The organism is Limnohabitans sp. 2KL-51 (assembly GCF_003063645.1).
Lineage (GTDB): Bacteria > Pseudomonadota > Gammaproteobacteria > Burkholderiales > Burkholderiaceae_C > Limnohabitans_A.
The window spans coordinates 110,329-166,259 of record NZ_NESJ01000009.1 but is presented as its reverse complement, the minus strand read 5'-3'; the positions used below and the strand labels follow the sequence as shown (position 1 = coordinate 166,259).

General features: G+C 59.5%; 52 protein-coding genes and 1 pseudogene (2 of these 53 only partly in view). 35 read left to right on the top strand and 18 right to left on the bottom strand.

The genetic code is table 11. From position 1 onward, the window contains the following. The 3 genes from B9Z49_RS11600 to B9Z49_RS11590 form a co-directional block, all read left to right on the top strand. A protein-coding gene (locus B9Z49_RS11600; protein WP_108353599.1) for a class I adenylate-forming enzyme family protein crosses the window boundary here: on the top strand, positions 1-569 show its 3' portion. It extends 1,006 nt beyond the left edge of the window; the window shows 569 of its 1,575 coding nt (coding positions 1,007-1,575); the start codon falls outside the window, past its left edge; it ends in the stop codon at positions 567-569. An 85-nt stretch (positions 570-654) separates the two neighbouring features. Further along, positions 655-1,677: a Bug family tripartite tricarboxylate transporter substrate binding protein gene (locus B9Z49_RS11595; RefSeq protein WP_369913541.1), complete on the top strand. Its 1,023-nt coding sequence runs from the start codon at positions 655-657 to the stop codon at positions 1,675-1,677. Beyond that, positions 1,677-2,648, top strand: a complete 972-nt coding sequence (locus B9Z49_RS11590) for an alpha/beta fold hydrolase (protein WP_108353598.1) — start codon at positions 1,677-1,679, stop codon at positions 2,646-2,648. The genes B9Z49_RS11595 and B9Z49_RS11590 overlap by 1 nt, the downstream gene beginning before the upstream one ends. Positions 2,649-2,669: 21 nt before the next feature. Here B9Z49_RS11590 and B9Z49_RS11585 read toward each other — a convergent pair whose 3' ends face one another. Then, complete coding sequence (locus B9Z49_RS11585) at positions 2,670-3,443, bottom strand: YecA family protein (protein ID WP_108353597.1); 774 nt, start codon at positions 3,441-3,443, stop codon at positions 2,670-2,672. Positions 3,444-3,617: 174 nt separating this feature from the next. Here B9Z49_RS11585 and B9Z49_RS11580 point away from each other — a divergent pair, with 174 nt between their 5' ends. After that, positions 3,618-4,679 carry an STAS-like domain-containing protein gene (locus tag B9Z49_RS11580; RefSeq protein ID WP_108353596.1) on the top strand — a complete coding sequence of 354 codons (1,062 nt, stop codon included), beginning with the start codon at positions 3,618-3,620 and terminating at the stop codon, positions 4,677-4,679. A gap of 34 nt (positions 4,680-4,713) precedes the next feature. Here B9Z49_RS11580 and B9Z49_RS11575 read toward each other — a convergent pair whose 3' ends face one another. From B9Z49_RS11575 to argS, 8 genes are all read right to left on the bottom strand, one after another. Beyond that, positions 4,714-5,148, bottom strand: a complete 435-nt coding sequence (locus tag B9Z49_RS11575) for a putative toxin-antitoxin system toxin component, PIN family (RefSeq protein WP_108353595.1) — start codon at positions 5,146-5,148, stop codon at positions 4,714-4,716. Beyond that, positions 5,145-6,458 carry a class I SAM-dependent RNA methyltransferase gene (locus B9Z49_RS11570; RefSeq protein ID WP_199225044.1) on the bottom strand — a complete coding sequence of 438 codons (1,314 nt, stop codon included), beginning with the start codon at positions 6,456-6,458 and terminating at the stop codon, positions 5,145-5,147. Before B9Z49_RS11570 ends, B9Z49_RS11575 begins: the two co-directional genes overlap by 4 nt. Before the next feature lie 10 nt (positions 6,459-6,468). Further along, positions 6,469-8,010, bottom strand: a complete 1,542-nt coding sequence (locus tag B9Z49_RS11565; protein ID WP_108353594.1) for an RNA polymerase factor sigma-54 — start codon at positions 8,008-8,010, stop codon at positions 6,469-6,471. A 37-nt stretch (positions 8,011-8,047) separates the two neighbouring features. After that, positions 8,048-8,809, bottom strand: coding sequence for an LPS export ABC transporter ATP-binding protein (gene lptB / locus B9Z49_RS11560; RefSeq protein WP_108353593.1), 762 nt, complete (start codon positions 8,807-8,809; stop codon positions 8,048-8,050). After that, on the bottom strand, positions 8,806-9,435 hold the full coding sequence (gene lptA, locus B9Z49_RS11555; protein ID WP_108353634.1) for a lipopolysaccharide transport periplasmic protein LptA: 630 nt from the start codon (positions 9,433-9,435) through the stop codon (positions 8,806-8,808). Before lptA ends, lptB begins: the two co-directional genes overlap by 4 nt. A gap of 162 nt (positions 9,436-9,597) precedes the next feature. After that, a complete protein-coding gene (locus B9Z49_RS11550; RefSeq protein WP_108353592.1) occupies positions 9,598-10,239 on the bottom strand; it encodes a thiol:disulfide interchange protein DsbA/DsbL in 642 nt (213 codons plus the stop codon). A gap of 45 nt (positions 10,240-10,284) precedes the next feature. Continuing rightward, complete coding sequence (locus B9Z49_RS11545) at positions 10,285-10,923, bottom strand: SPOR domain-containing protein (protein WP_108353591.1); 639 nt, start codon at positions 10,921-10,923, stop codon at positions 10,285-10,287. Positions 10,924-10,934: 11 nt separating this feature from the next. Then, on the bottom strand, positions 10,935-12,620 hold the full coding sequence (gene argS, locus B9Z49_RS11540) for an arginine--tRNA ligase (protein WP_108353590.1): 1,686 nt from the start codon (positions 12,618-12,620) through the stop codon (positions 10,935-10,937). Between the two features lie 187 nt (positions 12,621-12,807). Here argS and B9Z49_RS11535 point away from each other — a divergent pair, with 187 nt between their 5' ends. After that, entirely contained in the window at positions 12,808-13,146 is a 339-nt protein-coding gene (locus B9Z49_RS11535; protein WP_108353589.1) for a PsiF family protein, read from the top strand. A 140-nt stretch (positions 13,147-13,286) separates the two neighbouring features. Here the strand turns inward: B9Z49_RS11535 and B9Z49_RS11530 are convergent, their stop codons facing one another. Both B9Z49_RS11530 and B9Z49_RS11525 read right to left on the bottom strand, forming a co-directional pair. Beyond that, positions 13,287-14,213 carry a LysR family transcriptional regulator gene (locus B9Z49_RS11530; protein ID WP_108353588.1) on the bottom strand — a complete coding sequence of 309 codons (927 nt, stop codon included), beginning with the start codon at positions 14,211-14,213 and terminating at the stop codon, positions 13,287-13,289. Positions 14,214-14,285: 72 nt separating this feature from the next. Beyond that, a complete protein-coding gene (locus tag B9Z49_RS11525) occupies positions 14,286-15,215 on the bottom strand; it encodes a hydroxymethylglutaryl-CoA lyase (RefSeq protein ID WP_108353587.1) in 930 nt (309 codons plus the stop codon). Positions 15,216-15,647: 432 nt separating this feature from the next. On the opposite strand from B9Z49_RS11525, the gene B9Z49_RS11520 reads away from it, so the two are divergent. The 6 genes from B9Z49_RS11520 to B9Z49_RS11495 all read left to right on the top strand — a co-directional run bounded on the left by B9Z49_RS11520 (position 15,648) and on the right by B9Z49_RS11495 (position 21,592). Beyond that, entirely contained in the window at positions 15,648-17,879 is a 2,232-nt protein-coding gene (locus tag B9Z49_RS11520) for a malate synthase G (RefSeq protein ID WP_108353633.1), read from the top strand. A 121-nt stretch (positions 17,880-18,000) separates the two neighbouring features. After that, complete coding sequence (locus B9Z49_RS11515; protein WP_108353586.1) at positions 18,001-18,234, top strand: hypothetical protein; 234 nt, start codon at positions 18,001-18,003, stop codon at positions 18,232-18,234. Positions 18,235-18,246: 12 nt separating this feature from the next. After that, positions 18,247-18,504 carry a cysteine-rich CWC family protein gene (locus tag B9Z49_RS11510; protein WP_108353585.1) on the top strand — a complete coding sequence of 86 codons (258 nt, stop codon included), beginning with the start codon at positions 18,247-18,249 and terminating at the stop codon, positions 18,502-18,504. Beyond that, complete coding sequence (locus B9Z49_RS11505; RefSeq protein ID WP_108353584.1) at positions 18,501-20,036, top strand: MFS transporter; 1,536 nt, start codon at positions 18,501-18,503, stop codon at positions 20,034-20,036. Before B9Z49_RS11510 ends, B9Z49_RS11505 begins: the two co-directional genes overlap by 4 nt. A gap of 3 nt (positions 20,037-20,039) precedes the next feature. Beyond that, positions 20,040-20,807, top strand: coding sequence for a class II glutamine amidotransferase (locus B9Z49_RS11500; protein ID WP_108353583.1), 768 nt, complete (start codon positions 20,040-20,042; stop codon positions 20,805-20,807). A 23-nt stretch (positions 20,808-20,830) separates the two neighbouring features. Continuing rightward, entirely contained in the window at positions 20,831-21,592 is a 762-nt protein-coding gene (locus B9Z49_RS11495; protein WP_108353582.1) for a hypothetical protein, read from the top strand. 27 nt (positions 21,593-21,619) lie between these two features. Here the strand turns inward: B9Z49_RS11495 and gshB are convergent, their stop codons facing one another. Continuing rightward, positions 21,620-22,561, bottom strand: a complete 942-nt coding sequence (gene gshB, locus B9Z49_RS11490) for a glutathione synthase (RefSeq protein ID WP_108353581.1) — start codon at positions 22,559-22,561, stop codon at positions 21,620-21,622. A gap of 48 nt (positions 22,562-22,609) precedes the next feature. After that, positions 22,610-24,106 carry an AMP nucleosidase gene (locus B9Z49_RS11485; RefSeq protein WP_108353580.1) on the bottom strand — a complete coding sequence of 499 codons (1,497 nt, stop codon included), beginning with the start codon at positions 24,104-24,106 and terminating at the stop codon, positions 22,610-22,612. A 188-nt stretch (positions 24,107-24,294) separates the two neighbouring features. Here B9Z49_RS11485 and B9Z49_RS11480 point away from each other — a divergent pair, with 188 nt between their 5' ends. Then, positions 24,295-25,227 (top strand): 3-keto-5-aminohexanoate cleavage protein, encoded by a 933-nt coding sequence (locus tag B9Z49_RS11480; protein WP_108353579.1) that lies wholly within the window; start codon positions 24,295-24,297, stop codon positions 25,225-25,227. Positions 25,228-25,230: 3 nt separating this feature from the next. On the opposite strand, the gene icmF is transcribed toward B9Z49_RS11480, so the two are convergent. Further along, positions 25,231-28,521, bottom strand: a complete 3,291-nt coding sequence (icmF, locus tag B9Z49_RS11475; protein ID WP_108353578.1) for a fused isobutyryl-CoA mutase/GTPase IcmF — start codon at positions 28,519-28,521, stop codon at positions 25,231-25,233. Positions 28,522-28,702: 181 nt separating this feature from the next. Between icmF and B9Z49_RS11470 the strand changes: the two genes are divergently transcribed. Next, positions 28,703-29,128, top strand: a complete 426-nt coding sequence (locus B9Z49_RS11470) for a rhodanese-like domain-containing protein (RefSeq protein WP_108353577.1) — start codon at positions 28,703-28,705, stop codon at positions 29,126-29,128. A gap of 56 nt (positions 29,129-29,184) precedes the next feature. Here the strand turns inward: B9Z49_RS11470 and B9Z49_RS11465 are convergent, their stop codons facing one another. After that, entirely contained in the window at positions 29,185-30,615 is a 1,431-nt protein-coding gene (locus tag B9Z49_RS11465; protein ID WP_108353576.1) for an amidase, read from the bottom strand. A 158-nt stretch (positions 30,616-30,773) separates the two neighbouring features. Here B9Z49_RS11465 and B9Z49_RS11460 point away from each other — a divergent pair, with 158 nt between their 5' ends. The 9 genes from B9Z49_RS11460 to B9Z49_RS11420 all read left to right on the top strand — a co-directional run bounded on the left by B9Z49_RS11460 (position 30,774) and on the right by B9Z49_RS11420 (position 41,320). Next, complete coding sequence (locus tag B9Z49_RS11460) at positions 30,774-32,357, top strand: ABC transporter substrate-binding protein (RefSeq protein ID WP_108353575.1); 1,584 nt, start codon at positions 30,774-30,776, stop codon at positions 32,355-32,357. A gap of 14 nt (positions 32,358-32,371) precedes the next feature. Further along, a complete protein-coding gene (locus tag B9Z49_RS11455; protein ID WP_108353574.1) occupies positions 32,372-33,325 on the top strand; it encodes an ABC transporter permease in 954 nt (317 codons plus the stop codon). After that, a complete protein-coding gene (locus B9Z49_RS11450; protein ID WP_108353573.1) occupies positions 33,325-34,200 on the top strand; it encodes an ABC transporter permease in 876 nt (291 codons plus the stop codon). The genes B9Z49_RS11455 and B9Z49_RS11450 overlap by 1 nt, the downstream gene beginning before the upstream one ends. Next, positions 34,200-35,828 (top strand): ABC transporter ATP-binding protein, encoded by a 1,629-nt coding sequence (locus tag B9Z49_RS11445; protein ID WP_108353632.1) that lies wholly within the window; start codon positions 34,200-34,202, stop codon positions 35,826-35,828. Before B9Z49_RS11450 ends, B9Z49_RS11445 begins: the two co-directional genes overlap by 1 nt. A gap of 60 nt (positions 35,829-35,888) precedes the next feature. Next, entirely contained in the window at positions 35,889-37,388 is a 1,500-nt protein-coding gene (locus B9Z49_RS11440) for a M81 family metallopeptidase (protein WP_108353572.1), read from the top strand. Between the two features lie 48 nt (positions 37,389-37,436). Next, entirely contained in the window at positions 37,437-38,855 is a 1,419-nt protein-coding gene (locus B9Z49_RS11435; RefSeq protein WP_108353571.1) for an amidase, read from the top strand. Positions 38,856-39,077: 222 nt separating this feature from the next. After that, a complete protein-coding gene (locus tag B9Z49_RS11430) occupies positions 39,078-40,016 on the top strand; it encodes a M23 family metallopeptidase (protein WP_108353570.1) in 939 nt (312 codons plus the stop codon). A 34-nt stretch (positions 40,017-40,050) separates the two neighbouring features. Next, positions 40,051-40,506 (top strand): polymer-forming cytoskeletal protein, encoded by a 456-nt coding sequence (locus B9Z49_RS11425; protein ID WP_158273481.1) that lies wholly within the window; start codon positions 40,051-40,053, stop codon positions 40,504-40,506. A 46-nt stretch (positions 40,507-40,552) separates the two neighbouring features. Beyond that, complete coding sequence (locus B9Z49_RS11420; protein WP_108353568.1) at positions 40,553-41,320, top strand: type III pantothenate kinase; 768 nt, start codon at positions 40,553-40,555, stop codon at positions 41,318-41,320. A gap of 32 nt (positions 41,321-41,352) precedes the next feature. On the opposite strand, the gene B9Z49_RS11415 is transcribed toward B9Z49_RS11420, so the two are convergent. Beyond that, positions 41,353-42,018, bottom strand: coding sequence for a TetR/AcrR family transcriptional regulator (locus tag B9Z49_RS11415; RefSeq protein ID WP_108353567.1), 666 nt, complete (start codon positions 42,016-42,018; stop codon positions 41,353-41,355). 28 nt (positions 42,019-42,046) lie between these two features. After that, complete coding sequence (locus B9Z49_RS11410) at positions 42,047-42,637, bottom strand: phasin family protein (protein WP_108353566.1); 591 nt, start codon at positions 42,635-42,637, stop codon at positions 42,047-42,049. Between the two features lie 157 nt (positions 42,638-42,794). On the opposite strand from B9Z49_RS11410, the gene rfbB reads away from it, so the two are divergent. The 8 genes and pseudogenes from rfbB (at position 42,795) to B9Z49_RS22385 (ending at position 49,466) form a co-directional block, all read left to right on the top strand. Further along, positions 42,795-43,859 carry a dTDP-glucose 4,6-dehydratase gene (gene rfbB / locus B9Z49_RS11405; protein WP_108353565.1) on the top strand — a complete coding sequence of 355 codons (1,065 nt, stop codon included), beginning with the start codon at positions 42,795-42,797 and terminating at the stop codon, positions 43,857-43,859. After that, positions 43,856-44,752 (top strand): dTDP-4-dehydrorhamnose reductase, encoded by an 897-nt coding sequence (gene rfbD, locus B9Z49_RS11400; RefSeq protein ID WP_108353564.1) that lies wholly within the window; start codon positions 43,856-43,858, stop codon positions 44,750-44,752. Before rfbB ends, rfbD begins: the two co-directional genes overlap by 4 nt. 68 nt (positions 44,753-44,820) lie before the next feature. After that, complete coding sequence (gene argB, locus B9Z49_RS11395; RefSeq protein ID WP_108353563.1) at positions 44,821-45,720, top strand: acetylglutamate kinase; 900 nt, start codon at positions 44,821-44,823, stop codon at positions 45,718-45,720. 43 nt (positions 45,721-45,763) lie between these two features. Next, entirely contained in the window at positions 45,764-46,393 is a 630-nt protein-coding gene (gene slmA, locus B9Z49_RS11390; protein WP_108353562.1) for a nucleoid occlusion factor SlmA, read from the top strand. Positions 46,394-46,462: 69 nt separating this feature from the next. Continuing rightward, positions 46,463-47,293: a LuxR C-terminal-related transcriptional regulator gene (locus B9Z49_RS22445; protein ID WP_108353561.1), complete on the top strand. Its 831-nt coding sequence runs from the start codon at positions 46,463-46,465 to the stop codon at positions 47,291-47,293. A gap of 86 nt (positions 47,294-47,379) precedes the next feature. Further along, a complete protein-coding gene (locus tag B9Z49_RS11380; RefSeq protein ID WP_369913538.1) occupies positions 47,380-48,459 on the top strand; it encodes a Rieske 2Fe-2S domain-containing protein in 1,080 nt (359 codons plus the stop codon). Positions 48,460-48,492: 33 nt separating this feature from the next. Further along, a pseudogene (locus B9Z49_RS22390) lies at positions 48,493-48,816 on the top strand (Bug family tripartite tricarboxylate transporter substrate binding protein); the annotation flags it as partial. A 107-nt stretch (positions 48,817-48,923) separates the two neighbouring features. Continuing rightward, entirely contained in the window at positions 48,924-49,466 is a 543-nt protein-coding gene (locus B9Z49_RS22385; protein WP_255418896.1) for a tripartite tricarboxylate transporter substrate-binding protein, read from the top strand. Positions 49,467-49,597: 131 nt separating this feature from the next. On the opposite strand, the gene B9Z49_RS11370 is transcribed toward B9Z49_RS22385, so the two are convergent. After that, positions 49,598-51,100, bottom strand: a complete 1,503-nt coding sequence (locus B9Z49_RS11370; protein ID WP_199225043.1) for a PLP-dependent aminotransferase family protein — start codon at positions 51,098-51,100, stop codon at positions 49,598-49,600. Between the two features lie 277 nt (positions 51,101-51,377). Between B9Z49_RS11370 and B9Z49_RS11365 the strand changes: the two genes are divergently transcribed. The 5 genes from B9Z49_RS11365 to B9Z49_RS11345 all read left to right on the top strand — a co-directional run. Then, complete coding sequence (locus B9Z49_RS11365; protein WP_108353560.1) at positions 51,378-52,376, top strand: ABC transporter substrate-binding protein; 999 nt, start codon at positions 51,378-51,380, stop codon at positions 52,374-52,376. 79 nt (positions 52,377-52,455) lie between these two features. Further along, positions 52,456-53,250 (top strand): taurine ABC transporter ATP-binding protein, encoded by a 795-nt coding sequence (locus tag B9Z49_RS11360; protein WP_108353559.1) that lies wholly within the window; start codon positions 52,456-52,458, stop codon positions 53,248-53,250. After that, positions 53,243-54,103 carry an ABC transporter permease subunit gene (locus B9Z49_RS11355; protein ID WP_108353558.1) on the top strand — a complete coding sequence of 287 codons (861 nt, stop codon included), beginning with the start codon at positions 53,243-53,245 and terminating at the stop codon, positions 54,101-54,103. The genes B9Z49_RS11360 and B9Z49_RS11355 overlap by 8 nt, the downstream gene beginning before the upstream one ends. Before the next feature lie 29 nt (positions 54,104-54,132). Continuing rightward, positions 54,133-55,452 carry a histidinol dehydrogenase gene (gene hisD, locus B9Z49_RS11350; RefSeq protein WP_108353557.1) on the top strand — a complete coding sequence of 440 codons (1,320 nt, stop codon included), beginning with the start codon at positions 54,133-54,135 and terminating at the stop codon, positions 55,450-55,452. A 7-nt stretch (positions 55,453-55,459) separates the two neighbouring features. Next, positions 55,460-55,931, top strand: partial view of a DegT/DnrJ/EryC1/StrS aminotransferase family protein gene (locus B9Z49_RS11345; protein WP_233254601.1) — the start only. Its footprint extends 773 nt past the window's final position; only the first 472 of its 1,245 coding nucleotides appear in the window; its start codon is at positions 55,460-55,462; its stop codon lies off the right edge, out of view.

Here is a 55,931-nt window from a genome sequence, read left to right as displayed (position 1 = left end):
TGTCCCGCGTGGGCGCTTCAGGCTGGCCGCACCCGCAAGCGCAGGTCAAACTCATCGACGCCCAAGGGCAGGAAGTTGGCCCCGGTGAAACGGGCGAAGTCTGCATCCGTGCCGCCAACCTGATGCGCGGCTACTGGCGTGCTGACGGCGAATTCAACACGGGCCTGCAAAACGGCTGGTTCCATTCTGGCGATCTGGGCCAGCGCGCCGAAGACGGTTGCATCACCATCGTGGGCCGCAGCAAAGACATGATCATCTCCGGCGGTGAAAACATCTACCCGGCCGAAATAGAAAACCAGCTCGTCACCTTGCCCGGCGTGGCCGACAACGCGGTGGTCGGCGTGGCCGATGCCCGCTGGGGCGAAGTGCCTGTGGCCGTGTTGGTGCGCAGCCCCGACGCCGCAGGGCAAGCATTGAGCGCCGAAGCTGTGCTGCAACACCTGCAGTCGCGCATCGCCCGCTTCAAGTTGCCGCGCCGCGTGGTGTTCATGGACAGCCTGCCCAAAAGCGCTTTGGGCAAGGTGCAAAAGCCCGTCTTGCAGACCCTTTTGACCGGGACAAACCCTTAAAAACGCCGTCTTTCTTCGCTTGTGCGACCGGGTTTGCGGGCCTGCGTGGCATCATCATTTGATCCATCAAAACAAGGAGATACCTATGAGGCAAATCACCCGCACACTTTCACGTTCACTCGCCCGCCGCCCTGTCTTGGGCATGGCTGCCGCTGTTCTTTTGTTGACCACGTCTGCAGCCTGGGCGCAAACCGCCTGGCCTAGCAAACCCGTCAAAATCGTCGTGCCCTTCGCAGCCGGCGGCACCACCGACATCCTGGCCCGCGCCATTGCGCCAGATCTGAGCAAAGCGTTTGGTCAATCCTTCGTGATCGAAAACAAGGGCGGCGCAGGCGGCAACTTGGGTGCCGATCAAGTGTCCAAGTCACCTGGTGATGGCTACACCCTGCTCATGGGCACTGTGGGCACACACGGCATCAACCGCGCCCTTTACAGCAAGCTGCCCTACGATCCGATCAAGGACTTCGTGCCGATCACCTTGGTGGCGGGGGTGCCCAATGTGATGGTGATCAACGCCGAAAAAGCGGCGGCCAACAAGATCAACACCGTCAACGATTTCATCAAGTACGCCAAAGCCAACCCCGGCAAGCTGAACATGGCCTCCAGCGGCAATGGCACCTCCATCCATTTGGCTGGTGAGTTGTTCAAATCTCAGACCGGCACTTTCATGGCCCACATTCCTTACCGGGGTTCTGCCCCAGCCCTGCTGGATTTATCCGGCGGCAACATGGACGTGATGTTTGACAACCTGCCCTCTGCTATTCCGCTGATCAAAGGGGGCAAACTCAAAGCCCTGGCGGTGACCAGCAGCCAGCGTTCTGCGGCCATGCCCGAACTGCCCACCGTGGAAGAGGCCGCCGGGCTCAAAGGTTTTGAGGCCAGCAGCTGGTTTGGTTTGTTGGCCCCTGCCGGGACGCCTGCCGATGTGGTCAGCCGTATCCAGCAAGAGGTTGCCAAATCGTTGGCGAGCCCTGCCATGAAAGAGCGCTTGGCGACGCTGGGTGCGATCCCCAGCGGCAACACGCCCGCGCAATTTGCCGAGCACATTGACCGCGAGCACAAGAAGTGGGCCGATGTTGTCAAGGCATCGGGCGCCAAGGTGGACTGATGGCCTGGTTTGATGGCTTTGAGCGGCAAACGCTCACCGTAGCGGGTTTGCCCGTTTGCTTTCGGCAATCGGCCGATTGGGCTGCGCAAGCGCACTTGCCGGTGATGGTGCTGCTCCACGGCTTTCCGCAAACCCATGTCATGTGGCACCGCGTCGCGCAAAACTTGCGCGGTCGTTACCGCCTGGTCATGCCCGACCTGCGGGGCTACGGCGATTCGTCGCACGCCGTGGGCGACGCCGAGCACGCGCACTACAGCAAACGCGCCATGGCGCAAGAAGTGGTGGGTCTTCTCAACGCGCTGGGCGTGGGTAACTTCTTTTTGTGTGGTCATGACCGGGGTGGTCGCGTGGCGCATCGCTTGGCTGTGGACCATGCCGCCCGCGTCAAAAAGTTGTGCGTGATCGACATCGCGCCCACCTTTGACATGTACAGCGGTCTGTGGGGCAAAACACCTGAAGTGTCAGGCCCGGTGGCCGACCCATACTTCGCCTTTGCGCAGGCCTACTACCACTGGTTCCACCTGACGCAGCCCGCACCGCTGCCCGAGTTCATGATCGGCGGCAACCCCAAGGCCTATCTGCACGCCAAGCTCGGCGGCTGGGGCAGCCAAGGTCTGGGCTACATCGAGGTCGAGGCTCTGGCCGAATACGAGCGCGTCTTTTGCAACCTGGCGCTCAATGACAAGGGCTGGTCCGCCGCCATCCACAGCGCAGCCGAAGACTACCGCGCCAGCGCGGGCATCGACCTGCAGCACGACCGCGAAGGCCGGGCGCGGGGCGACAAAATCGCCTGCGACACACTGGTGCTTTGGGGGGATCGCGGGGTGGTCAACCGCATGTTCAAACCTGTTGAGTTGTGGCAGGCGCAATGCGCGGGACATGTGGCCGGTCAGGTCATGCCTTCTGGCCACTTCATTCCCGAAGAATTACCCGAGGCCACCAGCGAGGCCCTGGCGAAGTGGATGGTTTGAGATTACTGGTTTGCGGCGGCCTCAAGCCCCGCAACACTTCTTGTACTTTTTCCCGCTCCCGCAGCTGCAAGCATCGTTGCGCCCGGGTGTCGCAGTCTTGATGACCTGCGCCACTCGCGGTCCGATGTTGCACCAGATCTCGCGCAGGTCATACACCGCCCACAGCGCCTCGCCATAGGCGTTCAGGCGGTTTTCGCTCACGCTGGGTGGGCCATCTTCAGACAGTGCCGACAGGGTGGGCACATCGGTGTCGTCTTCGGTCAAGGCCACGACCGATTCAAGCGACAGGTCGTACCACTTGGCCGCGTCCTTGTCCTTGGGGGTAGCCCATTCGTTTGGCCAGTTTTCCACCGCGAACATGAAGCCCAAGGCCCAAACCTGCGCAAAGGATGGAATCTCGCTGTCCTCGATTTCTTCGCGTTCTTCTGGGGGCAATGACGCAATCGCGCCGCGCACATCCATCACTTCGGGTGCGTAAGCCTTGTCGTCGTCCAGCGCTTCCACCGGGGTGTCCAGGGCCAGCTTGATTTCGTCAAAACGGCGCTGCCACAAAGCCATGAACTGCTGGCGCTGGGCGTCGTCGGCAAAGCTGCCGCCATCCTCTCCCTCATCAACGCCCAGCAACATTGGGAGCCACTCGCTGTCGGGAATGGCGCGGCGGCAGCATACCAGCGCCGCCATGAAGCCCTCGCAAAACTCCCACTGCGGCGTTTCTTCAAAGCGCTCGCGCAGGTCGTCCAGGATGTTGTCCAGGGTGTCAAAGTCTTCGGCTTCCAAGCCAGCGGTCGTGTTCATGGGGTGTTCCTATTTCAATGCGAGAATTGTAAGGAGGAGTGTTGGACCCCCATGCCTGTGCTTGTCTGCGCGGGTTGCACCCTGGGCTTAAAGCATTGGTTAATGATTTTTGTATTCAATAAATTAAATTGAGATATACAATAAATATCTTCAAAAGATTAATTGGAGATACAAATGCTGGACATCAACGATGCAATCATCTTGGGCTGCGCGACCCAAGGCGGGACCATGGCCAGCGCTGCAACCGAACAAACAGGCTTGACGCGGGTAGCGGTTTCGAGGCGCATCAAGAAGTTGGCCGATGCCGGTTACTTGCATCGCCACGGCACGGGCACCCGGCAAACCTACAGCTTGGGCGACAAGCGCTTTTGGTTGCGCGTTGAACCCCTTGACCAGATCGCGCGACGTGGTGGCGAGATGGTGGTGTGGGAGCAGCATTTGGCGGCTTTGCTGGCGGATTTGCCGGGCAACGTCAAAAACCTGGCCTACACGGCTTTCACCGAAATGCTGAACAACGCTCTCGACCATTCCAGTGGTCAGAATGTGGTGATGGGCGTGCATGCGCAGGGCGGGCAACTGCAGATGCTGGTGGGCGATGACGGCGAGGGGATTTTCCGCAAGATCGCTAAAGCGGCGGATTTGTTTGACCCTCGCTTGGCCATTTTGGAGTTGGCCAAAGGCAAGTACACCACCGCGCCAGCAGGCCACTCCGGCATGGGTATTTTTGTGTCGTCGCGCATGATGGATGGCTTTGCCATCGAGTCGCATGGTTTGCGTTTCGACCTGAATGAGGCCAGCGCCCCTTTGCCTGTTTTTGACTGGATCGATGCCAACGCACAGCTCAAACCCGCACAGGCGCAAACGGTGGTGCGCATGGCGATTGCGCTGGACAGCCAACGCGTAGCCAATGATGTTTACTTCAAATATTTTGAGTCAAACAACGTGGGCGATGCCGAGCCCGGCGAGGCTTTTCACACCACAGAAATTCCGGTTCGCTTGGCTCAGCTGAGCAGCGAGCTGGTGTCGCGTTCGCAAGCCAAATGGGTGATGAACCGGGCCACCCAGTTCAAGACCGTGATCCTCGATTTCGAGGGCGTGGTCCATGTGGGTCAAGCCTTTGTGGACGAGGTGTTCCGCGTGTTTGCCACGGCACACCCCCACATCCGCCTCAAGACCATGGGCATGAGCGCCGAGGTGGCCAAGCTGGTGAGTTTGTTCGGCGGCGAGAGGGTTTGAGGCGCTGACCTAAAGTGTCAGATCGGGCATGGGTTCAGGACGCAGCCGGGTTCAGCACCACGCCGCAGCGCTCCAGGCGCTTTTTCATGCACAGCACTTGCGCGTCTTTGCTGTGCAGGGCGGCGGTGTGTTGCACGGCCAAGTTGATGAATTTCTGGTCGTCGGCGTCTTTGCAGGCGTAGGGGGCTTTGGGCGCGTCGGGCTGCAGTTGGGCCCAGCGGTCAAAGTGGTCGAGCACGGCGCTGGCGGGCAGTTGGCGGTGCGTCAGGCGTTTGGCGATTTGTGGGTAGGCCAGCACGCGAGCCAGCTCTTCGCGCATGGCGGCGGTGGCCAGCCACTGCGTGCTGCCGCGCTCCACGCTGGTGCGCAGTGCTTCGGCCTTGGGCTCGTCAAACACCCACAGGTCGAGCACGATGTTGGTGTCCAGTACGCGCCGCACCGGAACTTGCGCATCCGGGGCTGCGCTCATGGCGCTGGCTTTTCGTCAGCCCCCGGTGTGTCGGCAGTGGGGGAGGCATTGCGCTTCAAGCTGCCCTTGATCATGTCGAAGCGGAACAAGCGGCATTCGATGGGGCCGTTCCACATGGGCACGCGGCGCGATTCTTTCAGGCGCATTTTGCTGGGCAGCTTCAGGTCGGGCGTGAGCATCCAGGCGCTCCAGCCGCTGTAGTTTTTCTTCCAGTGGCTGGCCAGCTGGGCGAAGAAGTCGCCGCCATCGTCGGTCTGGGCAGTCTCGCGATGGTGGCTTTGGTCGGCGGCTCGGGAACTGGCACGAGCATCCGAAATCGCACCGGGTTGGAAGCTGTCACGCCCACGCCCCGCGACACCAGCCGCCGCAATGCGCTCGCCATAAGGCGGGTTGAGCAGCATGACGCCGGGCGTCTCGCTGGGCGGCATGCGTTGCAGGGCGTCGCCACCCCGGAACTCGATCACGCCCGACACGCCTGCACGTTCGGCATTGCGCTCCGAAAAGTCCACCATTCGGAACGCCACATCGCTGCCATAAATCGGCGCAGTGGGTTCGTGTTCCAGGTCACGGGCTTCTTCGATCAGGCCTTGCCAAACGTGGTTCTGGAAGGGGAGCAATTTCTCGAAACCAAAGCGCCGCTGCAAACCAGGCGCGATGCCGCAGGCGATTTGCGCCGCTTCGATCGGAATGGTGCCGCTGCCGCAGCAGGGGTCGTACAGCGGGACGGTGGCGTCCCAGCCACTGGCGGCGATCATGGCCGCGGCCAGGGTTTCCTTCAAAGGCGCATCGCCTTTGTCGGCGCGCCAACCGCGCTTGAACAAAGGCTCGCCCGAGGTGTCGATGTACAGCGTGAGGGTTTCGGGCGTCACGTGGGCATAAATGCGCACGTCGGGCCAGGTGGTGTCCACATTGGGACGCTCACCGCGTTTGTTGCGAAAGCGGTCGGCTACCGCGTCTTTGATTTTGAGGGCTGCAAAGTTCAGGCTGGTCAATGGGCTGTGCTGCGCCGTGATGTCGATTTTGAAAGTCTGCTTGGGCGTGAACCAGATTTCCCAGGCCACTTCGCTGGCGGCGTTGTACAGGTCGTTTTCGTTGCGGTAATCGGTGACCGACAGCTGGACCAGCACGCGCTGGGTCAGGCGGCTGTGCAGGTTGATGCGCATCGCATCGCGCCACGAGGCGCGGGCCATCACGCCGCCGCGGCCTGTCATCAGGTCTTGGCCCGTGAGACCGGTGATGGCGTGCACCTCGTCGGCCAAGAAGCCCTCAACGCCAGCGGCGCAAGGCATGAACAGGTTCAATGAATTCACTCAGATACTCTCAAAGGGTTTTGCGCAGGTTCGCAGGGGCGATCTTCAAAGCTTCGCGGTACTTGGCCACCGTGCGGCGGGCGCAATCGATGCCTTGCTCTTTCAGCATCTCGGAAATCTGGTTGTCCGACAGAGGTTTGGCGGGTTTTTCGGCGGCGACGAATTGCTTGATCAGCGCCCGCACCGCGGTGCTCGACGCCGCGCCGCCACTGTCCGTGCCCAGGCCTGAGCCAAAGAAATACTTCAGCTCAAACGTGCCTTGCGGCGTGGACATGTATTTGGCTGTGGTGACGCGACTGATGGTGGACTCGTGCATGCCCAGCTCGTCGGCAATTTCGCGCAGCACCAGTGGGCGCATGGCCAGCGCGCCGTGCGTGAAAAAGTTTTTCTGCCGCTCCACGATGGCGGTGGACACGCGCAAGATGGTGTCAAAGCGCTGCTGGATGTTCTTGATGAACCAGCGGGCTTCCTGCAAGCGCTGCTGCAGACCCGCATGGTTGTCACCTTTGCCGCCGCGCAGGGCATTGGCATAGATGTCATGTACACGCAGCTTGGGCATCACATCGGGGTTGAGCTGGATGCGGAACCTGGGTGTCGCCGTCTTGCTGGTGTTCACCACCAGCACATCGGGGATGATGATGTTTTGCTCGGCCTGAACAAAGGGGCGGCCTGGCTTGGGTTCGAGCCGCGCAATGAACGGAATAGCGGCCTTGACCAGGGCTTCGCTCAGCCCGCACGACAACGACAGGCGTTTGAAGTCGCGCTTGGCCAGCATGTCCAGTGGTTGCGTGCAGATGGCGAGTGCCGCTTGGGCTACTTCGTCGTCCGGGTCGTCTTGCAGCCAAGCCTTGACCTGGATGCGCAGGCACTCTGCCAGGTCGCGTGCGCCCACGCCCACGGGTTCGAGCGATTGCAACAAGCCCAGCGCCACAGTGAATCTGTGCACCAGCTCGTCGAGTTGTTCAAAGTCATCGCTGCCTGCAAGACCTGCGGCCAGTTCGGGCAGGGTGTCGGTCAGGTAACCATCGTCGTTGAGCGACTCGATCAGATAGCGCAGTGCGGCGCGGTCGAGTTCGGACAGGCGCAACGACAAGGCCTGGCGGTGCAAAAAGTCGGTGAGTGAGCCGCTGCTGCGGGCCAGGTCGATGGCGTCGGCGGTTTCTTCGCCGTTGTTCTGGCGTGGAGTGGCGTCGCCGCCCCACTCGCTGTCGTCGGGGCGCATGTCCACGCTGCCATCGCCATCCCAACTTTCGGCCACGTCGGTCACTGCTTCGTCGCGGTTTTCGCTGGGACTGTCGTCGCTGCTGCTGGATGTGCTGGCGCTTTCACTCACCCGATCGCCCAAGCTGACATGGGCATCGGCTTGGTCCAGGCCAAAGGCTTCGGCGGGCGCGTCTTCTTCGGCGCGCTCCAAAAAGGGGTTGTCGTCCAGCATCTGGTCGACCTCTTGCGACAGCTCCAGCGTGGACAGCTGCAGCAGGCGGATCGATTGTTGCAACTGGGGCGTGAGCGCCAGGTGCTGGGACATGCGCAGCGACAGACCGGGTCTCATGCCTGCACTTTCATGACGTGAACGCGTGTTGTCTTCATTACATTCGGAAGTGTTCGCCCAGGTACACCCGGCGCACATCGGCGTTGGCCACGATCTCGTCGGGTGTGCCTTGAGCCAGCACGCGGCCTTCGCTGATGATGTAGGCGTGGTCGCAAATGCCCAGTGTCTCGCGCACGTTGTGGTCGGTGATGAGTACGCCGATGCCGCGCTGCTTGAGGAAGGCGATGATGCGCTGGATCTCGATCACGGCGATCGGGTCAATGCCGGCAAAAGGCTCGTCCAACAAGATAAAACGCGGATCGGTGGCCAAGGCGCGGGCAATCTCCACGCGTCGGCGCTCACCGCCTGACAGCGCTAACGAGGGAGAGTCGCGCAGGTGGTCAACGCGCAAATCGGCCAGCAGTTCGCTCAGGCGTTTTTCCACCTGGGCACTGCTCAAAGCATGGCCTTGTGCATCGGTTTGCAGTTCCAAAATGGCCCGCACGTTGTCGGCCACCGACAGCTTGCGGAAGATGGAGGCTTCTTGCGGCAAATACGACAAGCCCATGCGTGAGCGCTTGTGGATGGGCATGCGGGTGACGTCTTCGCCGTCAATCAGGATCTGCCCGCCATCAGCCCGCACCAGGCCCACGATCATGTAAAACGAAGTGGTTTTGCCCGCGCCGTTGGGGCCTAACAAACCCACCACTTCACCCTTTTCCACTTGCACCGACACGTCGTGCACCACCTTTCGGCTGCCGTAAGCTTTTTTTAGGTGGCGCGCTTGCAGGCGACTGTCGGAGGCGACGGCAATGCTCATGGTTTTTGCGCGGGGACAGGGCCGGGGCTGGCGCGCAAGGCGGGTGCGATCGGTGTGTCGGAGGTGGGTGCAGGCGGGGTGTTTCGGGGCGTCAGGATGGCGCGCACGCGTTGCCCGGGGCCGCTGGTGGCCTGGCCGTCGACGGTCATGACTTCAGTGGTGTTGTTGAACACAATGGTGTGGCCGTTGAGTTGGTCGGCCACCTGGTTGCCACGCAAGATGCGCACTTCGGCTCGTTGGTTCAGGGTTATGACATCGGCCTGGTTGTCGTAAGTGACCTGTTCGGCCTCGCCCTCGGTGAATTCGTTCACGCCTTCCCGCTTTTGCCTGAAAAACACCCGATCGGAGGGGGCGGCCCATAAACGTGCCACCTGCCGGCCTTGGGCGTCTTGCTGCACCTCCATGCGGGCGGCGCGCAAAACCAGTGTGCCCTTGGTCGCTAGCACCTTGCCGGTGAACTGGGTCAACTGACGCGCCTGGTCATGGCGCATGCTGTCGGCTTCGATTTGCATGGGCTGATCGCGGTCGGCTTTTTCAGCATGGCTGGGCAGGGCCAGCAAGCTGGCGCACAGGGCCAACAGGTGCCAGAAGCTCAAGCAAAGAGAGGAAGGTGTTTTGAGGGGCATGAATCTTGCTGTGAATCTGTTCCATTGTAGGTGCAAGCGCCCCGCCTCGCGCCAGCAGCCGGGCAAAAAATCAAAGGGCAGGCACAAAAAAGCCCGCGCGCATCTGCGGCAGGCTTTGGCTGTGTTTGACGCTGCGGGCATCCGGGCGGGATGCCTGAAGGCTCAACGGTTCTGGCGGCTCTGGGCAATCAGCGCATCTGCTACTTGCAGGGCACGTGGCATGCTGCCGGCCAGGGTGCCGTCGATGTAGAAGCGGCCCGCCACGCCCAGCGAAGGCACGCCTTCGATCTTGAAGTCGTTTTGCAGCTGCACGGCCCGCTTGGCTTTGGTGGCCACGCCAAAGGACTTGTAGGCCTGTTCGAACTTGGCTTTGTCGATGCCTTGCTTTTCGGCCCATGCCAGCACAGCCGCATCGGAGTTGAGCATCAACTTTTCACCATGGATGGCGGTAAACACCCGGATGTGCATTTTCTCGACCAGGTTCATGGCTTCGAGCGTGTAATACAGGCGCTGCTGGGGTACAAAGTCATCCCGGAAGGCCACGGGCACGCGGCGCACCACCACATCTTTGGGGGCGTTTTTGGTCCATTGCTCGAACGCAGGTTCGAACTGATTGCAGTGGGGGCAGCTGTACCAGAAGAACTCCAGCACTTCAATCTTGCCAGTGCCCGCTTCGGTCGCCACGGAGCGCTCGAGGGTGATGTAGTCCTTGCCTGAGCGGAAAGCTTGTTGGGCCCAGGCCGAAGTATGGCCCAGCCACGCGGTGACGGACAGCATAGCTGTTGAAAAAAGGCGTCGTTTCATTTGAACTCCTGTAGTCGGTGCACCCCGGGGTGCGAAGTGGGTGGTTCAGCGTTGCATGCGAACCAAGGTGTTGTCGATGCCATTGCTCTCGAGCTGGGCGCGAACGCGTTCAGCGGCGTTTTTATCACTGAAAGGCCCCAAGCGTACGCGGTAAACCACGCGTCCGGCTTGATCCCGCTCAGAAACCTTGGCGTCCAGCCCCAATAGCGCGAGCTTGGCTTTTTGGGCATCCGCGTCAGCGCCCGTGCGGTAAGCGCCGACCTGCACCACGTAGTCAAACGGGTCGCTGGCATCGGCGGGGGCCGCAGGCGTGGCAGGTGTGTTCAGTCCTGATTTGGCTTTGGCCAAATCGCCCAATGGGTCGGCCGTTACGGCGGGTCGGGGGTTAGCAGGGGCTTTGTCGGGGGCTTTGTCTGCAGTTTGGGGCGTTGTTGCTGCACTGGCATCGGGTGGCGAGGGCGGTTCGGCGGGCGCCTTGGGTTGCAAAACGCTGTTGGGATTCCAGTCCTTGTTCTTTTCGTTTTCCTGCACGTCTTGGGCGGTCGAGCGGGGCTGGTTCTTGTTGGAAAAAGGCGTGGGCACCTTGGTCACATAAATGGCCACGGCCAATGCAACGCCCAGGCCCAGCACCAGACCGATGATGAAGCCCAGAAAAGTACCGCCGCGTTGGCTGTGGATGTTCATGACAGATCCGTTCACATTTTTTGCGGGGCCGACACGCCCAGCACTTTGAGGCCGTTGCGCAACACCTGCGCGGTGGCAGCGACCAAGGCCAGTCGCGCTTGTTTGACCGCTTCGTCGTCCACCAGAATGCGCTCGGCATCGTAGTAGCTGTGGTACTGCGAGGCCAGGTCGCGCAAATAGAAGGTCACATCGTGCGGCGCGAAGTCGGTGGCGGCAGATGTCAGCATTTCGGGATATTTGGCCAGGGCCAACATGAGCGCGTGGGCCTGCGGGCTTTGCAGGGGCGACAAGTCAGCTTGGGCCAGTTTGGCCACGTCACCACTGTCTTTTTCTTTCCAAGCCGCCAGCACCGAGCAGATGCGGGCGTGCGCGTACTGCACGTAGTACACCGGGTTGTCGTTGTTTTGCGCCAGCGCCAAATCAATGTCGAAGATGTACTCGGTGTCGGGCTTGCGCGACAGCAGAAAGAATCGCACCGCGTCCTTACTGGTCCACTCGATCAGGTCGCGAAGCGTGACATAGCTGCCCGCGCGCTTGGAGATCTTGACCTCTTCGCCGCCGCGCATCACGCGCACCATGGTGTGCAGCACGTAGTCGGGATAGCCTTCGGGAATACCCACATTCGCCGCCTGCAAGCCTGCCCGCACACGGGCAATCGTGCCGTGGTGGTCGGTGCCCTGGATGTTCACCACGCGGGTGAAGCCGCGCGCCCACTTGGCGATGTGGTACGCCACATCCGGCACAAAGTAGGTGTAGGTGCCGTCGCCCTTGCGCATGACGCGGTCTTTGTCGTCGCCGTAGTCGGTGGACTTGAGCCACAGCGCGCCGTCTTGCTCGTAGGTCTTGCCTGCTTCGTTGAGCTTTTGCACGGCGGCATCGACCTTACCGCTGGTGTACAGGCTCGACTCCAGGTAGTAGTTGTCAAAGCGAACGTCAAAGGCTTTGAGGTCTAAGTCTTGCTCGCGACGCAAATAGGCCACGGCGAACTCACGCATGCCGTCCAGGTCATTCACATCGCCGCTGGCCGTGCAGCTGCGGTCGTCAGACTGAACGGTTTTGCCTGCCAAAAAGTCGTTGGCGATGTCCTGGATGTAGTCGCCGTTGTAGGCAGCCTCGGGCCACTCGGCATCGCCCGGCTTGAAGCCCTTCGCACGCAGCTGGGTGGAGTTGGCCAAAGTGCCGATCTGCACACCCGCATCGTTGTAATAAAACTCGCGGTAAACCTGCTGACCTTGCGTGGTCAGCAGGTTACAAATCGCGTCGCCCAAAGCCGCTTGGCGGCCATGGCCCACATGCAGCGGGCCGGTGGGGTTGGCCGAGACGAATTCGACCAGTACTTTGTTGGACTGGGCGGCTTGCTCGCCAAAACACTCGGCCGCTTGCAGCACTTCTTGCACCACGGCCTGCTTGGCCGCGTCTTTGAGACGGATGTTGATGAAGCCCGGCCCGGCGATCTCAATGGCGTCGACCCAGCGCTCGAACGCGGGGGTGGCCAGTAAGGCGCTGCGCAGGGTTTCGGACAGCTGCCGGGGGTTTTGCTTGAGACCTTTGGCCAACTGCATGGCGGCGGTGCAGGCCAGGTCGCCATGGGCGGCCACTTTGGGCGATTCGAAGGCCGCACGCACACCCGCGCCGGTTTGGAGTTTTTCAAGCTCGGCGGCCAGGGCCGTGAGCAAATGTTGTTTGGCAGAAAGCATAGGGGACGATTTTACGGGGCCGGGACACGTCAGCGCTGCAGGGCAGGCGTCATGGGCGGTTTTATATGCCGCCATTACAGTTGGTCACAACTGCTGTCGCCCAATGGTCACTGTGAGGCGTTAATTTGTGAACTGCACAAACCTGTGTGGTGTTTTTGTTCTTGGATCATTTTTTGGGAGTTCACTCATGCGTCATACTTTTTCTATCGCCGCTTTGGGTTTTGCCTTGGTTTCTGGCGTGGCTTTCGCCGCCGACCCCGTCAAGCCAGCGGCTGCTGCGACTGCCGCTGCGCCAGCAGCATCTGCCCCTGCAGCCGATAAAACAGCTCAGCAAAGCAAAATGGCCACCTGCAACAAAGAGGCTGAAGGCAAAAAGGGCGATGAGCGCAAAGCCTTCATGAAAGACTGCCTGAGTGCCAACAAACAAGAAAAGCAGCAAAACAAAATGAAGACCTGTAACGCCGAGGCCGCTGGCAAAAAAGGCGACGAGCGCAAGGCCTTCATGTCGGAGTGCTTGAAGAAGTAAAAGCAGGTCGAAAGTTTCTCGCCCAGTGTGATGCGCCCGCTCTCGCGGGCGCATTCGTTTTTGGGGTGGGCGATAACGACGGGCGATGGGACACAGGCCGCACGCCCTTAACGACATGGTCCTTGGTGGTCTCTGTGCACTCAGTCTTTGGCCACTTGCCAGTAACCGGGCTGTGCGTAATGGTGTTTCAAGTCATCGATCCACAGCCTCACACGCAGCGGCAAGTGCTTGCGCTGCGGAAATACCACGTAAATGCCATTGGGCGGGGCGGCAAAGTCTTCCAGCACGGCCACCAGCTGACCGGAGCGGATTTCGCTTTCTACTTCCCAGGTGCTGCGCCAGGCGATGCCGTAACCGGCCAGGCACCAGTCGTGCAGCACCTGCCCGTCCGAGCAGTTGAGCGGCCCACCCGGACGCAGGTGCACCACCTCGTGCCCACCATCCTTTGGGCTGCGAAAGGCCCAGCCCCGGGTTTGCGAGGCATCGCTCGACAAGGTCAGGCAATCGTGTTGCAGCAGGTCCGAGGGTTGTGCGGGCGTGCCATGCCGCGCCAGATAGCCCGGTGTGGCCACGCACAGGCGGCGGTTGTCGGCCATGCGCACGCTTACCAGAGAGCTGTCGGGCAGGTCGCCCACGCGCACCGCGCAGTCAAAACCTTCGGCCGCCAGGTCCACCACCCGGTCGCTCAGGTTCAGCGATATGGAGACATCGGGGTGCAGTTCGCGAAAGCGTGGCACCAAGGGGGCGACATGCCTGCGTCCGAAACCGGCCGGAGCCGTGATGCGCAAATGCCCGCTGGCTTTGACGCCGCCAGCCGACACACTGGCTTCTGCGTTGGCCACATCGGAGATCAAGCGCTGGCAATCTTCCAAAAAAGCACTGCCTTCGTGCGTGAGCGTGATGCGCCGCGTGGTGCGCACCAACAGCTTCACACCCAGGTTTTCTTCCAGCGCATCGAGCCTGCGGCCGATGATGGCCGGGGCCACGCCCTCGGTGCGCGCGGCGGCGGTCAGGCTCCCTTTGGTGGCCACCGCGACGAAGGTTTCGAAGGCTTTGAGCTTGTCCATGGGGCCCGATTATGCGGGTTCAAGGTTGTAATGCCAGCGTCTTGACGGGTGATTGAGGTGCAAAAAGCGTGCTCAAAGGCTGTGCCAGCCCTTGGGCAGTCCCGCCGCGGGCGTCATGCCGTACAGGGGTTCGCCGGGCAGCCCGGCTCTCAAAGGATCGCGTGCCGCGATGAGCAGGTCCAGGTCAATGCCGGTGCTGATTCCCATGGCCTCAAACATGAACACCAGGTCTTCGGTCACCACATTGCCCGAAGCCCCTGGTGCATAAGGGCATCCGCCCAGACCCCCGAGCGAGCTGTCAAACGAGCGCACGCCCGCCTCGTAAGCGGCCAAGGCATTGGCCAGCCCTAAGCCCCGGGTGTTGTGCAGGTGAGCGGCACCTGTGAGGGGGCCGATTTCCTGGAACATGCGTTTGAATAAACGCTGCACTTGCGCAGGGTTGCCCATGCCGGTGGTGTCCGACAGGCCAATTTCGTCCACGCCAGCCTCGGCCAGCAAATGGGCCAAACGCAGCACATCGGCTTCAGGCACTGGGCCTTGCAAGGTGCAGCCAAAGGCGGTGGACATCCCCACTTCTACCGGTACGCCGGGAGCGATCTCGTCTCTCAGGCGCAAAACCGCCTTGACTTCTTCGACCATGTCCTCGGGCGTTTTGCGCACATTGGCCATCGAGTGGGCCGGGCTGGCCGAAACGGGCAGGGTGAGCTTTTGGGCGCCAGCAGCCAGAGCGGCCTGCGCGCCGCGCACGTTGGGCACCAGCGCCATGATGCGCACCCCGCTGTGGCGCCGTGCGTGTTGCACCACCTGCGCGGCATCGGCCATTTGCGGCAAGAGTTGGGCGGGCACAAACGAGGCCACTTCAATCTCGCGCAGGCCCGCCGCCGCTAGTGCGTCGATCCAGCGCAGTTTTGCGGCGGTGGGCATGATGGCCTTGACCGACTGCAGGCCATCGCGCGGGCCGACTTCGCTGATCAGGATTTTTGGGCTTGGGAGTCGTGTCATGCCTGAATTATTGATCCGTGACTGATGCCGTCAGTTTTGTCATCCCAGACTTGGACCGGGATCCAGTTATTCAGGATTGCTTTGAAAGGGCGAAAACATGAACCCCGGCTCGGGGGGGCGGGGTGACAAATACCGGTCGTCCCGGACTTGATCCGGGATCCATGTTTTGCCGTCAGCTGTCGTGAAAGTTCAGAAGATGGCCCCCGGTTAAAGCCCGGGGTGACAGATATGACACGGGGTGACAAGCATTGCCAATGGGTGAGCACAGATGGGCCACCATTCGTGCATAAAAGTCATGAGTCTATGAAGATCTGGCGGGTTTATCGGCGTCTAAATTTAGAATAAAGTCTTTGATCCTATGGGCCACATGGCAACTTGTTTGCTTTGAGCAGAGGCTCCTCCCATTTTTTTGACTTGACCTCAGAGGTTTTCATGACTGCACGCACCGCGATTCACAACCTGCAAGTGGCCAACCCACTGCTGAGTTTCATCAACGACCAGATGCTGCCCGCTACCGGCGTGGACAAAGACACGTTCTGGCAAGGCTTCAACGACATCGTGGCCGACTTGGCACCGAAAAACATCGCCTTGCTGGCCGAGCGTGACCGCATCCAGACCGCCATGGACGCGTGGCACACCGCCAACCCCGGCCCCGTGGCCGAAGGCAAGGCCATGAAGGCCTACCGCAAATACCTCGCCCAAATAGGCTACTTGGTGCCCGAGCCGCGCAACGCCCAAGCCACCACCGCCAACGTGGACGCCGAACTGGCCAAGCTGGCGGGCCCTCAGTTGGTCGTGCCGATCTTGAACGCCCGTTACGCACTGAATGCCGCCAACGCCCGTTGGGGTTCTTTGTACGACGCGCTTTACGGCACCGACGCGATCAGCGAGGCCGACGGTTGCGAAAAAGGCTCGGGCTACAACCCCCAGCGCGGCGCCAAAGTCATCGACTACTGCCGCAACGTGCTCGACTGCACTGCACCTCTCAAGACCGGCTCGCATGTGGGCAGCAAGGGCTACGCCGTGAAAGCGGGCAAGCTGGTCGTGACCCTGGCCAACGGCAAGAACACGACCTTGGCCGACGCCAAGCAGTTCGTGGGCTACACCGGTGAGGCCAAGGCCCCGGCCTCGGTGCTGTTTGTGCACAACGGCATCCACCTCGACTTGCAAATCAACAAGTCCACGCCGATTGGCAAGACCGACCCGGCGGGCGTGTCCGACCTGATCGCTGAAAGCGCTTTGTCCACCATCCTTGACCTCGAAGACTCGGTCGCCGCTGTGGACGCCGACGACAAAGTGCTGGCTTATGCCAACTGGCTGGGCATCTTGCAAGGCAGCCTCAGCGAAGAAGTGCAAAAGGGCGGCAAGACGTTCACCCGCACCATGAACGGTGACCGCGAGTACACCAAGCCCGCTGGCAAAGGCACCGTCAAGTTGCACGGCCGCTCGCTCATGTTTGTGCGCAACGTCGGTCACCTGATGACCAACCCCGCTATTCTTTACAAAGGCGCGGACGGCAAAAACCATGAGATCCCAGAGGGCATCCTGGACGCGATGGTCACCGTGACCTGCGCCTTGGTCGACTTGCAGAAAAAGTCTTCGCACCCCCTGCGCAACAGCCGCACGGGCAGCGTCTACATCGTCAAGCCCAAAATGCACGGCCCCGCCGAAGTCGCGTTCGCCGACGAGTTGTTTGGCCGTGTGGAAAAAGTCATCGGCATGAAGCCTTCCACCGTCAAGCTGGGCATCATGGACGAAGAGCGCCGCACCAGCGCCAACCTCAAGGCCTGCATTGCCGCTGCCAAGAGCCGCGTGGCCTTCATCAACACCGGTTTCCTGGACCGCACCGGCGACGAAATGCACACCTGCATGCTGGCGGGTCCCGTCATGCGCAAGGGCGACATCAAGAACAGCACCTGGTTGGGTGCCTACGAGAAGAACAACGTCAACGTGGGCCTGGCCTGCGGCCTGCGCGGCCGTGCCCAGATCGGCAAAGGCATGTGGGCCATGCCCGACCTGATGGCCGACATGCTCAAAGCCAAGATCGGTCACCCCATGGCCGGTGCCAACACCGCCTGGGTGCCCAGCCCCACTGCCGCCACGCTGCACGCCATGCACTACCACCAAGTGGACGTGCCCGCCCTGCAAAAGCAGATGGAAAAGGCGGTTGCCAAGCAAGACCCGAAACAACTGCGCGAAGACACGCTCAACGCTTTGTTGCAGTTCCCTGTGGTGGCCAAAGACGCCGCCAACTGGTCGGCTGAAGACAAGCAAAAGGAACTCGACAACAACGCCCAAGGCATCTTGGGTTATGTGGTGCGCTGGGTGGACCAAGGCGTGGGCTGCTCCAAAGTGCCCGACATCAACGGCGTGGGCCTGATGGAAGACCGCGCCACCCTGCGCATCTCCAGCCAGCACATGGCCAACTGGATGCAGCACGGTGTCGTGACCGAAAAGCAAGTCAAGCAAACCATGCAGCGCATGGCCGCTGTGGTGGACGCACAAAACGCGGGCGACGCGGCTTACCAGCCGATGGCCGGTAATTTTGCCAAGTCGGCGGCTTACAAAGCGGCTTGCGACTTGGTCTTCAAAGGCAAGGCGCAACCTTCCGGTTACACCGAGCCTTTGCTGCACGCTTGGCGCTTGAAGGTCAAAGCGGCCTGAACAGGCTGGCGTCGGACGCGGTCTGACACTTGAAGAAGCGGCTCCTTTGGGAGCCGTTTTGCTTTGCGTCATGCTCTGCGGTGACGGGCATGCCTGAAAATAGGGCTTTGTGGAGGGCGCGATGCGCTGGATTGACCGGATACCCAAATGGTTGTTGGTGGTCGTGGCCATTTACTTGGCTGGAGCCCCCTTTGTGCCCGAGCCGCACTTGACCGAAAAATGGCGCTTGCTTTTGAACGGCAGCTTGAGCAAACCCATCGACATGTTTGACTTTTTCCTGCATACCACGCCCCTGGTGGTTTTGGCCATTCGCCTGTGGCGCGATGAGCAGCAGCACCGTCAGGGCAAGGACTGAGTGTGTGATCCCATGACCCAGCCCTTAACCACACTGGACCCTTGCCGCTGTCCCTTGTGTGGCCAGCCCAACGCCTGCGGCATGGCGACGCCGGGCCGGGTGGTATCCGGCCCTTGCTGGTGCACGTTGGTGCAGTTCAGCGCCGATTTATTGAAACAGGTGCCTGAGGCGGCGCGCAACAAGGCCTGCATCTGTGCGACCTGTGTGGCCGCATCGCACACCCCAAGTCTTGAACCATCGCAAGACTCCCTGCAGAAGGAGCGCGCATGACCCAGGCCCAAGACGCGCACAGCTTGCAGGCCCTGCAAGCGCGTTATGGCGAGCGGCACCGCTGGTTGTTGCTGCTGTCGGTGATGCTCGGCTCCATGGCGGCGGTGATGTCGTCCACTATCTTGAACGTGGCGATTCCCGACATGAGCCAGCACTTCACACTGGGGCAAAGCCGGGTGCAGTGGGTGACATCGGGTTTCATGGTGGCCATGACCGTGTCCATGCTCACCACCCCCTGGCTGCTGTCGCGCTACGGCTACCGCCGGGTGTACGAGGTGTGCATGTGGTTGCTGCTGGGTGGCGGGGTGGTGGGCGGCTTGGCCAACGACTTTCCGCTGGTCATGGCCGCACGCGTGGCCGAAGGCTTGGCTGCGGGTGTGGTGCAGCCCATACCGGCCATCATCATCTTGCGTGCTTTTGCGTCAGAAGAGCAGGGCCGCGCCAGTGGCTTGTTCGGTGTGGGTGTGGTGATGGCCCCCGCCATTGGCCCCAGCATTGGCGGGGTGCTGGTCGATGTGTTCGGCTGGCGCTCGATTTTTTTCATGGTGGTGCCGCTGGCCATGGTGGCGCTGTGGCTGTCGCGCCGCTATGTGCCCACATCGGCCCCGGGCGGTGTGCAGGCCGATGCTGACAGCCCGGGGCTGGACTGGATCGGGCTGGCGCTGGCCAGCGCCTCCACCTTGATGCTGCTCAACGGACTGGTGCAGTTGCGTGGCGATGACGCAACAGTGGCCTTCGTGCTGCTGGCGATGGCCGGCTTGGGCATGGCGGTGTTTGTCGTTTGGCAGCGTCATTTGCTGAAGCCGCGCCGACGCGTGCGCCCCGCCTCTTCGAGCCGAAAAGCCAAGTCCTTGCGCCAGGCCCGCCAAGTCCGGCGTGGCCCGCTCATGAACCTGCAGGTGTTTGGCCACCGCCATTTCGCCATGGGGGCGCTGGTGTCCTTCACCTACGGCATTGCACTGTTTGGCTCCACGTATTTGCTGCCGGTCTACATGCAGATGGGCCTGGGTTTGTCGCCGTCCTACATCGGTGCCGCCTTGTTGCCGGCCGGCATCTTGCTGGCCGTGACCATCGCGGCGGTGGGGCGTTTGTCGCACCGCATGCCGCCCGCCCATTGGGTGAGTTGGGGCCTGGCCTTGTTGGCGCTGTCGTTTGCGCTCATGCCCTTGGTCCACCCGGCGGCCGGCTTGGCCTTGCTGTGGATTTTGGTCATCCTCGGGCGCATTGGTCTGGGCTTCATCTTGCCTTCGCTCAACCTGGGGGCTTTGCGCGGCTTGCCCAAGGACCTGATCCCACAGGCTTCCAGCGTGATTGGCTTTGTGCGCATGCTGGGCGGCGCGGCGGGCGTGAGCATTTGCGCCATCGTGTTGGAGTGGCGTTTGGAGGTGTACGCCCATGCGTCAAGCCATCCGGCAAGCGCCGATTTGCGCGCCTTCAATGAGACCTTTGTTTTTCTGGCCACCATGACCGCGCTGGCTTTGCTTGCGGCCTGGAAAATGGCCGAGCCTGTAGCCGCAACCGTCAAGGATTGACCCATGTGCCAACTGCTCGGTATGAACGCCAACACCCCCACCGATGTGACCTTCAGCTTCAGCGGCTTTGCCCAGCGCGGCGGTCACACCGATCATCACGGGGACGGCTGGGGCATTGCCTTTTTTGAAGGTCAGGGCGTGCGCCACTTTGTGGACCACCAAAGCGCCAGCAGCTCGCCGATTGCCGAGCTTATCCGCCGCTACCCGATCAAAAGCCAAAACGTGATTGCCCATATCCGCAAAGCCACGCAGGGCGAAGTGAGCCTGGAAAACTGCCACCCCTTTGTTCGTGAGCTGTGGGGGCGCTACTGGGTGTTCGCGCACAACGGCAACTTGGTGGACTATGCGCCGCACCTGCACGGCAATTTCAAACCTGTGGGGCAGACCGACAGCGAGCGGGCATTTTGCTGGCTCATGCAAGAGCTGGCCAAGTCGCACGCCAGCGTGCCCAGCGTGAACGAACTCAGCTGCACCCTGCGCGAGCTGGTGCCGCAGATTGCCAGGCATGGCACGTTCAACTTTTTGCTGTCCAACGGCCAAGCGCTGTGGTCACACGCCAGCACCCATTTGCACTACGTGCTGCGCAGGCACCCTTTTACCCGCGCCACGCTGAGCGACGAAGACCTGAGCATGAACTTTGCCGAGTGCACCCGCGAGACTGACCGCGTGGTCATTGTGGTGACTGAGCCCTTGACCACCGACGAATCTTGGACTGCCTTGACCGCTGGACGTGTATACACGTTCACAGACGGTGAACTGAATTCACCCTGAAATGACACAAAGTGAGAAAGAAAATGAGATTGAAAATTTGGCAAATTCTGACAAGTACTTGCTTGGCGCTTTTCAGCGCGCTGTCACATGCTGGCAACTACCAGGATTGGTGGTGGGACCCCCAGCAAAGTGGCATGGGCTTCAATGTGGGTCACCAAGGCAATACCGTGGTGGTGGCTTGGTACAACTATGGCGAAGACGGCAAGGCCAGTTACCTCACCATGGCAGGACCTTTGAATGGCACAGTATTAAAAGCCGGTTTGTACAGAGGCACAGGCCCTGCACCGGGGCCAGGCTACTCATCCTCGCAAGTCAAGCAAACTCTTGTCGGTGAGGCCAGCATTACTTTTGGGACTGACACCCATGCCCAATTCAATTACAGCTTTGACGGCAAGGAGGGCACGATGGCATTGGAGCGCTTCACGTATGCCACGATGGACATCACGGGCTCTTGGGATTTTGTAAACAAGAACACCTACATCGGTTGCGATTACCTAGGGCATAACAAAAATAAAATTGATTACGGCACGATGCGCATCGTCAAACAGACGTCAGCCAATGACTATTTGTTGCAGACGGGCAGTTGCGATATCGCCTTCAAAGCCAGCCAAGCGGGGGGGCAGGTGTCTGGAGTCGGCACCTTTCAGTGCGAGGATGGCGCCGTAGGCAGCGCCGTCATTTCGAAGATGACGGTCAGTGACCAAGTCATGCGCATGAATTTGGTGGTGACTGACGCACCACCCTTGCGCTGCATCCAGGAGGCCGTCGTCACGGGCGTGAAGTGATGGTGTGTGCCGGCCAGACCTTGGGTCTCAAAGCGCCGCTTCCACTGCGTCCATGAACAGCGCTGCCACGTCGCAGCCCATCTGGTCGGTGATTTCCTGAAAGCAGGTCGGGCTGGTCACGTTGATCTCAGTCAGGCTGTCACCAATGATGTCCAGGCCCACCAGCATCAGGCCGCGTGCAAACAAAATCGGGCCCAGGGCTTGGGCAATTTCGCGGTCACGCGCCGAGATGGGTTGTGCCACGCCCTTGCCGCCTGCGGCCAGGTTGCCACGCACCTCGCCACCTTGAGGAATACGCGCCAGACAAAACGGCACGGGCTTGCCACCGATCAAGAGCACGCGCTTGTCGCCTTGAGCGATACCGGGCAAGAACTTTTGCACCATCACGGTTTGTGCGCCACCCCGGTTGAGGGTTTCGATGATCACGCCCAAGTTAAGACCGTCGGCTCCCACTTTGAAGATGCCCGTGCCACCCATGCCGTCCAGAGGCTTCAAGATGATGGTGCCATGCGTGGCATGGAAGGCGCGGATGTCGGCTTCGCTGCGGGTGACCAAAGTGGGCGCGATGAACTGCGGAAACTCCAGAATAGCCAGCTTTTCGGGATGGTTGCGCAGCGCGGCCGGGCTGTTGAAGACCTTGGCGCCTTCACGCTCGGCCTGGCTCAGCAGGTGGGTGGCGTAAAAGTATTCGCTGTCAAAAGGCGGGTCGGTGCGCATGATGACGGCACCAAAATCCTTGAGGTTGGCGCGGCGCGTGGCGGTCTGGTTGAACCAGGCATCTGGTTGTCCAGTGAGTGTGATGTCGCGCACCTGGGCTGACACGGCTTCGCCATGCTGCCAGCGCACATCGGTCATCTGGCAGGCCACAACTTGGTGGCCGCGTTTTTGCGCTTCGCGCATCATGGCAAAGGTGGTGTCCTTGTAAATCTTGAAGGACTCGAGGGGGTCGGCAATGAAAAGAATGTGCATGGCTGGACTGTGTCACAAAAAAGGTGGAAACCGTGACGCCGCAGCGTCTTATTGAAACGCCACCTCGGCAAAGCTGCGCAACTTGCGGCTGTGAAGTTGCTCGGGACCGGCGTTGCGCAGCAAGGTCACGGTGCGGATGCCGATTTGCAGGTGCTGGTTGACGCGCTCGCGGTAAAAGTGGTTGGCCATGCCAGGCAGTTTGATCTCGCCGTGCAACGGTTTGTCGCTCACGCACAGCAGCGTGCCGTACGGCACCCGAAACCGAAAACCGTTGGCGGCAATCGTGGCGCTTTCCATGTCCAGTGCCACGGCGCGGCTTTGGCTGAAGCGCCGTTGGGGGGTGTTGTTGGGTAGAAGTTCCCAGTTGCGGTTGTCTGTGCTGGCCACGGTACCGGTGCGCATCAGGCGTTTGAGGTCTGCACCATGACAACCGGTGACCTCGGACACGGCACGTTCCAGCGCTACCTGCACCTCAGCCAGAGCCGGGATCGGCACCCATAGCGGCAACTCTTCGTCCAGCACATGGTCTTCGCGCACATAGGCGTGGGCCAGTACGTAGTCGCCCAGTTGCTGCGTGGTGCGCAGGCCCGCGCAGTGACCCAGCATCAGCCAGGCGTGCGGGCGCAGCACGGCAATGTGGTCGGTGATGGTCTTGGCATTGGCAGGGCCCACACCGATGTTGACCATGGTGATGCCGCTGTGACCCTTGCGAACCAGGTGGTAGCCGGGCATTTGCGGCAAGCGCGGTGGTGTTTGGCCCAGGGCGTCCACCTCTTCAAAGGGCAGACCCATGCGGTGCGTGATCATGTTGCCGGGTTCTATAAAGGCGATGTATTCGCTGCTCGGGTTATGCATTTCGGCGCGGCCCAGTGCGATGAATTCGTCGATATAAAACTGGTAATTGGTGAACAGCACGTAGTTTTGAAACCAGCGCGGCGAGGTGCCGGTGTAGTGTCGCAGGCGCTGCAGTGAATAGTCGATTCGCGGCGCGGTGAACAGCGACAGCGGCCTGGCTTCAGAGGCTGCAGGTTCGTGCGTGCCATTGGCAATGCCGTCGTCCATGGCTGCCAAGTCGGGCAGGTCAAACACCTCGCGCATCAGGGCCTGCCGCTCTCGACTCAGGCTGCCTTCCATGTGCTCGTCGTCGGCGAAAGAAAAGTGGATCGGAATCGGCTGGTTGCTGGTGCCCACTTGCAAGCTTACGCCGTGGTTTTGCAGCAGCAGCGTCAACTGCTTGCGGATGTAATATGCAAACAGGTCCGGACGGGTCAGGGTCGTCTCAAAGCGGCCCGGCTCGGCCACAAAACCATAGCTCAAGCGGCTGTCCAGCCCCGCGCTTTTGCGGCTGGCGCTGGTCACCTGTACCCGTACAAAAGGGTAAAACGCCCGAACCCGCGTGCCGGCCATGTCGGCGCCTGCCACAAACTCGCGCATGGCCTGGCGCAGGTGGTTCACGCTGTGCTGGTAGATGTGCTGGATTTGCGCCAAGGCGCTGTCGGCATCTGGGTGCTCAGAAGGGGCAATGAAAGGCGGCAGGTGCTGCATGGAGATTCCTGGACGGGCGATCTGATGGGATCAAGTCTGGATATTTTGCTGCATCTCCATGTCGTTTGTCTGACCTCATTTCAAGCTCGGGTGGGGGTGTTGCCTAGGTGACCACGCAAGGGCCTCGGGTCGGGCAAGCTGCGCGGCATACCCTGCTCTGTCGGGGCAGCCCTTTCAGGAGCCTATATATGCGTCAAGCCCGCAAAGTCATCATCACCTGTGCCCCCACCGGCGCCATTCACACCCCCAGCATGTCACCTCATTTGCCGGTGACCGCCGACGAGATTGCCGACGCGGCGATTGCCGCCGCAGAGGCGGGTGCTGCCATCTTGCACCTGCATGCCCGTGACCCGGCCGATGGCCGCCCCACGCAAGACCCGGCGTTTTTTGTGCCGTTTTTGCAAAAGATCAAGGCCCGCACCAACGCCGTCATCAACCTGACCACCGGCGGCAGCCCGCACATGACGGTGCATGAGCGCATGCAACCGGCCCTGACCTTCAAGCCCGAGGTGGCTTCGCTCAACATGGGTTCTATGAATTTCGGCTTGTTCCCCATGCTCGACCGCTTCAAAAATTTTGAGCACGAGTGGGAGCGCGAGCACTTGGAAAAAAGCCGCGATCTGGTGTTCAAAAACACCTACAACGACATCGAGACCATCTTGCGCCTGGGCACCGAAAACGGCACCCGCTTTGAGTTCGAGTGCTACGACATCAGCCACCTGTACAACTTGGCGCACTTTCGTGACCGGGGGCTGGTCACGGGGCCTTTGTTTGTGCAATCGGTGTTCGGCATTTTGGGTGGCATCGGCCCGCACCCCGAAGACCTGATGCACATGCGCCGCACGGCCGACCGCCTGTTTGGCAACGATTACCAGTGGTCGATTTTGGGGGCTGGTAAAGGCCAGATCGCGTTGGCCAGCATTGGTGCGGCCATGGGCTCGAACGTGCGGGTGGGGCTGGAAGACTCGCTGTGGATTGGCCCAGGAAAATTGGCCGAGTCCAGTGCTCAGCAGGTCCAGCGCATCCGCACCGTGCTCGAAGCCCTGAACCTGGAGATCGCCACACCCGATGAGGCCCGCAGCATGCTGGCGCTCAAGGGCGGGGATCGGGTGAACTTCTGAGGTTCACATGTTGCGTCGGTACTGACCACCCACCTCGAACAAGGCGTTGGTGATTTGGCCGAGTGAGCAGACCCGCACCGCGTCCATCAGCACCTCGAACACGTTGCCGTTGTCGATCACGGCCTTTTGCAAGCGTTTGAGCATTACGGGCGACTCACTGGCGTGCAGGGCGTGGAAGTCCTGCAAGCGCTGGAGCTGCGACTGCTTTTCTTCTTCGGTCGAGCGGGCCAGTTCCAGGGTTTCCATGACTGCGTCGCCCTTGGGGTTGCGGAAGGTGTTCACGCCGATGATGGGCAGCTCGCCGGTGTGCTTGAGCATCTCGTAGTGCATGGATTCGTCTTGAATCTTGCCGCGCTGGTAGCCGGTTTCCATCGCGCCCAGCACGCCGCCGCGTTCGGCGATTTTTTCGAACTCGGCCAGCACGGCTTCTTCCAGCAACTCGGTCAGCTCTTCGATGATGAAGGCACCTTGGCTCGGGTTCTCGTTTTTGGCCAAGCCCCACTCGCGATTGATGATCATCTGGATCGCCATGGCACGGCGCACCGAGTCTTCGGTGGGCGTGGTGATGGCTTCGTCAAACGCGTTGGTGTGCAGGCTGTTGCAGTTGTCGTAGATCGCGATCAGCGCTTGCAGCGTGGTGCGGATGTCGTTGAACTGGATCTCTTGTGCGTGCAGTGAACGGCCAGAAGTCTGGATGTGGTACTTGAGCTTCTGGCTGCGCTCGTTGGCGCCGTACTTCTCTTTCATCGCCACCGCCCAGATTCGGCGTGCTACACGGCCCATGACGGTGTACTCGGGGTCCATGCCGTTGCTGAAAAAGAACGACAAGTTGGGCGCGAAGTCGTCGATGTGCATGCCGCGCGCCAAGTAGGCTTCCACAAAGGTGAAACCGTTGGACAGCGTGAAGGCCAGTTGCGAAATCGGGTTGGCCCCGGCTTCAGCGATGTGGTAACCCGAGATGGACACCGAGTAGAAGTTGCGCACGTCGTGGTGCACAAAATACTGCGCCACATCACCCATCACTTTGAGCGAAAATTCGGTCGAGAAGATGCAGGTGTTTTGGCCCTGGTCCTCTTTCAAGATGTCGGCCTGCACCGTGCCGCGCACGTTGGCCAGAACCCAATCCTTGATCTTGGCGGTTTCGGTCTCGGTGGGTTCGCAGCCGTTCTCAGTCTTGAACTTGTCGATATTCTGGTCGATGGCCGTGTTCATGAACATGGCGAGAATGGACGGCGCGGGGCCGTTGATCGTCATCGACACCGAGGTGGTGGGGTTGCACAGGTCAAAGCCCGAGTACAGCACCTTCATGTCGTCGAGCGTGGCCACGTTCACGCCCGAATTGCCGATCTTGCCGTAGATGTCCGGGCGCAGGTCGGGGTCGTTGCCGTACAGCGTGACCGAGTCGAACGCGGTGGACAAGCGCTTGGCCGGCAAGCCTTCGCTCACCAACTTGAAGCGGCGGTTGGTTCGGAACGGGTCGCCTTCGCCCGCGAACATGCGGGTCGGGTCTTCGCCCTCGCGCTTGAAGGCAAAGGTGCCAGCTGTGTAGGGGTAGCTGCCGGGCACGTTGTCCAGCATCAACCACTTGAGGATTTCGCCGTCGTCTTCGTATTGGGGCAGCGCCACCTTGCGGATGGTGGTGCCCGACAGCGACTTGGTGGTGATCGCCGTGCGAATCTCTTTGTCGCGGATTTTCACCACGTACTCGTCGCCCGCGTAGGCTTTTTGCATATCGGGCCACTGTGCCAGCAGCTTGCGTGCTGTGGGGTCTTGTGTTTGTTCGCGGCTCACAGCCAGGTCAATGGCGGCTTCGGCGGCTTTGGCGCGACCGGATTTGCCGACTTCGAGCATGCGGGCGGCAGCGCGCAGTTGCTGAATCTCGCGGGCCAGTCGCGATTGATCGATGGCGCGCTTTTTGTAGCCACGCACCGTGTCGCTGATCTCGGCCAGATAGCGTGTGCGAGCCCCGGGAACCACTGGATTCTGGTGGGTGCTGTAGCGTACGCTGACCAAGGGCAAACGGCCTTCGGTCGTCTTCATGCCCAGTTCGGCCAATCGGGCTTTGAGGGCTTGGTACAGTGCGGTCACGCCATCGTCGTTGAAGCGCGCCGCCATGGTGCCAAACACCGGCATTTGCTCGGTCGGCACGGTCCAGGCCTCTTTGTTGCGCTGCACTTGCTTGGCCACATCGCGCAGAGCGTCTGATGATCCCTTGCGGTCAAATTTGTTGATGGCCACGAACTCGGCAAAGTCCAGCATGTCAATCTTCTCGAGCTGGCTGGCCGCACCGAACTCGGGCGTCATCACGTACATGGGCACGTCAACATGCGGCACGATGGCGGCGTCGCCCTGGCCAATGCCCGAGGTCTCGACCACGATCAAGTCAAAGCCCGCTACCTTGCAGGCTGCCACCACATCGGGCAGAGCGGCTGAAATTTCACTGCCAAAGTCACGTGTGGCCAGCGAACGCATGAACACGCGCGGGCCTTGCGACCAAGGGCCGATGGCGTTCATGCGGATGCGGTCGCCCAACAAGGCGCCACCGCTCTTGCGGCGCGAGGGGTCGATCGAGATCACCGCCACGCGCAGCGCGTCGTCCTGGTCCAAACGCAGGCGGCGGATCAACTCGTCGGTCAGGGATGACTTGCCCGCACCGCCGGTGCCGGTGATGCCCAGCACGGGCACTTTTTTGGTCGCCGCCTGCTCACGCACAGCCGCCACCACCTTCGCGTCGGCCTTGTCGTTCTCCAGCGCGGTGATCAGCTGGGCCAAAGCGCGCCAGTTCATTTCACTGTGGCCCTGAATCGCGGCCACGTCTTTGGGGGCCAGGGGGCTCACGTCTTTGTCGCAGCGCATGACCATCTCGCCGATCATCCCTGCCAAGCCCATTTTTTGGCCGTCTTCGGGGCTGAAAATGCGCACGCCTTGGGCCGCCAGTGCCCGTATTTCTGACGGGACGATCACGCCACCGCCGCCTCCAAACACTTGGATGTGCTCACCCCCCCGCGCTTTGAGCAGGTCCACCATGTAGCTGAAATATTCGTTGTGCCCGCCCTGATAGGAACTGATCGCGATGCCCTGCGCATCTTCTTGCAGTGCGGCGGTCACCACCTCGTCTACCGAGCGGTTGTGGCCCAGGTGAATGACTTCGGCACCCATACTCTGCAAAATGCGGCGCATGATGTTGATGGCCGCGTCGTGGCCATCAAACAGAGAAGCGGCGGTGACAAAACGCACCTTGTGGGTGGGGCGGTATTCGGCCAGGGCTTTGAATTCGGCGGACAGATCGGTCATGGGGCGACTCCGGTGGCAAGCGGTTTTTGACTCGGGCTTTGACGTTGACGTAAACGTCAACCAAAACCCGCATCTTAGCCGCTGCAGCCTGTCCTGTCACTGACAGCCGTTTGGTGTAGGGCTGGGTTGCACAAAGCTATGATTCAGACCCGATTGATACAACCAACCAGGACCAAATGCCATGACTTCATCCGCCACGTCCCAACCCGTCGCTGCCAACGGTTATGCCGGTGATGTGACGCCCGAGCAGGCTTGGGCCTGGGTGCAGTCGGGGGAGGCCGAACTGGTGGACGTGCGCAGTGATGCTGAACGTGCCTGGGTGGGCTTTGTGCCCGGCGCGCACGCCTTGGCCTGGAAACAATGGCCCGGCATGGCCATGAACCCCGACTTTGACGCGGGCGTGCAAGCGGTGGGCGCTGGCGGCAAAAAGTTGTTGCTGCTGTGCCGCAGCGGCGTGCGCTCCATTGCCGCCGCCCAACGAGCCACCGAACTGGGGGTGCAGGCGTACAACATCCTCGAAGGCTTTGAGGGCGACCCGGACGCGCAGGCGCACCGGGGTCTCAAGGGTGGGTGGCGCTATCGCGGCCTGCCTTGGCAGCAAAACTGAGGGGCGTTTTTTGAGTCGGCGTTGACACCCCGGGCGAAGTCCCGGGGTCCATGCATTCAAACGCCCGGCGGCCGCTGATTGATCATCTCCAGGTTCGCCATCTCGTAGGCGTGGGCCAGTTTCAACAAGTCCATGTCGCCCTGCGGTTTGCCGATCAGCGCCAGGCCCATGGGCAATCCGTTCGCCCCAAAGCCTGCAGGCACGCTGATCGAGGGCAGCCCCGCAAAGGTGGCGTAAATCACGACCTCCATCCAGCGGTGGTAGGTGTCCATGGGGTGGCCCGCAATGCTTCGCGGCCAGCGCAGCGACGCATCAAAAGGCCAGACCTGGGCCACCGGAATGGCCAGCACGTCGAATTTTTCAAACAAGGCCAGCATGCTCAGGTAAAAACGCGTGCGGCTGGCGCTAGCGGCCATCAATTGCGATCCCGTTAAGCCCAGGGATTGGTCATGCTCCCACAGCGCCTCGGCTTTGATGTGCGTCCGGTTGGCGGGGTTGATCAGGAAAGGCGCGATGCGCGGCCCCACCAAAGCCTGCCGCCAGACCAACCAGGCTTGCCAGATTTGCTCAGGCGGCATGCCCAGCCGCGCTTCATCCACCGCACAGCCCATGCCCGAAAAGCTTTTCAGCGCCGATTGGCAAACTTCGAGAATGCCGTCCTCCATAGGCAAATAGCCTTGCAGGTTGCCCAGCCACCCAATGCGCTGGCCTTTGGGGTCGCTGTCCAAGGACCCCGCAAATACGGCCGGGTCACCGGTCAGGCTCAAGGGGCTTGAAGGGTGTGCCCCCGCTTGGGTTGACAGCAGCAGGGCCAAGTCAGCCACATGCCTGGCCATGGGGCCTTCGGTGGCCAGTTGGGCGATGAACACGTCTTGCGCGGGCGACATGGGCACACGGCCTTGCGAGGGGCGCAGGCCGAACACATGGTTCCAGCCCGCGGGATTGCGCAAACTGCCCATGAAGTCCGAGCCGTCGGCCACCGGCAGCAGGCGTTGCGCCAGTGCCACGGCCGCGCCGCCGCTGCTGCCACCGGCCGTTTTGCTCGGGTCCCAGGCGTTGCGGGTGGGTCCAAACACTTCGTTGAAGGTGTGCGAACCCAGGCCGAATTCAGGCGTGTTGGTCTTGCCGATCACGATAGCGCCCGCCGCTTTGATACGTTGGACCATGAGGCCATCTTCGCTGGCCACAAAGTCTTTCATGAGCGGGCTGCCCAAAGTGGTGCGCAGGCCTTGGGCATTGGCCAAGTCCTTGATGGCTTGGGGCATGCCGTGCATCCAGCCCATCGATTCGCCGCGTGCGAGTTGCGCATCGCGCTCACGCGCTTGTGCCATCAAAAGTTCGGGTTCTTGCAGGCTGACGATGGCATTGGACTGCGGATTCAGGCGCGCAATGCGTTCAAGGGTGGATTGCATCACTTCTTGGCACGACACCTGCTTGATGTGAATGGCGCGGGACAAATTAAGTGCAGAGGAATCAGGGTTGACCATGTGGTGATGCTCTCGGGTTTGTTTGTATTATGAAAGCGTTCGAAGGGCGATCGGCCACTGGTGAAAACCCCGACTCCGTTTTGCGCAAAGGTGACGCTTGTTCGTTTTGAAAGCTGTCATCATGATTTTTCAACTGTTCCTATTTTGGAGATCTGATCATGAAGAGACGTGTAATGTTTGCCGCCACCGGCTTGTTGGGTTTGAGCCTGCTGGCCCCTGTGGTGGCACAAGCCCAAGACAACAAGGTGTTCCGTTTTGTGCCCCATGCCAACCTGGCGGTGCTCGACCCCATCTGGACCACCGCCTACGTGACGCGCAACCATGCGTACATGATTTACGACACGCTGTTCTCTGAAGACGCGCAGGGCAACATCAAGCCCCAGATGGTGGACACCTACACCACCTCGACCGACCGAAAGACCTGGACTTTTAAACTTCGCGCTGGCTTGGAGTTCCATGACGGCAAGCCAGTGACCAGCGAAGACGTGGTGGCCTCGCTCAAGCGCTGGGCCAGCCGCGACGCCATGGGCGGCATCCTGAACACCTTCATCGACCGCTACGAAACACCCGATGCGAGCACCTTCCGAATGATCCTCAAGGAGCCCAGCGGCATCGTGATCGACGCCTTGGGCAAGGCCTCGTCCAACGTGCCGTTCATCATGCCCGCACGCATTGCGGCCACACCCGGTGCTGAGCAAATCAAGGAGCACATTGGTTCGGGGCCCTTCATCTTCAAAGCCGATGAATTCAAGCCCGGTGCCCTCGTGGTGTACACACGCAACACCAAATACAGGTCGCGCACCGAAGCGCCCAGCGGCATGGCCGGTGGCCGTCCAGTCAACTTTGACCGTGTGGAGTGGGTCATCATCCGCGACCCGCAAACCCAGTTCAACGCCATCAAGGCGGGTGAAGTGGACATGATTGAGCAGCCCAGCTTTGAGCAGTACGAAACCCTGAAGAAGACCGAGGGCCTGAAGGTCGATGACTTCTCGCCAGCAGGCTTGCAGTTCATCATGCGCTTCAACCACTTGCACAAGCCTTTTGACAACCCCAAGATTCGCCAAGCGGCCATGGTGGCCATCGGTCAGCAGGCCTACATCAACACCCAGATCGGCGTGCCCGAGTTGGGCAAGCTGTGCCGCAGCATCTTCCCTTGCGGTACGATTTATGCGGATGAAAACACCGGTTATTTCACCGGCATCGCCAACCCGGCCAAAGCCCGCGAAATGCTGAAAGAAGCGGGTTACGACAACACCCCTGTGCTCTTGATGCGCCCGACCGATTTGGCCTCGATCGCCAAGATCCCGTTGGTGGCCAAGCAGCAACTCGAAGCCGCTGGCTTCAAGGTGGACTTCCAGCAAATGGACTGGGCTTCATTGTTGGCCCGCCGCGCCAAGAAAGACGCGCCTGCAGCGGGTGGCTGGAATGCTTTCCTGACCGCTTGGACGGCCGGCGACATCACTAACCCATTGGCCATGGCCATGCTGAATGCCAAGGGTGACACTGGTTGGTTCGGTTGGCAAAACGAGCCGCGCCTTGAGACATTGAAGGCCAGTTTTGCCCGTGCAGGCTCCAACGAAGAGAAAAAGAAATTGGCCAGCCAGATTCAGGCCGTGGCCTTTGAAACAGCCACCCACGCACCTTTGGGCCAATACCGTCAGCCCACGGTGCTTCGCAGCAATGTGAGTGGCCTTTTGGAAACACCCGGTATCCCAGCCATGTGGAACCTCAAGAAAAACTGATCAGGTCCTGAGCGATGTTTCAATTCGTCCTGCGCCGCCTGTTGGCGGTGCTGCCGGTCCTGCTCGTCGTGTCGCTGGTGGTCTTCCTCATCCTGAGGTTGGCCCCCGGTGACCCGGCTGCGGTCATTGCCGGCAACAGCGCCACCAACGACGACATCAACCGCATCCGCGAACAGTTGGGTCTGGATCGCTCCATCGTTTCCCAATACTTCATCTGGATCGGGCGGGTGTTTCAGGGCGACCTGGGGTTTTCGTATTACCTGAACAAACCCGTCACCGAGCTGATCGGGCAGCGCATCGAACCGACCCTTTCCCTGGCAGCGGGCACCTTGGTGCTGGCCATTGCCGTGGCCATTCCGCTGGGGACCATTGCGGCCTGGCGCATGGGGGGCTGGCTCGACAAAATCCTGTCCGGTTTTTCGGTGGCTGGGTTTTCGGTGCCGGTGTTTGTGGTGGGCTATCTGCTGATCTACCTGTTTGCCATTCGTTTGGAATGGCTGCCGGTACAGGGCTACAAGACCTTGTTCGGGCCGCGCAGTGTCGGCGTATGGGATTGGATGCGGCAGTTGATCCTGCCCTGGATGACGTTGGCCATGATTTATGTGGCGCTGATTGCGCGGGTCACCCGGGCCAGCGTGTCCGAGGCCCTGACCGAAGACTACATCCGCACCGCACGGGCTAAGGGCCTGACCGAGCAGGTGGTGCTGCTGCGCCACGCGCTGGCCAATGCGGCCGTGCCCATCGTCACCGTGATCGGCATTGGCGTGGCCTTGTTGATTGGCGGGGTGGTGGTGACCGAGACGGTGTACGCCATCCCGGGGCTGGGCCAGTTGACGGTGGACGCGGTGCTCAACCGCGACTTTCCAGTGATTCAGGGTTTGGTCCTGCTGTTTTCCTGTGCCTACGTGTTCATCAACCTGCTGGTCGATTTGAGCTACCTCTTTCTTGATCCGAGGATCCGTTACTGATGTCAGTCTCTCGTCGTTTATGGGCCAACGGCTCGATCCGGTTTGGTGCCGTGGTGCTCGGGTTCATGGTCTTGGTGTCCTTGCTGGCACCTTGGCTGGGCACCTTGGACCCAGCCGCCATGGACTCCAACTTCATCAACAAGCCTGCGGGCCTCAAGGGTGACTTCACCTTGGTCGACGGCAGCACGGTGGCGCACACCTTCTGGCTGGGAACCGACAGTTTTGGCCGCGACCTCTACAGCCGCGTGGTCTACGGGGCGCAAGTGTCTTTGCTGGTGGGGGGATTCACCGCCGCGCTGGCGCTGGCGCTGGGCGGATTTTTGGGCATGATGGCCGGTTACTTTCGGCAAGTCGATGCGGTGCTCATGCGCTTCATGGATGGCCTGATGGCCATTCCCGCCATCTTGCTGGCCATTGCGCTGGTCGCGGCATTGGGCGCGCAAGTGTGGACGGTGGTGGTGGCCATCGCCATCCCCGAGGTGCCGCGCGTGACGCGCTTGGTGCGCTCTTTGGTGCTGAGCCTGCGTGAAGAGCCTTTTGTGGAGGCGGCCCGAGCGCTGGCTACGCCCACGTCCGTGATCCTGTGGCGGCACATCCTGCCCAATGCTTTGGCCCCCTTGATCGTGCAGGGCACCTTTGTGGCGGCATCGGCCGTTTTGACCGAGGCGATCCTGAGTTTTCTGGGCCTGGGCCTGCCGCCCGACATCCCCACATGGGGCAACATCATGGCCGAGGGGCGTGTGCAATTTAGCCAGTACCCCGGCAACGTGCTGTACCCCGCCTTGTTTTTGGTGCCCACGGTGCTGGCCGTGAATTTGTTGGGGGATGGTTTGCGCGACGTGCTTGACCCCAAGTTTGCAAAGAGGGGGACATGATGAGCACAGCATCCCCTCAACCGGTCCTGTCCATTCAACAACTCTCGGTGGCGCTGCCTGCGGGCAGTGACCGGGCGCACGCGGTGCACCAGGTGTCATTGACGATCCATCCCGGGCAGACATTGTGTGTGGTGGGCGAGTCAGGCTCGGGCAAATCGGTCATGGCCACCACGGTGATGGGTTTGCTGGCCAAGGAGCTGCGCGCCAGCGGTGGTGAGATCGTGCTGCAAGGCGAGTCCTTGCTAAATGCCTCGGCTTCGCGTTTGCGCGCTTTGCGCGGGCGCAGCATGGGCATGGTGTTCCAGGAACCCATGACCGCGCTCAATCCGGTAATGAATTGCGGTGACCAGGTCGACGAGTTGCTCTCGACGCACACCGATTGGCCCCGTGACCAACGCCGCGCCGAAATTTTGCGCATCTTTGAGCGTGTTCGCTTGCCTGATCCTGAGCGCATGCTGCGCAGCTACCCACACCAGCTGAGTGGGGGTCAGCGCCAACGCATCGTGATCGCCATGGCCGTGGTGCTCAAGCCGGCCTTGATCATTTGCGACGAGCCGACCACGGCGCTCGACGTGACCACGCAAAAAGAAATTTTGCGCTTGATTGCCGACCTGCAACGCGAGCAGGGCAGTGCGGTGCTTTTCATCACGCACGACATGGGGGTGGTGGCCGAGATCGCCGACGAGGTGCTGGTGATGAACCAGGGCGAAGCGGTCGAGGGCGGTCCTTGCGAGCAGGTGCTGCGCCGACCCAAGGCGGAGTACACCCGCCAGTTGCTCGCCGCCGTGCCGGGCATGACGCCGCCTGCGGCCAAACCCGCCTTCAGTGGTTCGGCTTTGTTGTCGGGCCAAGGCGTGGGTAAAACCTACGCCAGCCGCGACTGGATGGGCCGCAGCCGCGCCACCGCCGCGCTGCAAAACGCCCATGTGGCGGTGCACGCCGGCGAGACCGTGGGCATTGTGGGCGAGTCCGGTTCGGGCAAGTCCACCTTTGCCCGTTGCCTGATCCGCTTGATCGACCCGACCGAGGGTCGCATCTTGTGGGGTGACGACGAGGTGGCCACCTTGCCTGAGGGTCGCTTGCGTCCTTTGCGCAACCGTGTGCAAGTGGTGTTCCAAGACCCCAACCGGTCCCTCAACCCGCGCCGCACGGTGGGCCAGTCCATGGTCGAAGGGGCCATGAACTTTGGCCAATCTCGTGCCGAGGCCGAAGCCTTGGCAGCCGAGCTGATGGCGCAGGTGCGTTTGCCGGTCGAGGCGCTTAAGCGTTACCCCAGCCAGTTCAGCGGTGGTCAACGCCAACGCCTGGCCATCGCGCGAGCGCTGGCCTGTCGCCCTCAGGTGCTGGTGGCCGATGAGGCGGTGAGTGCCCTGGATGTGAGCGTGCAGGCGCAGATTCTGAATTTGCTGCGCGAAATCCAGGGCCGCTTGGGTCTGGGTTTGCTCTTCATCACGCACGACCTGCGTGTGGCCGCCCAGTTGTGCGACCGTGTGATCGTGATGCACCAAGGCCTTATCGTCGAAGAAGGCCCGACCGCAGAGCTTTACGCAAATCCCCAACAAGATTACACGCGCCGCTTGCTGCACGCAGCGCCTGCCGCTTTGCCGCCCCTTGAAGCTGCACCTTGATGTCCCACCGAGACAGCGCAGCTTCAGTCAGCTTGATTTGAACCCTGAACACGGCCCCCCATGACCCGTATCCTGATCGCTGGTTACCAGCACGAGACCAACACTTTTGCCCCCAGCCTTGCCGATTGGCCCGCCTTCCAAAGCGGCGAGGCCTTTCCGGCCTATGTGCGTGGGCAAGCCATGCTGGACCAGATGACGGGAGTGAACATTCCGGCGGGTGGCTTCATCGACGTGGCCCGGCGTGAAGGCTGGCAGTTGGTGCCCTCGGCTTGGGCCGGAGCTACGCCATCTTCTTATGTGACGCAAGATGCGTTCGAGCGCATTTGCAGCGCCATCCTGGATGACGTGCGAGCGGCCATGGTGCAGGGGCTGGACGGTGTGTACTTGGATCTGCATGGCGCAGCCGTGGCTGAAAACGCAGACGACAGCGAAGGCGAACTGATCGCTCGCATCCGCGCCGTGGTCGGCCCCAAGCTGCCCATCGTGGCCAGCCTGGACCTGCACGCCAACGTGACCGAGCGCATGCTGCAGTTGTCCGATGGCCTGGTGGCTTACCGCACCTACCCGCACATCGACATGGCCGATACCGGCGAGCGCGCCGCCATGTTGCTGCGCGAGCATTTTCGCGCAGGCGCCAAGCGCCCGATGCAGGCGCGTCGCCTGCCGTTTTTGATACCACTCAACGCGCAAAGCACCTGGATGTCCCCGGCCAAAGACCTCTACGACGAGATGATCGCGCTGGAGTCGCAAACCGGTTGCATGCTTAGTTTTTGCATGGGTTTTCCGGCGTCTGACTTTGATGAATGTGGCCCCGTGGTCTGGGGCCATGGCCCGCAGGCGGAAGCTGCGGTGCAGCGCTTGTTTGAACGTGTGGCCGAACCCGGCCAGTGGCGTCCCGATGTGTTGCCCGCCCGCGAGGCGGTGACGCAAGCCCTGGCCACGGCCGAGGTGTCTGCCGCCCCCGTGGTCATGGCCGACACACAAGACAACCCGGGCGCAGGCGGTGACAGCAACACCACCGGCATGCTGCATGCCCTGCTGCAACAAGGCGCTGGCCAGCGCTGGCCTGGCCAAGTGGCTGTGGGTTTGTTATACGACCCCGAAGCCGCCCGCATGGCCCATGCCGCAGGGGTGGGGGCCAGCTTGCAACTGGCTTTGGGTAAGGCCGTGCCCACCTTCACGGGACTGGCAAGCGACCCGCCTTTGCAGGGACGCTTCACGGTACGGGCTTTGGGGCCAGATTACTGCGAACTCAAAGGCCCGATGATGACCGGCATGAAAGCCAAGATCGGACCTTGCGCTTGCCTTGAAATCGATGGCGTGTTCATCGCCGTGTCCAGCGGCAAATGCCAGATGCTCGACCGCGAACTGTTTCGCGCCGTGGGCATCCACCCTGAGCAAATGAAGCTGCTCGTGGTCAAAAGCTCTAATCATTTCCGGGCCGACTTCACCCCCATCGCCAGCCGCGTGCTGGTGGCCAAAGCGGCAGGCCCTATGGCCGCCGATCCGGGCGATCTGCCCTGGAAAAAACTCAGCCCGAACACCCGCACCCGGCCTTGAAGTGGTTGGACGGTCAGGTTTTTGATCATTTTTTGAAGAGGCACCCCCATGAGCGCGACACCCCAAGACCTGACCCAAGCCCCCGCCCACGAACTGCTGGCGCTGTACCGCAGCGGCCAGGCCTCACCGGTCGAGGTGACGCAGGCGGTGATTTCGCGCATCGAGCGCGTCAACCCGCAAATCAATGCGTTTTGCCTGGTCGACGAAAAAGCGGCTCTGGCCAGCGCTCGCGCCAGCGAAGCCCGCTGGCAGGCACACCGCCAGCAAGGCACGCCCGTGGGCGCACTGGATGGCGTGCCCACCTCCATCAAGGACCTGATCCTGACCCAAGGCTGGCCCACCTTGCGCGGCAGCCGCACGGTTGACCCGAACCAGCCCTGGGATGTTGACGCCCCGTCCACCGCCCGTCTGCGCGAGGCCGGTGCCGTGTTGCTTGGCAAAACCACCACCCCCGAATTTGGCTGCAAGGGCGAGACCAACTCGCCCGCTACCGGCATCACCCGCAACCCCTGGAACCTGAACCACACGCCTGGCGGCTCCTCGGGCGGCACAGCCGCCGCCGTGGCCGCAGGCCTGGGGCCCATTGGCGTGGGCACCGATGGTGCGGGCAGCGTGCGCATTCCGGCGGCCTTTTGCGGCAACGTGGGCCTCAAACCCAGCTTTGGCCGCGTGCCGGCCTACCCCCTGTCACCGTTTGGCTCGGTGGCGCACTTGGGGCCACACACCATGAGCGTGCGCGATGCCGCCTTGATGACCAACGTGCTCAAGCAGCCCGATGCCCGCGACTGGACATCGCTGCCACCGGACGCCAGCGACTACACCGTGGGCCTGGAAGACGGTATTCGAGGCTTGAAGATTGCCTATTCGCCCACCTTGGGCTATGCAAAAAATGTGCACCCCGAAATCGCTGCTGCAGTTGAAGCCGCAGTGCAGCAACTGCAAGCCCTGGGCGCGCATGTGGAGAAGATCGACCCCGGCTTCGAGGACCCGCTCGAGATCACCACCGGCCTTTGGTTTTTGGGCGCCTACACCTTGTGGAAGGGCTTGAGCGCCGAGCAACAGGCCGTGGCCGACCCCGACTTCCAAACCGAGGCCGAACTGGGGGCGCAACTGAGCGCCTTGCAAATCCAACAACTCAACCAACGCCGAGGCGTTTTGGGCTCGCACATGCGCCAGTTCATGCAGCGCTTTGATCTGCTGGTCACACCTGCGGTGTCCATCCCGGCCTTTGAGGCGCGTGCGGCAGGTATGGTGACCATGAACCCGGTGTCCATGCTGGGCTGGACGCCTTTCAGCTACCCCTTCAACCTCACCCAGCAACCCGCCATCACCGTGCCTTGTGGCCTGACCCAAAGTGGCTTGCCCATGGGTCTGCAGATCGTGGGGCCCATGTTTGGCGACGCGTTGGTGTTGCGCGCCGCAAGGGCTTACGAGTCGGTGATGCCGGTGGCCCGCCCAAAGATTTGACGAACGCGCAGATCGGGTCATTGCACAGGCCCCTTTCTTGTCAGACATGCAAGCCGTACCTAGGGCGTACCCCTGCATGGGGAGTGTTATTGGCGACTTTGACAGCTAAATCTATAAATTCACTTTAATTATTTAATAAAATTTAAAATGAATACTTTTTTATAATATTTTATGATTTAATTTACAGGACTTTCGTTCGGCCTGTGGGTCAGTGGAGTTCTTATGCAATTGATTTGGGTCAGCGGCTCGGCTTCAAAAGTGGTGACCTTGTCCATCACGGCTCAAAAGATGGCGATGGTGGTGGCCGCCATGGCCAGTTTTTTTATGCTCCTGGGTTTTGTCTCGCATTTTGTCGGCCTGCGGTTGGCCATAGAGTACGTCCCTGAGCTGGCCCACCGGATAGGCGGAGTCACAAGCCAGGCCGAGCAAATGAAAATGGAGGCCCGCCACCAAGCACGCCTCGACGCACTGAACGAACAACTGGGTACTTTGGCCGATAAACTCAAAGAGATTGAAAGCATCAAGAACGATGCCCTGGGCCGACTGGGCGTGGAAAAGCTTCTGCCCACTGGCACCCCCAAAAACAACCCAATCTGGGGCCGTGGTGGTCCCTTAAACCTGCTCGGATCTTTGAGCTCCAACGGTGAGCGGCTTGACCACCGGATTGGACAAGCACTCAAACGGGTACAGGTGTACGACCAAGCCATGACAGAGATGCTCGATCTGTGGCAACAAGACCTCGTTCGGCTCGATCAACTCCCCACCACATTGCCTTTGACCGGTGAGTTCGTTTTGTCAAGCGGTTTTGGCTTCAGGCCCGACCCGATCACCCACCAAACCAGCCTGCACGAGGGCATTGACTTTGTAGCCGTTGTGGGAACTTCCATCCTTGTCACAGCGCCAGGCGTGGTCTCGCGTGCTGAATACATGGGGGCCTATGGCAACATGGTGGATGTTTTACATGCCAATGGTTTCACAACGCGTTATGCTCACATGCAGAGCATTGAGGTCAAGCTAGGTGATGTCTTGGTCCGCCAACAAAAGGTGGGCACTTTGGGCAACACAGGCCGCTCCACAGGACCCCATTTGCATTACGAAGTCATTTACAACGGCGTGGCCATGCACCCTACCAAAGCTTTGGCAGCTTGGGCCAAGCTCTGATAATCTCGGGTATTCGAAGCGAAAAGGAGAAAACATGTTTGGTTCAAAAAAAACGACACATACCCCTTTGGTCATGGGCCATGAAAAGTTCGACACGCTGATCGGGCGTAATGCCGAAATCCATGGGTGCCTGAAACTGAATGAAAGTGTTCGAATTGACGGCAAGGTGGTGGGTAATATCGAAGCGCCCAAAGACTCCGCCATCTCGGTGGTGATCGGATCCAATGGCGAAATCCAGGGAGATGTCATGGCCAGTCGCATCGTCGTGGCGGGCAAAGTGTCGGGCAATATCTATGCTTATGAGAGGGTCGAACTCATGGCCAGTGCGCTGGTTCAAGGCGACATCAAATACGCCTCCATGGCGGTGGAGCATGGTGCACGCCTGCTGGGCCTGATGCTTCAGATTGAGGGGAATGAGGTGCCAGCTAATTTGGGCCGTGATGCTCAAGCTGCCATCCACAAAGCCAAAACTGCCGGGCAGCCTGACTGAGGGACAGCCCGAAAGGGCAGTTGTCAAAAATCATTATCATCGGCGGATGACATTTTTAGCCATCGACGTAGGCAATACCCGCCTGAAATGGGCGCTGTACGCGCAACCCAGTCCTCGTGCTGAATTGGTGGCCCACGGCGCCGAATTCCTCGAAAACATCGACCGGCTTTCGGAAGGCTCTTGGGCCCAGTTGCCAGTGCCACGCCATATGCTCGGCTGCGTGGTGGCGGGTGATGCCATCAAGCGCCGGGTGCAAGAGCAAATGGAGTTGTGGGACTTCCCGCCCCAGTGGGTGGTGCCCAGCTCGCAAGAAGCCGGGCTCATCAACGGCTACGACTACCCCTCGCGCTTGGGTGCAGACCGCTGGGTGGCCATGATCGGTGCGCGCCAGCGCATGCTGGCGCAGTCAGGTCCTGCGCGCCCGCTGGTGGTGGTCATGGTGGGCACAGCCGTCACGGTGGAGGCCATAGACGCCGAAGGGCGCTTTTTGGGAGGCCTGATCCTGCCGGGCCACGGCATCATGCTGCGTGCCCTCGAGTCGGGCACAGCCGGGTTGCATGTGCCCACGGGCGAGGTGACCCCTTTTCCCACCAACACCAGCGACGCCCTGACCAGCGGTGGCACTTACGCCATTGCCGGGGCGTGCGAGCGCATGGTGCAGCACCTGCGAGACCACACCCACCTGGAGCCGATGTGCATCATGACGGGCGGTGCAGGCTGGAAAATGGCCCCGAGCATGTCGGTGCAATTCGAGCTGGTGGACAACCTGATTTTCGATGGTCTCTTGGCCATAGCCGCATCGCGCTTTGCCTGAAGGCCGCAGCGCAGCGCCCGTCAGGCGGTCTTTCAGCGCTGAGTCGCGCTGTAGGCTGTGCTCAGGCCGCGCAGGTGATTTTGCAAGTCAGCGCTGGCCATATAAGGCGTCAGCAAGGCCAGTACATGCTGAGCCCCTCGGGTCAGGGCCAAACCTGAGTTGGCGGGCTCCATGGCGTGTCGTGGGTCTCGAACATACTCGTAGCTGAGCCAATACGTCACCATCACCGACATGCTGGCTGACAGGGTTTCGATGCTGTCCGGGTCGATGCGCATCAGACCCGCTGCCGCAAGTGATTCCAGCATCTGCCGAAACGCATGGGTCTTGCGCGTGAGCACGGCATGAAAATGCATTTCCAGATGCCGGTTGCCCGACAACAAATTGTTCAGGTCGCGGTACAAAAAGCGGTGGTTCCAGACGCGCTCAAAAAGCGAGTGCAGAAAAAACCAGGCGTCCTCAATGTCTTGCACATCCGGCGCAGCATCCAGCAGGGCCAGCATGGCGCTCTCGTACTGGTCAAACAGGTGGTTGACCAGTGCGTCCTTGGAGGCAAAGTGGTAGTAGAGGTTGCCGGGGCTGATGCTCAGTTCTGCCGAGATCAGCGTGGTTGACACATTTGGTTCGCCGAACCGGTTGAAAAGGCCCAGCGTCACCTCGGCGATGCGCTCAGCGGTGCGGCGGGGGGCTTTTTTGGCCATGGCAAGTCAGCGGCGTGGGCCAGGCCGATCAGGCCGATTTGCTGCGCTGCTTTTTGGCGCTGGCCGATGAAGTCTTGGGGGCGGATTTGGCAGCAGTTTTTGCGGCTGTTTTGCCCACAGCTTTGACCATGGGTTTGCCCGAGGCTTGGCGTGCCGACTTCGACAAGGACTTGGCCTTTTTGGCGGCCGCCTGGGCTTGCTGTTTTGTGCTGCCGCTCATGGCGAGCCACTGCGTTTCGAGTTGGGTCACGCGGTCGTTGAGCATCTGGATGTCCAGCAGCGAGGGCATGCCCAGCCGATGCAAGGCCTTGGCCACGCGGTCTTCAAACAGGTGTTCCAGCTTGTCCACTCGCCCTGAGGTAGATTGACCAAAGTCGGTGGTCAGGTGGCTCAGGCGCTCAGTGGCCTCTTGCAGGCGTTGTTGCGCCTCGGACTGGCTTTTGCGCTGAAAAGCCAGTCCGTCGTTCACCAGTGCCTCCATCGCTTTGCTGCCTTCTTGCTGCGCTTTGGCCAGCGCCCCCAAGCCTGCCAGCCAAACATGCTGCGCTGGCGGCGTCACGCTTTCAGAGGCGTTGGCCATGGGGTGGGTCTTGTGGGGGGTGTCTTTTGATGAGGCCATGGTGCACTTCCTGAACAGACTGCCACTGTAACCTGATGCCGCTACTTTGGGCTCTGGGTTGCAGCCAGCCGCTGTTTGTCGGAATCACCCGGCGATGCTTCTAAAATCAGCATTTGTTGGTGCAGCCTCCCGTGGCACCCTTGAGCAGACCTCATCCATGACCCTTCTTGTCACCGGCGCGGCCGGATTCATTGGCGCCAACTTTGTGCTGGACTGGCTGGCATCCAGCCAAGAGCCCATCATCAACCTCGACAAACTCACCTACGCGGGCAATCTGGAAACCTTGTCCAGCCTGCAAGGCGATGCGCGGCATGTCTTTGTGCAAGGTGACATCGGTGACGCCGAACTGGTCAGCCGATTGCTGGCCGAGCACCAACCCCGCGCTGTGCTCAACTTCGCCGCCGAAAGCCATGTGGACCGCTCCATCCATGGCCCGGTAGACTTCATCGAAACGAACATCGTGGGCACCTTCCGATTGCTGGAATCGGTGCGTGGGTACTGGTCGGCTTTGCCTGAAAGTCGCAAATCGGCTTTCCGTTTTTTGCACGTCTCCACCGACGAGGTCTACGGCTCGCTGGCCAAAGACGACCCCGCCTTTGCCGAGACGCACCGCTACGAGCCCAACAGCCCCTACAGCGCAAGCAAGGCCGCATCTGACCACCTGGTGCGCGCCTGGCACCACACCTATGGCCTGCCGGTGCTCACCACCAACTGCTCCAACAACTACGGCCCGTATCACTTTCCCGAAAAACTCATCCCACTCATGATCGTCAATGCATTGGCGGGCAAGCCTTTGCCGGTCTACGGAGACGGCATGCAGATCCGTGACTGGCTGTATGTGAAGGACCACTGCAGCGCGATTCGCCGCGTGCTCGAAGCTGGCCGCCTGGGCGAGACCTACAACGTGGGCGGCTGGAACGAAAAGCCCAACATCGAGATTGTGAAAACGGTGTGCGCGCTGCTGGACGAGTTGCGCCCCCGCGCCGACGGCCAGCCCTACGCCCAGCAAATCAGCTACGTGACCGACCGCCCCGGCCATGACCGGCGCTATGCCATCGATGCCCACAAGATCGAGGCCGAGTTGGGCTGGAAGCCGGCCGAGACCTTTGAAACCGGCATCCGCAAAACCGTGCAGTGGTACCTGGCCAACCCGCAATGGGTCAGCAATGTGCAAAGCGGCGCCTACCGCGACTGGGTCCAAAAACAATACCAAGCCTCATGAAAATCCTATTGCTTGGAAAAAATGGCCAGGTCGGCTGGGAATTGCAGCGCAGCCTGGCCCCCTTGGGCCCAGTGTTGGCGCTGGACCGGCACAGCACAGACTTTTGCGGTGACTTGAACCACCCGGAGCGCCTGGCGCAAACGGTGCGCGACTGGCGTCCCGACGTCATCGTCAACGCCGCCGCCCACACGGCAGTCGACAAGGCCGAGTCCGAACCCGACCTGGCCCGCTGCCTGAACGCCACCGCCCCCGCCGCGCTGGCGCAGTCCGCTGCCGCAATCGGTGCCTGGCTGGTGCATTACTCGACCGACTACGTGTTCAGCGGCCAAGGCAATCAAGCTTGGCAAGAGGGCGATGCCACCGGGCCGCTCAGCGTATACGGCCAGACCAAACTCGAAGGCGAGCAAGCCATTGTTGCCAGTGGTTGCAAACACCTGATTTTTCGCACCAGCTGGGTGTATGCAGCGCGGGGCGGTAACTTTGCCAAGACCATGCTGCGCCTGGCTGGTGAACGCGAACGCCTCACGGTGATCGATGACCAACACGGCGCGCCCACCGGCGCAGACCTGATCGCCGATGTGACGGCCCACGCCATCCGCCAAGCCATGGCCAACCCGACACCGGCTTTGGCAGGCATTTACCACCTGGTGGCTTCGGGTGAAACCAGTTGGCACGGCTATGCCAGCCATGTGATCGCGCAGGCGCGGCACCTCCATCCCGAGCAGGGCCTGAAAGTGACCGACATCGCCCCCGTGCCCACTTCGGCTTTCCCGACGCCGGCCAAGCGGCCTTTCAATTCGCGCCTCAGCACCCACAAACTGCAGCAAGCCTTTGGGCTGGTGTTGCCGCCCTGGCAGCAAGGTGTCAACCGCATGCTGGCCGAGATTCTCTGAGCTGTCTTGGGCTTGCGGCACAATCTCCAGAACTTTGTGAACCTTCTTCGACAACCCCGTTTCGAACCATGACCGACACCACTGCTGCCTCCACCGTTGCACCGCATGACCAAGCCCAGATCCTGGCGCAGGCCATGCCCTACATCCGCAAGTTCCACGGCAAGACACTGGTCATCAAATACGGCGGCAACGCCATGACCGACCCGGCCCTGCAGCAAGCCTTTGCCGAAGACGTGGTGCTGCTCAAACTGGTGGGCATGAACCCGGTGGTGGTGCACGGCGGCGGCCCACAGATCGAAACGGCCTTGAAGCGCCTGGGCAAAACCGGCGAATTCATCCAAGGCATGCGCGTGACCGATGCCGAAACCATGGAAGTGGTCGAGTGGGTGCTGGGCGGCGAAGTGCAGCAAGACATCGTCGGCATGATCAACCGCGCCGGCGGCAAAGCCGTGGGCCTGACGGGTCGAGACGGTGGCCTGATTCGTGCCAAAAAACTGCGCCTGATCGACAGTCAAGACCCCACCAAAGAACACGACGTGGGCCAGGTCGGCGAGATTGAAAGCATTGACCCCTCTATCCTCCAATGCCTGCAAGACGACGCCTTCATTCCGGTGGTCAGCCCCATTGGTTTTGGTGTCAACAATGAAAGCTACAACATCAACGCCGACGTGGTGGCCGCCAAGCTGGCCGCCGTGCTGCAAGCCGAAAAGTTGCTCATGCTCACCAACATCCGGGGTGTGCTCGACAAAGAAGGCAACTTGCTCACCGATCTGACCCCCAGCCGCATTGACGAATTGTGTGCCGACGGCACCATCAGCGGCGGCATGATCCCCAAAATTGCGGGCGCGCTCGATGCCGCCAAAAGCGGCGTCAACGCGGTGCACATCATCGACGGCCGTGTGCCCCATGCCATGCTGCTCGAGGTGCTTTCTGAGCAAGCTTTTGGCACCATGATCCGCAGCCGATAAAACCAGACCGACAGCAAGCGCGGCGACACCACAAAGGGAAGACATGGCAGTTTCAGATCCATCCTCAAAGCACGAGCACGAGCGCGACGAGGACGCGACGCTGGCACGCAAACGGCCACGCCCCGGTGAACGCCGGTTGCAGATATTGCAAACCCTGGTGGCCATGCTCGAGCAGCCCGGTGCCGAACGCGTCACCACCGCAGGCTTGGCCACCAAAATCGGCGTGAGCGAAGCGGCCTTGTACCGTCACTTTGCCAGCAAGGCGCAGATGTTCGAAGGCCTGATCGACTTTGTGGACCAGTCCGTGATCGGTTTGATTCGGCAAGTCACCGACCGCGAACCTGTGGGCCCCAACCAAGCCACGCGCATCGTGACACTGCTGCTGCAGTTCGCCGAAAAAAACCCCGGCATGTGCCGCGTCATGAACGGCGATGCGCTGGTGCTGGAGCACGAGCGCTTGCAAGAGCGCATCAACTTGCTGTTTGACAAGATCGAAGCGCAACTGCGCCAATCCCTCAAAGGCACCGAGTCCGCCACGCCAACGGCCAATGCCCAAGTGACCGCATCCTTGCTGGTGGCCTTCATTCAGGGGCGCTTGCAGCGCTTTGCCCATTCGGGCTTCAAGCGTTTGCCGTCAGAGCATTTGCAGGCGGCGTTGGGGCGGATGATTTAGGCAGGCATCAAGTCCCCCACGATCGCAAGTCCTGATGACAAGGGTCATGGGCTGACGTATAAACGATCCATGCAAGAATTTTGGGACTTTTCCAAGACAACGGGTACAGCCAAGATGCCCGTATCGGTTTTGTCGAACCTGCTGAATGTGAGCGTTCTGACCATCAGCCAGCCCATACTTCAAGCCATCAACCAGATCAGCGACGTTGATTACATCTCCCTGGTTGAGCATCCCTCTTCGGGTCAAAAACCGATTCAGTTTGCCTACGCGACCAAAGAAAGCCAGCCGAACCGTGATGTCACAAGAGAATGTTTTGAACGTTACCGAAACTTGTACTTCAAACAAGATCCGGTCACGCACCTGCTGGACCAAATGCACGCCCATGATAAAAAGTGCGAGGGTGTTGCTGCCTTGCATGTGATGCGTGAAGATATTCCAGACAACGCTTGGAAACGTGACATTTACGAACGTGAAAATTTGCCAGACCGCTTGTCGTTTCTGTTTTCTCCCTCACCCGAGCATCGCTTGGCTGTGAATCTTTACCGCTCTGCCAAACAGGGTCACTTCACCCCGGGTGAACTTGAGACACTGCTTCCCCTAGGGGCACTGATCGCACAGGTTTTCAGGTCGCGCCTTGCTGGGCTCAAGATTTTCAGTGGTGCCACAACGGCGGAGCAATTGGAAGATGCTCTGCATGCCCGTGCGCCAGGTCTGTCGGCCCGGGAAAGGGCCGTGTGCGCACGCATTGCTTCAGGCATGAGTGTGGATGGCATTGCTGTCGACCTGGGCGTTGCACCTTCGACTGTGATGACGCTGCGCAAGCGTGCCTATGCCAAGCTTCAAGCGCAAGGGGGTCCCAGCGACCGTTTGCGTTTGGTTCGCTGGCTTACGGTCAGCTGAACAGCTTCGCAAAAGCCGTCCAAGATCCTAGCGTTGTCCCTTTCGAAGGGGACAGACAGCTTTTTCTCATGCTCGTACATTGATTGATGACGTGGGTCAAACGGCAACAACAAGGTTCATGCATGTGGATTAAAAATTGCTGGTATGTGATTGCTTGGGAGCATGAAATACCATCGGCTGAATCAACAGAGTTATTCCAGCGAAAGGTTCTTAATGAGCCCGTCGTGGTGTATCGCAAGCAAGACGGCAAATTGGCCGCCCTTGAAAACAGATGCTGCCATCGACACGCACCCCTGTCAGCCGGTCGCCGCGAAGGTGACAGCATCCGCTGTGGTTATCACGGCCTCAAGTTCAATGCCCAAGGGCATTGCACCGAAATCCCGGGAGCCGACAAGGTGCCCTCAAAAGCCTGTGTGCGCGCTTACCCCGTGGTCACCAAAAATAACTGGGTGTTTGTCTGGATGGGCGACCCGACCAAAGCAGATGAAGCCTTTTTGCCAGACAATTTTTCGTGCAGTGACCCGGCTTGGAAAAACATCCCTGGTTACCTGCACTACGACACCCCTTACCTTCTTATCTGTGACAACCTGCTGGATTTTTCTCACCTGAGTTATGTGCATGAAAAAACTCTAGGTGGTTCAACGGCCATTGCCCAAGCCAGGCCGACAATCGAGAAGGTCACCCAGCCTGGGCAGCGTGGAATTCGCGTCATTCGGCACATTCCTGACGTGCCGTCACCGCCTTTTTACCAACGCTTCAGGACCTTTACAACCCATCTCGACCGTTGGTTCGATTATGAATTTTTACTGCCTGCAACCTTGTTGATGCACTCGGGTGGCAAGCCCGTAGGCACCGCACCTGGTGACATGAGTCAAGCTGTCCAACTTCACAGCTGCCAGACACTGACCCCTGAAACCGAAAACAGTACCCACTACTTCTTTCAGCAGTCCCACCAAAGCGATCTGGGCGATGAAACGGTTACACAAAGCATCTACAACTCCTTGGTCCAGGCCTTTGAAGAAGACCGGAACATGATCACCGCGCAGCACCTGAACATGCAAACACCTGCATTCAACCCCATGCTGCCTTTGCATTTCGATGCCGCGTTGATGCAGTTCAGAAAGACACTTTCTGACGAAAAAAGCGCCGAAGACCTCGCGGCATGACCGTTTAAATCCTTTAACACACCAGGAGACCCTATGAAACAATTGATCAAGCCCCTCGCTTTGGGACTGTTTGCGACTTTGCTTTGCCTGACAGGGCATGCACAAACTTACCCGACCAAAACCATCCGCCTCGTTGTACCTTACCCAGCAGGAGGCGCCACAGATTTCGTGGCCAGACTCTTTGGTGAAAAACTCTCCAAATCTCTGGGGCAGCCCGTGGTGGTGGACAATAAGTCGGGCGCAGCTGGCAACATCGGTGTCGCAGAAGTCGCCAAGGCTGAGGGGGATGGGCACACCTTGCTTCTGTCGATCAATGATCCACTGATCAACAATGTGGCCTTGTTCAAAAGTTTGCCTTTTGATCCTCAAAAAGACCTGGTCTTTGTTGGCCAAATACTGCGCAGTCCTGCACTGATTTCTAGCAGCACCTCAGTGGCATCAAGAATTTTGCAGATCTCAAGCGCATGGCCGTGCCCAACGCCAAATACAGCTACGGCTCATGGGGTGTCGGGGGGTTGGGACATTTGGCCGGTGAGTCGCTCAACCGCGACCTCAAGGCTGAAATGGTGCACGTCCCCCAGCGTGGCGAAGGCCCGGTGGTGACTGACTTGCTGAACCAAACCCTCACCCTGGGGTTGTCTTCTGTAGCCACCGCCCGACAGCACGTGGCCACAGGCAAGATCGTGCCCATTGCCATGATGGGCGCAGACCGCTCGCAAGCCTTGCCCCAGGTGCCCACGCTCAAAGAATTGGGGTTGACCGATCCCCTTTACCTCAACAGTGTTTGGATGGCCATACTGGCACCAGCCAAAACGCCAAACGCCATTGTTCAGAGGCTTGGACAGGAAATGCGTGCCATTGCCAACTCACCAGAGGTTAGAAATCAGCTGGTGGAGCGGGGGTTTGAAATGATGGTGACAACACCCGAACAGGCACAAGCCAACTACAAGCTTGAATTTGATGTCATTACCCGGCGCATCAAGGAATTGGGGATCGAAGCACAGTGATGAAAGCGTCACAGGGCATGGTGTGTTGGTAAAACACCTCGAGCTTTGCCCCGTACGGCGTCGAAGGCCTGAACTTATTGCACATTGGTGCAACATGACAAGTCATTTTTAACATCATGCTTCAAGTTGAGTCATGAATGAATATTGATGTCTTTGTAAGCTTGTTGAATTTCACGTACACCAGCATCGATCAATGAGCCATGGATGGCTGAATAGCCTAAACGAAAGTAAGCTTGGTTCTTATTCGAAGATTTATTGAAGAAGATATCACCCGGCTCTATCAGGACGCCTCGAGCGGCGCATAGCTCTGCCAAAGACTGGCTGTTAAAACTTTCAGGCCCTTTGATCCAGGCGCCAGAACCGCCCAGTGAGGGCGCAATTTCAAATTGCGGCAAATATTTTGAAAATGCATTGGTCAAAATTTCGCGTCGCTCTTTGTAGGTCACGTTCAACTTGCGCATGAATGCATCATGGTGCCCTTGTGCAATAAACAAGCTGGCTGTGTGCGAGTTGTTGGTGGGTTCATGGCGCATGATCAATCGACGCAAGGCCCGAAGCTCGCGTATCAATTCAGCAGGTGCAACGATGTAGCCAATTCTCAAGCCGTGTACCAGTGTTTTGGACAGGCTGCCAAGGTAAATAACCCGACCATCCGTATCCAGACTTTTCAGCGCAGGCAGAGGGCGACCAGAAAAGTTCAACTCACTCTCATGGTCGTCTTCAAACAAAACAACATCACGTTTTTTGGCCAACTCCAGAATCTCCTGCCTGCGACTTAACGGCATGGTGACGGTGGTGGGGCACTGATGACTGGGAGTCACGAAAACATAGGCACATTGACCCATGGCACGAGAGGCAGTCAGTCCATCGGCATCTATGGGCAGTGCTTTGACATGGTCGCTGCGCAGCAAAAAGTTATTGCGCGCATCCGGGTACCCAGGGTCTTCAATGCCAACAACGGTTTGTTTATCCACCAACACATTGGCCAACAGGTAGCAGGCCATTTGCGAGCCCGCGGTCACGAGAATTTCATCGCGCCTGGCCATGATGCCGCGTGCAGGCAACAATCGGTGTTGAATTTGCTCTACCAAGGCCTCAGAGTCGCGGTCAATATGGTTCTGAGCCCATTTCTTGACAGCCGGTACAAACAAGGCTTGGTGAGAGCAGGCTCGCCAGTCTTTGAGCGGCACCAAACTTGCGTCAAATTGACCATAAACAAAAGGGTAAGCGTAATCCTGCCAGTTGGCAGGTTTGATGATGTTGCGTTGATGGATGAGGTGAGATTTAAACCTTTCGGACCACTTCAAGCCTGAGGTCATAGGTTCTGAAGGGGCCGATCGGTCTACCTGGCCAAGCAAAATATCGCCATTGACGATCAGCCCGCTTCGAGGACTGGCAATCAAAAAACCCTTGTCAACGAGTACTTGCAAAGCCAGTGAAACCGTGTTTCGAGACAAGCCTAATGCGTTCGACAGCGCGCGACTGGTTGGGACTTTTGCGCCAGGCGGAATCAGGCCCATCAAAATGGAGTGCACCATCATCTCTCGCACTCGACCTTGAAGCGTGGCACTGTTGCCAGAAAATTTTGGAAAAAGTTTGGCCCAAATATCAGTGATTTCCTGCTTTTGCCGCATGCTTTTTTCCAATTAAAACGTCATCATGGCTACACCTGGTTGATCTGTTGGCATCAATCAAGGGTTAACCCGGAATAGTTTGAGGGTTGCTCCGAAGTTTTGCTTGTGAAGCCAAGCAAATTTCAACTTATTCAATTTTGGCACTAAACAAAAATTAATCTGGCACTATTTTTTAAAAATAGCTGTATCTAACATTCCATGAGGTCATGTGTGATGAAAGCATGTGAACCGATTTCAGTCCATCATATTCCCGCAACTTTTTTACTGAAAAAACACCATGAAAAATCTGCTCAAAACACTGCTAGTCGGCTCAGCATTCACTTTCGGTCTCGTGTCACTTGCCGTAGCGCAAACCAAGGTGGTGATTGGCCACTTTGGTGACCCGGCACCCTACAAAGCCATCGTTGCAGACGGAACACTTGAAAAAGCGACTGGCTGGACCATTGAATGGCGTCAATTCGCTTCTGGTGCTGAGGTCAACGCGGCCATGGCCTCTGGCGGCATTGTGATCTCCGAGATCGGCTCTTCTCCCCTGTCAGCAGGCCTGAGCTCGGGTCTGGACTATCAGATGATTTCTGTCGGCAAGGTCATTGATAGTTCAGAGGCTTTGGTGACCCGAAATGGGGCAGGTATTGACAAGCCCGCAGATTTGAAAGGCAAGCGCATCGCTGTGCCGATCGGATCCACCGCGCACTTCTCGCTGATGGGCGCATTGAAGATGTACAACTTGACAGAGAAAGACGTGACGGTCGTCGGCATGTCGCCCGCTGAAATCGCAGCCGCCTGGGCTCAAAACGCGGTGGATGCAGCTTTCGTCTGGTATCCGGTCCAAGCCAAGATTCGTGAAAACGGTAAGGTCATGACGACCGCAGGAGCCATTGCCAAAACCGGTTTCCCTACTTTCAATGGATGGGTTGCCACCAACAAATTTGCTGCGGCAAACCGTGCTGGTTTGGTGAACTTTTTGAAGGCCATGAACCAAATCAATGGTGACTACAGCAAGAACAGAGCTGCATGGACAGTGGATTCGCCTAAAACCAAGGCGGTCGCCACCAATGTAGGCATAACACCCGCTGCCGTCGTGTCGGCATTGGAAGGTGCCATCTACCCAGATGGCGAGTTGAATATGTCAGCAAACTGGATGGGCGGTGGTGCAGCCACGACCATTAAATCCACCGCCGACTTCCTTAAGGGCGCGGGCCGTATCAGCGCAGCCGCTGACAGCTATACCAAGTTCGTGAATCCCGAATTCGCCAAAGCCGCCGCTGGCAAGTAATTGGCTTTGCACGTACCGCGTGCTGCGCTGACCTGTTCAGGCTGGCTCAGCACGTGGCTCAAACCTTTCGAGGTCCTCCATGACAGCACTTGCCATTAAAAACGCGTCGGTCTATTACCCTGTTCCTGGCAAACCACCCGTTCATGCTCTCCAAAGCATCAACCTCGAGATTCATGAAAAAGATTTTGTGGTGGCATTGGGTGCATCTGGCTGTGGCAAATCAACGCTGTTGAATCTGATCGCAGGATTCATGGCCCCAAGTGAAGGGGAGATATCTCTGAACGGTGAGGTTGTCACGGGCCCAGGCGCTGATCGCTCTGTGGTGTTTCAAAAACACGCCCTGTTGCCCTGGCTGAATGTGCTGGACAACGTCGCTTTCGGCTTGAAAATTCAAGGCCATGGCAAGGTCAAGCGAGAGGGTATTGCGCGCGAGTTCATCAAGCTACTGGGTCTAGAGCAATTTGAGCAATCGGCTACGTATGAGTTGTCGGGAGGAATGCAGCAACGCGTCGGGATCGCTCGGGCACTGACCAGTGACCCGGCTATCTTGCTGATGGACGAGCCATTGGGTGCATTGGATGCGCTGACCCGAGAGCGAGCGCAAGAGCTGATTTTGAAAGTTTGGCGCGACACAGGAAAAATGGTTTTTTTCATCACCCACAGCGTTGAAGAAGCGTTGTTCATGGGGACAAAATTGATTGTGATGTCACCTCGTCCCGGTCGAATATCACACGTCTTTGACTTGCCGTTTAGTCAACGGTATTTTGAAACGGGCAATGCCAGAGCCATCAAAGCGTCCTCTGAATTTATTGAACTGAGAGAAGAAATATTACAGATCATCTTTGCTGATGAGGCAGGAGCTGACGATGAGTGACAACCGTTCAACGACTGGCAAAGGCATCAAGGCAAGTTGGATGAAAGCCAAACCCGCCAAGCCGGGTGAAATTTATGGTGTACCAGGTCAAGGCGAAAGCCTCAAGATCAGCATTGTAGTGATTGCTGGCTTGATCTTTGTATGGTGGTTAGTGACTTACGCTGGTTACATCAAACCACTTTTTCTGCCATCACCCATGGGCGTCATTGACGCTTTTCTGGTCATCTTGAGAGACGGATTTACAGGGGCCAGCTTTTGGGAGCACACTTGGGTCAGCACACTGAGGGTTTTCAGTGCCTTCTTGTTGGCCTGTATCGTCGGTATCCCACTGGGTATTGCGATGGGGATGAGCCCAATTGCACGCGGTATTTTTGACCCTCCTATTGAGTTCTACCGACCCATTCCACCATTGGCTTACTTGCCGCTCATGATCATCTGGTTTGGCATTGATGAGCTGTCTAAGGTTTTACTGATTTTTCTTTCTGTACTCGCCCCTATGGCTTTGGGTGCCCGTGCTGGTGTCAAGTCGGCCGCAATAGAACAAATTCATGCCGCCTATTCATTTGGTGCAACCCGCTGGCAAGTGATTCGCCTGGTCGTATTACCGTCTGCGATGCCAGAAATTTTTACAGCGATGCGTGTTGGCATCGGTTTTGGCTGGACAACACTCGTGGCCGCCGAAATGGTTGCTGCCACCTCTGGTTTGGGGTACACGGTGTTGTCAGCATCCCGATTTTTGCAGACGCCGATTGTCATCATGGGGATTGTGGTGATCGCTGCAATTGCTTACGCCTTTGACCACCTCGTGCGTTTTGTTGAGCGCCGCGTTGTGCCCTGGAAGGGGCGTGGGTGATTCAATTCAAACTTTTTTGAAAGTACGGCATGACAATTGAATATTTGAAAAAAGCCACCCCCTCGCAACTGGCCATAGACACGGCAACGTCCGAGACGGTGCAGCTTTTGCTGGCAGATATCCAAAAGAATGGCCGCGAAGCCGTTGAGAAATATGCACGCGACTTGGATGGCTGGCACGGCAGTATCGTGGTGAGCGAAGATGACTTTGTGAATGCTTCAAAAAAGTTATCACAAGGTGTGAAAGATGACATCGTCTTTGCGCACGCTCGCATCAAGGACTTTGCTTTACGTCAGCGGGAATCACTGCATGAATTTGAAGTCGAACTGATAGACGGCCTCATTGCAGGGCAAAAACTGATCCCGGTCAATACGGCTGGCTGCTACGTACCAGGGGGTAGATATGCTCACGCTGCATCAGCCATCATGAGCGTCTGCACGGCCAAGGTGGCTGGTGTGCCCAACATTGTGGCCACCTCACCGGGTCACAAGGATGTGGGCATCAACCCCGCCATTTTGCACACCATGAAGTTGTGTGGTGCCGACATTGTTTTGGCACTGGGTGGTGTACAAGGCATTGCTGCGATGGCCTATGGCTTGTATTCACCCAAACCTGCCGATGTGATCGTGGGCCCGGGCAACCGCTTTGTGGCAGAGGCCAAGCGCGCATTATTTGGCCGCATCGGTATTGATGTTCTGGCTGGGCCTACAGAGTCGGCCATCATTGCGGATGAAACAGCCGATGTGAATTTGGTTGCAGCCGATCTTGCTGGTCAAGCTGAACATGGCCCGGATTCCCCAGTATGGCTGTACACCACTTCACGCGAGTTGGGGCTCAAGGTCATCGATCTCATGCCCTCCGTGATTGCCGCGCTGCCCGAATTGGCGCGTAACGCCGCTACGGCTGCATGGCATGATTATGGCGAGGTCGTGTTGGTCGGAAGCCGCGAGGAAATGGTAGAGGTCAGTGACCAATACGCGCCGGAACATTTACAAGTTTTTGCCAAAGACCTTGACTGGTGGCTGAGCCATTTGACCAATTACGGTTCATTGTTTTTGGGTGAAGAAACCACGGTGGCTTATGGTGACAAATGCGCTGGCCCGAACCATATCTTGCCGACACGTGGCGCTGCTCGCTACTCAGGGGGTCTTAGCGTCGGCAAGTTCATCAAAACCGTGACTTACCAGCGTCTCACGCAAGGCGCCAGTCGTGCTGTAGGGCAGGTTGCCGCCAGAATTTCGCGCCTTGAAGGCATGGAGGGTCATGCGCGCACCGGTGACATCCGATTGAAAAAATACTATCCGCAGGAGGCCTTTGAGCTGGGCACCTTAGCGGGTCATCAGCCCTGATCAAGCCATGTCCTCAACGATTTCCACACCCTCTTCAGCCATGCTGCTTGAGCCTGACGGCCTGTGGTTCGGCAAAGACTTGAGCACCAGCGAGCCGATACCTGAAGAAGCCATCGAGCGCGCCATTGCCCTGATGCGCTCGGGACGCTTGCACCGTTATGGTGAGCAAGGCAAGGGTTACCCCGAGCCTTCGCTGCTCGAGCAAGAGTACGCTGAGTATGTGGGCAGCAAATACTGTGTGGCAGTCAGTTCCTGCGGTGCGGCAATGTTCATTGCGCTCAAGGCGCTGGGTGTGAAAACGGGCGACAAGGTGTTAACCAATACCTTCACACTGTCACCTGTACCGGGGGCCATTGCCCATGCTGGCGCTGATGCGATTTTGGTCGAAACCAGCGACAACTACATGACTGACTTGGCTGACCTGGAGCGCAAGGCCTCGACAAGTGGTGCCAAAGTTTTTTTGCTCTCGCACATGCGCG

What these genes read in the sequence shown, in the direction of transcription:
- B9Z49_RS11505 (WP_108353584.1), top strand. Translation starts at nt 18,501, where the DNA reads ATGACCCAGGCCCAAGACGCGCACAGCTTGCAGGCCCTGCAAGCGCGT.
- B9Z49_RS11370 (WP_199225043.1), bottom strand. Translation starts at nt 51,100, where the DNA reads ATGCGGCAAAAGCAGGAAATCACTGATATTTGGGCCAAACTTTTTCCA.
- B9Z49_RS11455 (WP_108353574.1), top strand. Translation starts at nt 32,372, where the DNA reads ATGTTTCAATTCGTCCTGCGCCGCCTGTTGGCGGTGCTGCCGGTCCTG.
- B9Z49_RS11510 (WP_108353585.1), top strand. Translation starts at nt 18,247, where the DNA reads ATGACCCAGCCCTTAACCACACTGGACCCTTGCCGCTGTCCCTTGTGT.
- B9Z49_RS11535 (WP_108353589.1), top strand. Translation starts at nt 12,808, where the DNA reads ATGCGTCATACTTTTTCTATCGCCGCTTTGGGTTTTGCCTTGGTTTCT.
- B9Z49_RS11515 (WP_108353586.1), top strand. Translation starts at nt 18,001, where the DNA reads ATGCGCTGGATTGACCGGATACCCAAATGGTTGTTGGTGGTCGTGGCC.
- B9Z49_RS11465 (WP_108353576.1), bottom strand. Translation starts at nt 30,615, where the DNA reads ATGGTCAACCCTGATTCCTCTGCACTTAATTTGTCCCGCGCCATTCAC.
- B9Z49_RS11450 (WP_108353573.1), top strand. Translation starts at nt 33,325, where the DNA reads ATGTCAGTCTCTCGTCGTTTATGGGCCAACGGCTCGATCCGGTTTGGT.
- argB (WP_108353563.1), top strand. Translation starts at nt 44,821, where the DNA reads ATGACCGACACCACTGCTGCCTCCACCGTTGCACCGCATGACCAAGCC.
- B9Z49_RS11550 (WP_108353592.1), bottom strand. Translation starts at nt 10,239, where the DNA reads ATGAAACGACGCCTTTTTTCAACAGCTATGCTGTCCGTCACCGCGTGG.
- gshB (WP_108353581.1), bottom strand. Translation starts at nt 22,561, where the DNA reads ATGCACATTCTTTTCATTGCCGACCCCCTCGAGTCCTTCAAGATTTAC.
- B9Z49_RS11470 (WP_108353577.1), top strand. Translation starts at nt 28,703, where the DNA reads ATGACTTCATCCGCCACGTCCCAACCCGTCGCTGCCAACGGTTATGCC.
- B9Z49_RS11440 (WP_108353572.1), top strand. Translation starts at nt 35,889, where the DNA reads ATGACCCGTATCCTGATCGCTGGTTACCAGCACGAGACCAACACTTTT.
- B9Z49_RS11355 (WP_108353558.1), top strand. Translation starts at nt 53,243, where the DNA reads ATGAGTGACAACCGTTCAACGACTGGCAAAGGCATCAAGGCAAGTTGG.
- B9Z49_RS11365 (WP_108353560.1), top strand. Translation starts at nt 51,378, where the DNA reads ATGAAAAATCTGCTCAAAACACTGCTAGTCGGCTCAGCATTCACTTTC.
- B9Z49_RS11480 (WP_108353579.1), top strand. Translation starts at nt 24,295, where the DNA reads ATGCGTCAAGCCCGCAAAGTCATCATCACCTGTGCCCCCACCGGCGCC.
- B9Z49_RS22385 (WP_255418896.1), top strand. Translation starts at nt 48,924, where the DNA reads ATGGCCGTGCCCAACGCCAAATACAGCTACGGCTCATGGGGTGTCGGG.
- hisD (WP_108353557.1), top strand. Translation starts at nt 54,133, where the DNA reads ATGACAATTGAATATTTGAAAAAAGCCACCCCCTCGCAACTGGCCATA.
- B9Z49_RS11415 (WP_108353567.1), bottom strand. Translation starts at nt 42,018, where the DNA reads ATGGCCAAAAAAGCCCCCCGCCGCACCGCTGAGCGCATCGCCGAGGTG.
- B9Z49_RS11420 (WP_108353568.1), top strand. Translation starts at nt 40,553, where the DNA reads ATGACATTTTTAGCCATCGACGTAGGCAATACCCGCCTGAAATGGGCG.
- B9Z49_RS11580 (WP_108353596.1), top strand. Translation starts at nt 3,618, where the DNA reads ATGCTGGACATCAACGATGCAATCATCTTGGGCTGCGCGACCCAAGGC.
- B9Z49_RS11360 (WP_108353559.1), top strand. Translation starts at nt 52,456, where the DNA reads ATGACAGCACTTGCCATTAAAAACGCGTCGGTCTATTACCCTGTTCCT.
- B9Z49_RS11590 (WP_108353598.1), top strand. Translation starts at nt 1,677, where the DNA reads ATGGCCTGGTTTGATGGCTTTGAGCGGCAAACGCTCACCGTAGCGGGT.
- rfbB (WP_108353565.1), top strand. Translation starts at nt 42,795, where the DNA reads ATGACCCTTCTTGTCACCGGCGCGGCCGGATTCATTGGCGCCAACTTT.
- B9Z49_RS11485 (WP_108353580.1), bottom strand. Translation starts at nt 24,106, where the DNA reads ATGCAGCACCTGCCGCCTTTCATTGCCCCTTCTGAGCACCCAGATGCC.
- B9Z49_RS22445 (WP_108353561.1), top strand. Translation starts at nt 46,463, where the DNA reads ATGCAAGAATTTTGGGACTTTTCCAAGACAACGGGTACAGCCAAGATG.
- B9Z49_RS11435 (WP_108353571.1), top strand. Translation starts at nt 37,437, where the DNA reads ATGAGCGCGACACCCCAAGACCTGACCCAAGCCCCCGCCCACGAACTG.
- B9Z49_RS11425 (WP_158273481.1), top strand. Translation starts at nt 40,051, where the DNA reads ATGTTTGGTTCAAAAAAAACGACACATACCCCTTTGGTCATGGGCCAT.
- B9Z49_RS11410 (WP_108353566.1), bottom strand. Translation starts at nt 42,637, where the DNA reads ATGGCCTCATCAAAAGACACCCCCCACAAGACCCACCCCATGGCCAAC.
- rfbD (WP_108353564.1), top strand. Translation starts at nt 43,856, where the DNA reads ATGAAAATCCTATTGCTTGGAAAAAATGGCCAGGTCGGCTGGGAATTG.
- B9Z49_RS11530 (WP_108353588.1), bottom strand. Translation starts at nt 14,213, where the DNA reads ATGGACAAGCTCAAAGCCTTCGAAACCTTCGTCGCGGTGGCCACCAAA.
- B9Z49_RS11575 (WP_108353595.1), bottom strand. Translation starts at nt 5,148, where the DNA reads ATGAGCGCAGCCCCGGATGCGCAAGTTCCGGTGCGGCGCGTACTGGAC.
- B9Z49_RS11585 (WP_108353597.1), bottom strand. Translation starts at nt 3,443, where the DNA reads ATGAACACGACCGCTGGCTTGGAAGCCGAAGACTTTGACACCCTGGAC.
- B9Z49_RS11380 (WP_369913538.1), top strand. Translation starts at nt 47,380, where the DNA reads ATGACGTGGGTCAAACGGCAACAACAAGGTTCATGCATGTGGATTAAA.
- B9Z49_RS11565 (WP_108353594.1), bottom strand. Translation starts at nt 8,010, where the DNA reads ATGAGACCCGGTCTGTCGCTGCGCATGTCCCAGCACCTGGCGCTCACG.
- lptB (WP_108353593.1), bottom strand. Translation starts at nt 8,809, where the DNA reads ATGAGCATTGCCGTCGCCTCCGACAGTCGCCTGCAAGCGCGCCACCTA.
- B9Z49_RS11545 (WP_108353591.1), bottom strand. Translation starts at nt 10,923, where the DNA reads ATGAACATCCACAGCCAACGCGGCGGTACTTTTCTGGGCTTCATCATC.
- B9Z49_RS11445 (WP_108353632.1), top strand. Translation starts at nt 34,200, where the DNA reads ATGAGCACAGCATCCCCTCAACCGGTCCTGTCCATTCAACAACTCTCG.
- lptA (WP_108353634.1), bottom strand. Translation starts at nt 9,435, where the DNA reads ATGCCCCTCAAAACACCTTCCTCTCTTTGCTTGAGCTTCTGGCACCTG.
- B9Z49_RS11595 (WP_369913541.1), top strand. Translation starts at nt 655, where the DNA reads ATGAGGCAAATCACCCGCACACTTTCACGTTCACTCGCCCGCCGCCCT.
- icmF (WP_108353578.1), bottom strand. Translation starts at nt 28,521, where the DNA reads ATGACCGATCTGTCCGCCGAATTCAAAGCCCTGGCCGAATACCGCCCC.
- slmA (WP_108353562.1), top strand. Translation starts at nt 45,764, where the DNA reads ATGGCAGTTTCAGATCCATCCTCAAAGCACGAGCACGAGCGCGACGAG.
- B9Z49_RS11520 (WP_108353633.1), top strand. Translation starts at nt 15,648, where the DNA reads ATGACTGCACGCACCGCGATTCACAACCTGCAAGTGGCCAACCCACTG.
- B9Z49_RS11525 (WP_108353587.1), bottom strand. Translation starts at nt 15,215, where the DNA reads ATGACACGACTCCCAAGCCCAAAAATCCTGATCAGCGAAGTCGGCCCG.
- B9Z49_RS11495 (WP_108353582.1), top strand. Translation starts at nt 20,831, where the DNA reads ATGAGATTGAAAATTTGGCAAATTCTGACAAGTACTTGCTTGGCGCTT.
- B9Z49_RS11500 (WP_108353583.1), top strand. Translation starts at nt 20,040, where the DNA reads ATGTGCCAACTGCTCGGTATGAACGCCAACACCCCCACCGATGTGACC.
- argS (WP_108353590.1), bottom strand. Translation starts at nt 12,620, where the DNA reads ATGCTTTCTGCCAAACAACATTTGCTCACGGCCCTGGCCGCCGAGCTT.
- B9Z49_RS11430 (WP_108353570.1), top strand. Translation starts at nt 39,078, where the DNA reads ATGCAATTGATTTGGGTCAGCGGCTCGGCTTCAAAAGTGGTGACCTTG.
- B9Z49_RS11460 (WP_108353575.1), top strand. Translation starts at nt 30,774, where the DNA reads ATGAAGAGACGTGTAATGTTTGCCGCCACCGGCTTGTTGGGTTTGAGC.